Genomic DNA, 57,671 nt, shown 5'->3' with positions numbered 1-57,671 from the left:
GTCGATGCTGATTATTAGCAACGACTTTGCCATAAACAGACCAATCTCTGGGTCTCGGACTACATCAAGTAGTACATGCCTTACAGCCAAATCTTCGTCTATACACCAACTAAGGCTCCTCAAACCGAAGTCCGGCAAATCGTGAATCTCTTCGGCGACATCCAAAAGCAGTAGCTGAGCGAGCACTCCCAATTCCGCTACTTTTAGCTCCCTTTGGTTATCACCTATTTTTTGCCTCAACAGCTCGACCCGAACGTAATTCGCTACTGATTTGGTTAGTGGAGCCTTGCTTACTACCCTATGAGACTCTTCTAAGATTTCAATGGCATACTTTTTACTGAGTAAGTTCTTAACGCGGTCTCTAACCCGCCGTGCTCCAGAATCACTCATATCACACACTGACCAATCGCAAACTAGAACTACTCTGCTCATCACCAAATTCGATACCGGCTTGCTTAAGAATCCAGCGCTCGATATTGGTATGGTGGACTCGCAGGAGGTCTATCGGCCTTTGCTTGTAGTGTTTTTCAGCGATAGCTGTAGGCTTGTGCCCCATGATTTGAGCAGTAACGCCTGCCGGGATTTCAAGCCACTCTGTCGCATTTGAAAACGAACGTCTCAATCCGTGTAGTGTTACTTCAACTCCTATGGCTTTGCATACCCTCCTGTGAGCGATACTGGGCTCGGTGATGCGCCCCGATGCACTTTTTTCGCTGCTAAAGACCCATTCGTTTCGCCTAGGTAATGACTGAAATAACATACGGACGTGCGGAGTAAGGGGTACTTGTCTGCTACCTTCAACTTTGTCGCCTATCGTTATACGCCCCCACCGAAAATCAATATCGGTCCACTTCAAGCTGGCCAATTCTTCACGCCTCGCCCCTGTCAATATGAGGCATTGCAGATATGCGCTTATAACAGGATTGCTCACCTCTCTGACTTTCTCGAACCATATCGCGAGCTGCTCCCTTTCCAAGGAATCTCTCTTTGCGTTCGGTTTTCCGAGAACCTCCGACAGCCTTTTAGCATTAATAATGCTGGCATCGACTACACCGGCGTACATAGGCTGAGACTCGGCCCAATTAAGGAATGCGCGCAACAACCGGACAGCTAGCCGAGTTCTGGTTGCCCTCCGGCCAGCCTCGCGCTTCACGAGCAACTCGATTTCGCTAGAACTTAATTCAGACAACCGGACTGGCACCAAGGCCCATAGAGGCCCCGCTACGGTCTGAACTCCTTTCCGGTTTTTTCTTTCTAAGCCTGGCTGCTGCACCATCGTTCTATGGTCCCGATAGCTGTTTTCACTCCAAAACGGCTTCCTCTCTTCCATGTAATGCGCCCAGGCTTCACCAAATGTACAGCGCCCCCTTGCCTCAGCTTCCCTTGCTGCTACATCTGCCTTAGTTACTTCTGACTTTACTAAACGCGGGTCTCTTCCCTCATCGATGTAGCGCTGAAACTCGCGAGCCTTTTCCTGCGCTTCAGGGATGCTCCAGCTAGAGGGCGAGCCAATGGTTATACGAATGGTCTTCCCATTAAAGCGACCTTGAAAGATGAATGCTGGAGCCCCTTTGGGGGTAGCCCGGAGCCCAAGCCCCACAGAACGAGAGCTAGCATCCCAAAGAAATGCTTGCTGTTTATCCGCCGGACAGGAGAAGTCGCGAATACGCTTAGCAGTAAATAGAACTCGAGACATGGGCGGCACTCACTTACAGGATGTAAGCGCGGATGTAAGCACAAATAATCAATAATTGCACATATTCATCAACACGAGACGTACCAAAAAAAGCCGAAAAATCTTATAACACACTGTTTTTTTTGGAATTATCTAACAGACATCAACACTACCAAACACCCAGAGAGAAGAATTGAAAATCCTCGTGTCGGTGGTTCGATTCCGCCTCTGGGCACCACTCTTTTTCCCCATGATTCTGTTACTCAGTTCAGCACATTTTGCATTGCACAAAACACTCCTACGCCCACGTTAGCAAGCGCGTATGTCATTTTTTGTCATGTGGTCGTTTAACGGCGGGCTGCAAGAACTTCGGAGAGCAGCCAGCCATAGGTTAGGCTGGCACCCAACCATAACATCAGGCTGGCCCACATTCCCGCCAGCGCGAGCAGCACACCGGGCACAAGCATTGCGGTGAGTAGCCATCTACGATGACGTTGCGGAAGTGGCGAAAAGCCTTTGGCGGGGGTTGCGCCATGGCGTGCTAATTTTTGACGCCAACGCAATCGCTTTGGGTCGCGCAGGGCGAGCGCTGTTACGCTAAGCGCGCTGACGGCAATGCTGAGCAGCAACATCATGGAGTGTTCACCTCCATGTCGCCGGTATCAACGAGGGGTTCCTCAGGCAACGCCTGGGTTTGACGCCATTCACGGCGAAGCAGCCAAGCCCCGCCAAGCAGCAGAGCAACATCCAAAACCACAACAGCCGTTAAACCACCTGTGGCCGCGCTTACCCAGCCCGGGCCGCCTAGCAACAAACGCAGCGCTACCAAGGCGCAAAGTCCTAGCCCCAAACTGATGACGAGTATTCGCCGCACGCCGGTAACACGGCTAACGATGCCGGCAAGAATGCCGCTTAGCGCCAGGCAAAGACCGAAGGCATTGAACATCAGCGGCTCAACTGCCCCAGCCAGCACACCAGCCTGCTGCAGCAAATAGGCCGCCGCGGCGGCGACCAGTGCAAGAGGAAGCCCCCAAGCACTCCATAGTGTTGCCCGCAATAAATACTGCCATGTTTTCAGCTGCTCTCGGCGCTTAACCCATAGGGTCAGGCCACTAATACAGACATAGGCGCCGGCAAACCCCAGAGCGAACCACACCGTTTTCGACAACCAACCGGCAAAATTTCCAAAATGCAGCGGCCCCATAAGCGCAACCAGGTCACTGCCCAGCGAGGGCGATTGCCCCAATGCCGGTTTTTCACCAAGATTTTCACCAGTCTGGGCGTCGAAGGAATAGCCTTTGGGCAGCAGCTCGCCCTCAGCTTGCCAGGGAAATACGCTAATGCGTGCGTCTTGCCTTCCCCAGTGGTCGACGGTTAAAAACCGCGTGCGATGCCCCGCCGCCCGAACGTCTTCCAACATGGCGTCGATATTCGCCATTTCGGCAGGGCGCGGGTCCTCGGCCGGAGGTAAGCCCTGAACAGTTTCGATAAGTTTTTCCTGGTCGCCGCCGAACGCCACCATGGCAATGGCGGGAATGGCAAAGGCGCCGGCCAGGCTATAGAAGCTGCCGGTAAACGCCAAAATAAACGCAAACGGCAGGTTCCAGGTGCTCGCCATCACATGGGCGTCTTTGTGACTGAGCACATCTCCACCGCGCCGGCGACGTAAAAACGCATCTTTAATAAGATGGCGGTGCATGGCAAAACCGCTGACGCAGGCGACCAATAAGCTCAGACCAAGAATACCGGTTAACATCAGCCCCCAGGGCGAGGGCACATGCAGTTGCACATGCCATTCGACCAGAAAGTGCCCGAGCTTGCCGTAGTGGCTTTGCGCTTCGATCTCGCTCTGGGTGCCCTCAAAGCGCTGCAGGATGTCTCCGCTGGCCGGGTCAAATACGAATAACACCCCCTCTTCTTCCGGGTGTTCTCCATCCTCCGCCTCTGCATGGGTGTGGAAAAAAGCACGGATACGACCGCCTGCGGTTGCAAAGACAATGAGCTCGTCGAGATATTCAGGCGCCACATCGGCGGCGGCCTTTCTCAACATAGCATCAGTGCCCAGTGGAAAGGTTTCCGGTATAGCGGCCGGCAGCGGCGAGGCCCAGTCATTTATGTCGTCGGCGAATACCGCGATCGTGCCGGTTAAGATCACCCAGTAGAGCAGCAGGCCGAAAATTACCGCGCCCCAGCCGTGAAGCGCCAGCATCGTTTGAGTCGTTTTTTGCCGTAGCTTTAGCATCGATTTCTCGCCGTTTATTGCTGCGCTTGCAGTAGGTGCTGCGCAATCAACGCCGCGTGCACGGCAGTCAATATGAAGATCACTACCGAAGCGCGGCCCAGCCGATCCAATACGCTATAAAAGAACAGCACTGCCCAGATCGCAGGCAGCAGCACTACCGGAATAACGAAGTTATTAACCTGTGCCTGCCCCTCCGGCAGCCAGAGAGAACTGCCAGCCATAATAATGAGCGTGGCAAGTAGTACCAGCGGCCCAGCCAACACAAACCGCCAGATTTTTTCAGTGCGCGTTCCCGCCATCACTCCCGTCTCTCTGCTTTTTCATCCCTAATTTGTCAGCGCGATGACTACGCCGCGCAGGCGCGAGTTGGCGCTGCAGCGCATTATAACGATAACGATTTTCATTTGCTATTGAGGGGCGCGCATTTTCTTGCGCCAGCGCAGGAGTAGCAGTAACGGCACCGCATCGCCGCCCTTCCGGCGTGGGAGAAAGGAAAATTCGAATAGTGGGATAGGGTTGGCGAGCGCCGTTTATTTAACTTGCTGCTTAGCCAGTTTTCTCGCCAGTGTGCGGCGATGCATACCGAGGCGGCGTGCGGTCTCAGAGATGTTAAAGTCGGTTTCAGCCAGCGTTTGGTGGATGCGTTCCCACTCCAGGGTTTTGATGGAGGTCGCACGCCCCGTCACTTTTATATCGGCGTTGCCTTCGGCATTGTTGAAGGCCGCTTCAATGTCATCGGTATTTGAGGGCTTGGCTAAGTAGTGACAGGCGCCAAGTTTCACCGCCTCAACCGCCGTGGCAATGCTTGCGTAGCCGGTGAGCACCACAATGAGCATATCGCTGTCGTGTTTGTGCAGGGCCTGCACACAGGCAAGACCCGAGGCCTCGCCGTCGAGCTTTAAGTCCACCACGGCGTAACCTGGAGAGACCTCTGCCAGCAGCGCTTCCACCTGTTCCAGGCGGGTGGCGTGATGAACCCTGTAGCCGCGGCGCTCAAATGAACGGCGGAGCGTGCGCGCAAACGCCTCGTCGTCTTCGACGAGCAACAAGGTTTTCTGATCGTGCTCGGCCTCAGCCATTGCATTAATCCTCTTTTAACACCAGCGCATCGAGGGGGAGACGAAGCATAACCTCCGCACCGCCTTCGTCAAGGTTGCGCGCCGCAAATACACCGCCCAACATCCTCGCTACGTTAAACACCAGAAACAGCCCCAATCCGCTACCTGGCCGCCCTTTGGTGGATTGATAGGGCTGGCCGAGGCGCTGGTAAACTTCCGCAGCAAAACCGGGGCCGTGGTCGCGCACCGCAATAATTAATGTGTCGGCGTCGCGCTGCACGGTCAGCGCAATCCACTGCGGCGACGCTTCTAAAGCGTTATCCAGCAAATTACACACGGTTTGCTTGAGCACCGAGTCTGAGGCGATATCGACATCCTCGCCAAACTGGTTGTCGAAGCGCAACTCTCGGCTATTGCGTGTGCTGCGCCATTCATCGACCAGCTCATCAAAAAACTCACAAACGGTTGTCTCTACCGAGACTTCACCGCGCGTTTCGCCCGCCGACATGAGTATCCCGCTAACAATCTCCTTGCAGCGCTTAACCTGGGTTTGCATTTCGCCGATGTCATCACCCAGGTCAGCGGAATCGCGGAACACCGGCATGTGGCGCCAGTCGCCCAAAATAACGTCGATGGTCGCCAGCGGCGTTCCCAACTCGTGAGCCGCGCCGGAGGCGAGCAAACCCATTCGCAGAATATGCTCTTCCTCGGCGGCCCGCTGCCGCAAGTCGGCAAGGCGGGCGTCGTGTTCTCTATGAGTACGGGTAATACGGTTAACAAAGATCACCAACAAGGCTGCCGTCAGTACCACACAGATAAACATGCCCTGCACGTAAACGCTGTCGACACCGAGGTGGTAGTCCAGTGGCAAGCCAGCCAGTGGGTGGCCAACTTCCGCCAACCACAAAAAACACAGTGCGGCGACGCCCGCCAGTGTCCAGGCCAGTGGTGCCACCATCAGCACCGCCGCCAACCCCACTTGCAGTACATAAAGAAAGGCAAAGGGGTTGCTGACGCCGCCGCTCAGGTAGAGCTGAGCCGTGAGGGTGAACATGTCGACCAGCAGTCCGACAAATAACTCGCCGGCGTAGAGCTCGCGACCGAGACGCAAACTGATTTCGTACACCAGGTTGTAGGCCGCCAGACCCGCCAATACCCCACACATTTTTGCCAACGGCAGATCGACCCCCAAACTAAAATGAGTGACCAATATGGTAAATAGCTGCCCGAGCACCGCCAACCAGCGCAGCTGCACCAGTTGGCGCATATGTTTGCTGAGGGTTTCATTGTTGCGATAGCTGAGTAGCGACATGGCGGCCAACAGAGCGCCTGCCCTGGCCCGGGGGTGTGACATTCTAGGGTTTCTCCCACGCGGTGATAGCGGTCGTTATTATACGTAAGAGACGGCCATCCAGCTCTAGAGCGCGCCGGCCTGCTTAGCGGCGGCGCTTCGCCTCTCGATACAGCATAGCAGCCGCAGCCAAAACCATGGCGGCTAGCGCATACCAGGTCAAGGCGTACACCATGTGAGAGTTGTGAAAGGTGACAACCGTTAGCCCACTGACCGGGGCATTGGCGCCGGATTCCGCCGTTTTTGCATCGACGAAGTATGGCGCCAGCGGCACGTTCAAGGCGCTTGCCATTGCCTCGACATCCCGCGAATACCAGCGCTGTTGTTCGGGGAGGTTATCGCGCAGAAATGCGCCCTCCGGCTCAGTGAGCCTGAGCAAGCCCGTCACTTCCTGAGGCCCTTCCGGTGGTAAAGGTGCGCTCACGCCTTGATCGATATAGCCGCGATTCACCATCACCGTGCCGGCGTGCTCAGTGCGCAGCGGCGTCATCACCCAGTAGCCGCTGCCCAGTTCGGTTACAGCTTTGGCGAGCAGTGTCGCATCGCTAAGGTATTCGCCGCGAAGGCGAATGTGGCGGTATTCATCGCGGTCTCGATTGATGCCGGGCCAATCTGCAATGCCTGGCGCCGCTTGCGCAGCGGCGTCCACGCGAGCAGTGACGCGCTCAATCAGCCCAAGCTTCCATACCCGTCGCTCCAGTTGCCAGTTACCCAAGGCCACCAAGCCCGCCGCCGTTGCCAATGCAACCAGCATGGCAACGGAAAGAAAGAACTGATGGCGGCGCGACGTGGGGGAGGCAGCCATAAGCGCCTTACATCATCCCCGGCATCATGCGGACGTTCATGTTGTACATGACCCACAATGAGCCGAACAAAGTGATGAACAGCAGCACCGCTGTAAATAGTAGCGACAGCATATTCCAGCCGCCTTCGGACTGAAAATTCATGTGCAGGAAGTACACCATGTGCACCAGAATCTGCACAACGGCGAACCCGAGGATCACCATCGCAGTCGTGCTATTGGAGTCGAAGACATTGCCCATAACCAGCCAGAAAGGAATGGCCGTGAGAAACACCGACGCCAAAAAGCCAATCATATAGCCGCTAAAGGACGCGTGCGGCAGCTCTTCGTGGTGTTCGTGATCGTGATGATCGCTCATGACATAGACCCCATCAGATAGACAAAGGTAAAGACACCAATCCAAATGACATCAAGGAAGTGCCAGAACATCGACAGACAAAATACCCGGCGGCGATTCGTTAAGGTCAGGCCGTGCTTAGACAGCTGCAGCAATAGCGTTACCAACCAAATCACACCAATGGTTACGTGCAAGCCGTGGGTACCGACCAATGCAAAGAAGGCGGTTAGAAACGCACTGCGCTGTGGGCCCGCTCCCTGATGAATCAGGTGGTAGAACTCATACAGCTCAACGCTTAAAAACGCCGTGCCCAACACGCCGGTGAGTGCCAGCCAAAGCAGTGTGCCCTGCAGCTTGTTCTGCTGCATTTGCAGCAGCGCAAAGCCGTAGGTGATCGACGACAGCAACAAGAAGGCGGTGTTGATCGCCACCAGCGGCAGGTCGAACAAGTCGGCACCAGTGGGGCCACCGGCAAAGCTTTGGCTCAGTACCCCATAGGTTGCAAACAGTGCCGCAAAGATGAGGCAGTCGCTCATCAGGTACAACCAGAAACCCAGCAGCGTACCGTTAGGCGCGTGGTGATCGCCGCGCACGAAAAACTCCAAGTCGCCGTTTTTCGTCGCAGCTGTGGCAGTGGGATGTGACATTAGGCTTTCACCTCACTTGCTTGCGTTTCGATGCGCGCCACCTCATCAGCGGGGATGTGGTAGTCGCGGTCGTAGTTAAAGGTATGCACGATGGTCGCCAGAATCAGCGCCACCAACGACAGCGCCGCGGGCAGCCACATGTGCCAGATCAGGGTAAAGCCCAGCACCGTGCTGATACCGGCAATCACCATTCCCGCCGCTGTATTTTTCGGCATGTGGATCGGTAAGAAGCCGTCTTGAGGGCGCTTCACACCGTTGGCTTTCATTTGCCACCAGGCGTCGTTGTCATGCACGCGCGGGGTAAAGGCAAAGTTGTACTGCGGCGGGGGCGACGTAGTCGACCACTCCAGAGTACGGCCATCCCAGGGGTCACCGGTTTCGTCGCGCAGTTGGTCGCGCTTGCGGTAGCTGAAATAGAACTGCAGCAGGAAGCAGATAATACCGATACCGACTAACACGGCGCCGACCAGCGCGATCTGGAACCAGATCTGCAGCGACGGGTCGTCGAAGTGGCTCATGCGACGCGTCACGCCCATCAGGCCCAATACGTACAGCGGCATAAAGGCCAGATAGAAACCGATAATCCAGAACCAGAAGGTCATCTTGCCCCAGAAGGGATCCAGCTTGTATCCCGTTACTTTCGGGTACCAGTAGGCGATAGCCGCAAACACACCGAAGACCACACCACCGATAATCACATTGTGGAAGTGAGCAATCAGGAACAGGCTGTTGTGCAGCACAAAGTCAGCGGAAGGCACAGCCAACAGTACGCCCGTCATACCGCCGATAACAAAGGTCACCATAAAGCCGACCGTCCACAGCATGGGCACGTCAAACTTGATACGACCGCGGTACATGGTAAACAGCCAGTTGAACACCTTGGCCCCGGTCGGGATCGAGATGATCATGGTGGTGATGCCGAAGAAGCTATTCACCGTTGCCCCGCTTCCCATGGTGAAGAAGTGGTGCAGCCATACAAGGTAGGACAGAATGGTAATGACCACTGTCGCGTAGACCATCGACGAGTAACCGAACAGACGCTTGCCGCTGTAGGTCGCCACAATTTCTGAGAACACACCAAACAGTGGCAGGATCAGGATATAGACTTCGGGGTGACCCCAAATCCAGATCAGGTTCACGTACATCATGGCGTTACCGCCAAGGTCGTTGGTGAAGAAGTTAGTGTCGAGGTAGCGATCCATAGACAGCATCGCCAGCACCGCAGTCAGCACGGGGAAAGCCGCCACAATCAGGACGTTAGTACACAGCGCTGTCCAGGTGAATACCGGCATCTTCATCATCGACATGCCCGGTGCCCGCATCTTCACGATAGTAACCACGAAGTTGACGCCCGACAGCAGTGTACCGACCCCGGCAATCTGCAGGGCCCAAATATAGTAGTCCACCCCCACGCCCGGGCTTTGCAGTATCCCGGTCAATGGCGGGTAGGCCAGCCAGCCCGATTTCGCGAACTCACCCACGAACAGTGACATCATAACCAGAATCGCGCCCGAGGCCGTCATCCAGAAGCTGAAGTTGTTTAGGAAGGGGAAGGCGACATCGCGGGCACCGATTTGCAGCGGCACGATGTAGTTCATAATGCCGACCACAAAGGGCATGGCCACGAAGAAGATCATAATCACGCCGTGGGCGGTGAAGATCTGGTCGTAGTGATCCGGCGGCAAATAGCCCATGGAATCACCAAACGCGATGGCCTGCTGGATACGCATCATGATCGCGTCGGCAAAGCCGCGCAGCATCATCACAATACCCAGAATCATATACATCACACCGATGCGTTTATGATCGATACTGGTAAACCATTCGGTCCACAAGTAGCCCCACAGTTTGGCGCGAGTAACCGCAACCAGCAGGGCAACACCACCAATCGCTACCATGGCGAAAGTCGCCACAATAATTGGGTCGTGGTAAGGAATGGCCTCCAGACTGAGTCGGCCAAAAATCATTTTACCTAGGTCGAACGTGTCAGACATGGGATTTACCGGCGCCCCAGGCGCTGTTCGGGTGAATGGAAGGGCTGCACTGCAACCCGCTCAAAATGTGAGGCATCAATGTGCATGGTGATCTGCCTCGTGTTGACTGTGATCCTGATGACCACTGTGGCCGCCCATCATGTCCTTCATGCACAGTGTGCCGGGATCAACGCAGCGGTTAAGAATGGCGTCGTAGAGGCCGGGCATCACCGTGCTGAAGTAGCGAACCGGGTCATACTGACTGGGTTTCTCCAGCTCTTTGTACGCGGTACGGCTCAACTCGGTGCCCTGGCTTTTAACGGTGTCCAGCCACTGAGCAAAGCCTTCATCGGTCTTGCCGTGGAATTTAAAGCGCATACCGTTAAAGCCGGCACCGGAGTAGTTAGCAGAGAAACCGTCGTAGACGCCTTCCTCATTAATGACGGCGTGCAACTGTGTTTCCATGCCACCCATGGCGTAGATCTGGCCCGCCAGGGCCGGGATGAAAAACGAGTTCATCATCGTTGTTGCGGTAATCTTAAATTTGATCGGACGATCCAGCGGTGCCGCCAGCTCGTTAACCGCCGCCACATCGTACTCGGGGTAGAAGAACAACCACTTCCAGTCCATCGCGACCACTTCCACGATCAGCGGCTCGACACCGGCCGGAACCGGCTTGCCTTCATCCACGCGATCGAGCGGGCGGTAAGGGTCGAGTTGGTGAGTACTCACCCAGGTCATCGCGCCCAGGGCAATAATGATTGCCAGCGGCGCCGCCCAGATCACTAACTCCAAATGCGTTGAGTGATCCCAGTCGGGCTGATATGTTGCTTTTTTGTTCGACGCGCGATAGCGCCAAGCAAATAGCAGTGTCAGCGCAATGACGGGCACAACGATAATTAACATAAGTACCGTTGCCCAAATAATCAGGTCAGCCTGCTGAGCGGCGATATCGCCCGAGGGCGACATAACAACCCAGTCGCAGCCACTGATCGTTGCGACGCCCGCCGTCGCAGCTAATGATTTGATAAGGGTTTTGAACACTGTCATCGCTACACGCTTGTCCAGTTATTGCATTGGGTTGTGGACTGTACGTGAACGAATAGGGAGTGAGAATTGGACAATTTGTCCTATGTTCGCTTTCAAACAAAGCCGTTAGGCTTCGTGTCACTCAGAGTACTACGGGCGGAAAACACCTTCTGACTATGGCAAATTTAACAGCAAATACCTCAACAGCTGAGGACATGAAAACCCCAGCGGGACACTCTCCAGTCGCCCCCAGCGAGATAGCAGTGGGCGTCATTATTGGCAGAGCTTCCGAGCATTTTGACTTCTTCGTGTTCGGTATCGCCTGCGTGCTGGTCTTCCCGCATGTCTTCTTTCCTTTTACTGACTCGCTAAATGGCATGCTCTATGGCTTTGCCATTTTCGCTATGGCCTTCGTTGCTCGCCCCTTCGGCACCGCACTATTCATGGCCATTCAGCGCCGCTGGGGCCGAAGCGTTAAGCTAACCGTATCGCTCTTCCTGTTGGGAACCGCGACGGCGGGCATCGCCTTTTTGCCAAGCTACGCCAGTCTGGGTGGCAGTGCCATCTTCCTGCTTGCCGTGTTCCGAATCTTGCAGGGTTTTGCGTTGGGCGGCTCATGGGACGGCCTACCATCGCTGCTCGCATTGAATGCGCCCCCGGCTAAGCGCAACTGGTATACCATGTTCGGTCAGCTGGGTGCGCCTATCGGCTTCCTGCTTGCCAATGCATTGTTCTTGTACCTAACACTCAGCGTAAGCCAGGAAGATTTCCAAAACTGGGCGTGGCGCTACCCCTTCTTTGTCGCCTTCGCAATTAACGTTGTCGCCCTGTTCGCACGGCTGCGCCTGGTGCTCACCGAAGAGTACACACTGGCGATGGAAGAGAAAGAACTGGAGCCGGTCAGCACCAAGAAAATGCTCGATGAAGAAGGCCCAACGATCTTCCTCGGCGCCTTCGCCGCACTGGCCAGCTATGCTCTGTTCCACATTGTGACGATTTTCCCGCTGTCGTGGATCTCGCTGCAGAACTCTCAGGTCATCACCAATGTGCTGACCGTGCAAATCTTCGGTGGTGTGATCGGCGTTGTCGCAACCCTCGCCTCGGGCCTGATTGCCAGCCGCCTCGGTAAGCGGGCGCTTGTTGCCTTGATGGCGGTGCTGATCGCTGCCTTCGCCGCTTTTGCCCCCGCACTACTTGGCGGCTCGGCGGGTGCGCAAAACGCCTTTATCCTGATCGGCTTTGCGCTGCTCGGTTTGTCATACGGCCAATCGTCGGGAACCGTTACCGACAACTTTGCCCCGCGCTTCCGCTATGCCGGTGCGGCACTGACTTCTGACTTCGCCTGGTTGTTCGGCGCAGCCTTTGCCCCGCTGATCGCCCTGGGGCTGTCTGTGCACTTCGGTTTGACCGCCGTGTCCGGCTACCTGCTCTCCGGTGCGCTCAGCACGCTGCTGGCACTTTATATCCTGCGCCGCCTCGCGGCGAAGTAAGCCGGCTCCCTTTTAGGCTCTCGCCCCACTCCCCCGGGGTGGGGGCCTTGTTTTCCCGCCACCTTCTCGCAAATCCAAAGCCCTCCCGACACCCTATAAGTTCTAGAGATCACTACTGGGGTTAGGCATGCGCCGAGGACTATTTTTATTCAGCAATAACCTTCGTCTGCACGACAATGCAGCGCTGCGGCGCATTGCCAGTCAAGTAGACGAGTTGTTGCTCGTATATTGCCTGGATCCGGAGTTATTCCGGCCTCGGTTCTGTCAGACCCCGGCTCTGGGTAGCCACCGTCTGAAATTTATCCAGGAAAGTCTGCGCGACCTACAGGCGCAATTGGCCTCGATGGGCCAGCGACTTACCATTGTCGAGGCGTCGGCAGGGCGCACGATCCCGGCGCTGGTCGAGCGCTACGACGTTGCAGTCATCGCGCAGGCTCAGGCCATCGGGCTGGATGAGCGCCGACAGTGGCAAGCCTTGCAACAACAGCTCCCCGACTGCCGTTTCATCGAGGCCAATAATCACTGTTTGTTTGAAGTCGACGAGCTGCCGTTTTCCCTGGGCGGCCTGCCCGAAAGCTTTTCAAAATTTCGCCGCAAACTCGGCGACCAGCTTCCCAGCCCTGCACTCGCCGCGCCCGCTTCGCTTCCGCCGCCACCTGCCGGTTGGCGCACCGAGAGCCACGCAGGTTACAGCGCCGCTGGCGAGCAACGGTTTATTGGTGGTGAAACCGCTGCCATCGCTCACTTGAAAAATTATTTTTCAACAACGCTGCCCACCCAGTACAAAGCAACACGCAATGCACTGTGGGGGTGGGAGACCTCGACCAAGTTTTCTGCCTGGCTGGCAAACGGCTGCCTGTCGCCCAGGCGACTGCTCGATACGCTGATCGACTTCGAGCAAAGCGTGCAGCGCAATGGTTCCACCGAGTGGATTTACGTTGAGTTACTTTGGCGGGAGTACTTCCAGTTCTATGCCCTGCGCCACGGCGCAGATCTGTTTTCATTTTCGGGCATTAAGCACCAAAAACCGTTAACCAGCTTTTATCCCCAGCGTTTTCGCCAGTGGTGCGAGGGCACAACGCCCTACCCCATCGTTAATGCGTGTATGCGCGAGCTAAATGCCAGCGGCTATATGAGTAACCGAGGGCGGCAGATCGTCGCGAGTTGCTTCGTCCATGAGATGGGGCTGGACTGGCGCTACGGCGCGGCTTATTTTCAGCGCCAGCTCATCGATTATGACGTCGCCAGCAATTGGGGGAATTGGCAGTATCTGGCAGGTGTTGGCGCTGACCCGCGCGGACACCGACACTTTGACCTGAATAAGCAAACCGAACAGTTCGACCCCGATGGTGAATTCCGCCGTCACTGGCTCGGCGAGGACGCCACCGCCGTCGAGCTCGACCATATCGATATCGTTGACTGGCCCATCCTGAGAGAGGGGCAATGAGCCGCGCCATTCAACTGGTGTGGTTAAAGCGCGACCTTCGCCTCAGCGACCACGCCCCCCTTGCCAACGCCTGCGCGGCGGGCGGGCCGGTATTACTTCTTTACATTTTCGAACCGGAATTACTGGCCGACCCGCACTACGATGAACGTCATTGGCGCTTTGTGTGGCAGTCGCTGGAAGCCATGCAAACTGCGCTGAAACCCTTTGGCGGGCACGTTCAGGTATTGCACGGCGAGCCACTGGCGATTTTTTCCGCTCTGCAGCAGCGCCTTACCATCGACACCGTTTTCAGCCACCAGGAAATCGGGCTGGCCTCCACGTTTGCTCGCGACCGTCGGCTTGCCGCGTTCTTCACCGCATCAAACATACACTGGCAGCAAAGCCCTAGCGGCGCCGTTCAACGCGGCGCAACGCATCGGCGCGGTTGGGACAGTCGATGGCAGAAAGTCATGCGCGCCTCACCGGCCGCGCCGTTACTGAATAGCGCCACATTTGCAGAACCACTGCAGCTAAACGGCTTCGACATGCAGCCACCGGCAAGCTGGACAAGCCCAAACGCCGCCTTTCAGCCGGGCGGCGCTGATGCCGCCTGGCAAACCCTGCACAGCTTCTTTGAGCAACGTGGCAAGGACTACTACCGGTCACTGTCCAGCCCTGAGCTGAGTCGCGCTGCCTGTTCCCGCCTGTCGCCATACTTGGCGTGGGGCTGCATTAGCCTGCGCGAGGTCTATCAATATTTACTCGCGCGCTGGCGTACGCCGGGTTGGTCTCGCAGCCATGTCGCCTTTTCCTCGCGGCTTCACTGGCACTGCCACTTTATGCAGAAATTTGAAAGTGAATGTGAAATGGAGACGCGGCCACTCAATCGCGCCTACGAGGCGTTTCCATGGCGGGAGGGGGAAGACGCGGATCGCGACCTGATCGCCTGGCAATCGGGTAAAACCGGCTATCCTTTAGTGGATGCCTGCATGCGCTGCCTGCAGGCCACCGGTTACATCAACTTTCGGATGCGCGCCATGTTAGTGAGCTTTCTCTGCCATCACCTACGGATCAATTGGACGCGGGGTAGCCGGCACCTGGCATCACTATTTCTGGATTTCGAGCCCGGCATTCACTACCCACAAATGCAAATGCAAGCCGGCGTTACCGGGATCAATACGCTGCGTATCTACAACCCTGTTAAACAATCCCAGGAGCACGACCCCGAGGGAACCTTTATTCGCCAGTGGTTGCCAGAGCTGGCAAACCTGCCCAGCCCCGTCATCCATCAACCGTGGCATATTCCACCACTGGAGGCGGCCATGTATCACTTCACACCGGGCAAGGATTACCCGCTACCCATCGTCGATATAAGCGTCAGCGGGAAAACAGCACGAAGCGTGTTCTGGCAGTGGCGCGCCCGTCCCGATGTTAAGCAAGAAGCCCAGCGTATCTTGGCCACGCATGTGCGCCCCAAACTCAACACCACCCCGAAGAAGCGAGCCGGATAATGCGCCAGTATCAACGCCTGCGATTGGTTCTCGGTGACCAACTGAACGCCAGCCACAGCTGGTACCGAGAGCACGACGATCAAACCCTTTACGTTATTGCCGAGCTGCATCAGGAAGCCAGCTACTGCCGACACCACATTCAGAAACTGTGCGGCTTTTTCGCCGCCATGGAGCAGTTTGCCAATGCGCTAAAAAAAGCGGGCCACCATGTCCTGCACCTGAACCTGGATGACACTGCAGAAGATGCCGACCTCAACGCCCTGCTGCAACGCTTATGCCGCCACTACGCGGTTTCACAGCTGGAGTATCAGCAACCTGACGAGTACCGGGTGCACCAGCAGTTACAAGCGCTGACACTAGCAAATGGCGTGCAGCATCACTGCGTAGACAGCGAGCACTTCATGCTGCCCTTTGCGGAACTGGGGCAGTATTTTACGGCAGGCAAAGCCCAGAAAATGGAATTTTTCTATCGCAAAATGCGCAAACGCTTTCACGTGTTAATGGACGGGGAAAACGGCGATGAGCCCCGTGGCGGGCGGTGGAATTACGATGCAGATAACCGCAACAAGCTTAGTGCTGAGGACCTTGACGGCATCCCCGAGGCGCTGTGTTTTGCCAACCCCGTTGGGCCGATTCGCGAGCGCATTGCCCGCCACAACATCGCCAGCATCGGCCAGGGCGGCGACGAGCTTCCCTGGCCGATTACCCGCCAGCAGGCCCTGCAACTGCTCACGTATTTTTGTGAGCAGCTGCTACCGAACTTCGGCCGCTTTCAAGACGCCATGACTGCACGTAGCGAGCACGGGTGGAGCCTTTACCACTCGCGCCTCGCCTTTGCGATGAACAGCAAGCTGTTGTCGCCAAAGCAGGTGATTGATGCATCTCTGAATGCCTTTGAGCGAAGCGATGGCGCGATAGACATTGCGCAAATCGAGGGTTTTATCCGCCAAATTTTAGGCTGGCGAGAATTTGTGCGCGGCGTTTATTGGGCAAATATGCCCGACTACGGCGAGCGCAATGCCCTGAATGCCCAGCGACCGCTGCCGCGTTGGTATTGGAACGGCGAGACACACATGCACTGCCTGAAGCAGGCAATAGACCAGTCGCTGACGCACGCCTACGCCCATCATATCCAACGCCTAATGGTCACCGGGAACTTTGCGCTGCTGGCGGGCATTCACCCCGATGCGGTCGACAGCTGGTATCTGGGCATTTATATCGATGCCCTGGAGTGGGTGGAAATGCCCAATACTCGCGGCATGAGCCAGTACGCCGATGGCGGCTTGGTGGCCAGTAAAGCCTACGCCGCGAGCGGTAACTATATGAACAAAATGAGCGACTACTGCGGCGACTGCCACTACAAGGTGAAAGAAAAGACCGGCGAGCGAAGCTGCCCTTTAAATAGCCTGTACTGGCATTTTATGCTGCGCCACCGCGAGAATTTTGCGCGTAACCCGAGGGTCGGCATGGTTTACAAAAGCTGGGATAAGATGGCTGATGACAAGCAACAAGCCGTGTTGCAACGCGCCGACTGGTGCCTGGAGAATATCGACACGCTATAGTGTTTGCACCTTTACACAGGAGCGCCACATGGAAGATAGCCAAGTACGCGACCAGCTCGCCTTAGAACGCACCCTTCTCGCCAATGAACGCACGCTGCTTGCCTATTTGCGCAGCGCCCTCGCCTTCGCCGCTGCTGGTGCGGCCATCCTGCATTTCTACGCTCAACAAGCGCTGCTGGTCAGTTTGGCATGGGGCTTAGTCGCCGCCGGCGCCGCCATCGGCATTTGGGGCGCCTACCGCTTTGCTCAAGTTCGCAGGCGCCTGCGCAATTAAGCCAGGCGCACAATGAACAGCCCGGCGAGCAAGCAGGCGATCGCAACGCTGCTAAGGCAGCAGCGCAAACTGATATACCAGCTGGGTAAGCCATAGCGGTAATAGCGAAACAAGTCATAACACCAGAGAATACCGAGCAGGATGGCCAGCGTAAGGTAGGCTTGCGCCATTGGCATCCACACCGTAAATGCCACCGCGATCGCCGCCGCCATTCCCAGCAAGGCATCGTTAAAGCGCGGCGCCGAAAAGGTCCCTCCCCAAAGCGTTCCCGCCATAAAAGCGGTGATGGCCACGCCATAACTGTGCAACGCCACCTGGCCGGTCAGGCCAGCCCAACTGCCGCCGACATACACCGCCCACAGCGCTGCAATAAACGGTATCGCACCCAGCGCACCTGCCAGCAGATAGCTGCGTTGCGCAATGCCTGTTGTCGCCATAAATCTTCTCCTCTTTCGTCAGTGATACGAAAAACAAGAAAAGCCCGGATTTATCGGCCAGAAACAAAAAAGCGCCCGAGGGCGGGCGCAAGCTGTGAAACGACCACCCGGGAGAGTGGTCACGCGCTAAAAGTGTTAGCGGTAGGGGACTGTCTGAAACAGCACATCGGTCAACTGAAAGGTGCCCGCGGGCTTTTGGTCAAAGGCTAATTTAATTGACGACAGCGCACTGAGGTCGACACCGGCATCGTGAATCACTTTGGCATCCAGCCGGAACGGCAGCATATTAATGACCGTCTTGGCTCCGGTATCGCGCGCCGATACCGTCAGCCCCGGCGGAAAATACAGCGCGTCGCTGTAGTCGCTGGCGAGCAGGGTCACGGCGTTGCCAGACACATCACTGAGCGTGAGATGCAGGTCCTGGCCAGTGGCATTTTCCGGTGTAACACTCACTCCCATACGCAGCGTCAGAAAGTCTGCCGCACTGGCGTCCAGCCCCTCAGCGGGCAGGGCAAATTCAATAGTGGCGCCCGTTCCCAGATAGTTGGCAAACACCTGCGGCGCTTTAGAGATGGTTGAGGGCGACGGACAACGGTCTTCATTCATGCCCAGTAAGTCTTCCAGGCTACCGCCATTTGGCGCGCACCAGCCGGTAAAGGTGAAGCCGTCAAATGTATTGGCGCCAAATTCGTTCATCAGTAACGAATCCTCGCTGAGCGTTTTGTCGACGACGATCAGGTTTTCTGACGACTGATGAAAGGACAAATGCAGTCGCTCGTCACAGGTATCAACCCCCTCTGGACAGGCACTGGCGGGCGCGCTATCCAAAGCGCTCCAATACCCGGCGAATTGCTCTTCACCGCCAGCGAAAAGGCGCAGGAAGCTGCTGATCAAAAACTCGCCATGGCGGCGTTGGTCACTGCGGCTAAAGCGGCCGCTTACCGGCGAGGCTTCCGTGCAATAGGGGTCAAAGCCATTCAGGGTGGCGTCATCGTTAAACCAAAAGTCGTTGTAGTAATTGTGGTTGGCGCCCATCGCGGTAAGCATGAACTGCGGCTGCGACACATCGTCGGCGTTGTAGCGAACATTGTCATACATATATACCCCGTGCAGGGTCGACACGTCGCCGTCACAGTAGGGTGACAGAGTGGCCCAGGCGGTATTGAGCGGCAGTTCGGAGTCAAAATCAGTAGGTGCCAAGGAGAACACCGCCTTTATGTCGTGGGGCTGGTCAAAATCGCTAGTGCGGCGAAATTGCGGGTCTTGGTTGTAGGTGATGGTTTTGGCAACCCCATTACCGCCCCGGGAGTGCCCCATCAGGCCGATGCGGCTGAGGTCAATGCTGTCGAGCAAAACGCTAAAGTCATTACCGGCCTCATCCTGGTGGTAGGCCGAGTCGGGCTGGGTGGCGATATCGCGGAAAATATCCAAGTGGTGCAATATCACTTCCGCTCGGGCGGTGATGCCCTGGTCGTTGGAACCGGAGTCCTGGGCGTTGATGTCATTCACATCCACCGACAGTACTACATAGCCGTGGGAGGCCATGGTGTCGGCGATATAGTCATAGCCTTTATCCGAGCGGATAGGCACTAAACCGTTTGCTTCGCAGTCCGTGCCCGAGGATTCGTCGCCACTGGCATCGCCAGTAGTCGAACACGTTGAGTGGCGGCCGTGCTGGAACAGAATCAGCGGAAAGCCGTCTTCGGGTATGTCACTGGCGCTGTCTACCACCGGGTAGTGAATCACACCGAGAATATCCACCGGGTCGGCAAACTGGTCGACGCTGCTGCCGTCGCTATCATCAATATTGCGGGTGGCCATCACCGCGGCATATTGGTAATCGATGGGGCCGGCAATCTGGTAGGGGCCCTGCGTGTCAGCATCTGGCGCGGCGCCATCAAAGCGGCTTTCAGAGAAAACCGGTGTTTCAACCACAGGTGGGGTGGGATCATCGACTACGCCTCCCTCTCCCCCTGCGCCCGATGAGCTTCCCGATCCGCCACAGGCGGTCAGTAACATCAGTGCACTACCTACGATCCACTTGCGAGGCGAATCAAAAGACGACGAATAAACCATGACACCACTCCTTACTGCTTTAAAGGATGACTTGCATCGGTGCCCTCCTGGCTTACGCTGCAAAAGTAGCCGCTGCATAACTCACTATCGCAGCGGCGAATAACAAGGTCACTGCAGCTTTAATGCCAGCTTTTCAAAAATTAGTATTGCAGTGAAAGTCGGTGTTTTTTCGATCAATCGCGCATCTAACGCCCTTTTATAGGGCGCTGCGGGATGCATTCAGCGCGTAGTGCACCAGTAATGACCTCGCCAGTGCGCTCACTGGAAGCGGGTTTTCAACTTGCGGCCAACACCACATCAAGCTATAAGAAGCCGCCATTTTCATTGCAAACTCCGGTACACTTGAGCGCATGGATTCAAAACCTCAAAACGCAGAACTCCCCTTCGGCAGCGCGCCGCAATTTCGCTTGAAAGCGGGCTTGTTCCCGCTGACGCAACTCGATATCAGCGACTATGAGCACAGCTGCTTTGAGCAGCAGTTGCGCGCCAAAGCCGCTGAAGCGCCGGCCTTTTTCCAGCACACCCCGGTCGTGCTCAACCTAGAGCCCTACCAGGGCACACTGCCGCCGCCCGTGCAGGAAATGACCGCGCTGTGCCGCGAGCATGGCTTGATTCCCGTCGCCCTGCGCAGCCCGGATGACGCAATACAGGAACAGGCGCGCGTTTGCGGCCTGGCCATCATGCCCGCTGGTCGCCCCGCTCGCGAAACTGCCGATACCTCCGAGACTTCCGAGACTTCCGAGACCCCGGCGGCCAAAGCAGAGCCAGAGACCGCTGCGCCAACCAGCGAGGCGCCCACCGCGCGGCCCAGCAAAGTGATCGACACGCCGATTCGCTCCGGCCAACAGGTTTACGCCGCCGGCGGCGACTTAATTGTGCTGTCGTCGGTATCAGCCGGCGCGGAAGTACTCGCCGATGGCAATATTCATGTTTACGGCGCACTCCGCGGACGCGCTCTGGCAGGTGTACGCGGCGACACTTCTGCACGAATATTTTGTCAGAGTTTGGAGGCCGAACTGGTATCTATCGCCGGAACCTTTAAGCTGGATGAAGATTTTCGCGGCCAGCATTGGAAGTCCGCCGCAAAGATTCGCCTCGACGAGCAAACATTAGAGATTCAACCACTCAGTTAATTGAAAGAAGGGCGCAACCCGCCCTGCCAACATATAAGGGAGCCTTGCTTTGGCCAAAATTATTGTCGTGACCTCCGGGAAGGGCGGCGTGGGTAAAACCACCAGCAGTGCCGCAATCAGCAGTGGCTTGGCGCTACGCGGCCACAAAACTGCCGTTATCGATTTTGATATTGGTTTGCGCAACCTCGACATTGTGATGAACTGCGAGCGCCGCGTTGTCTATGACTTTGTCAATGTGATCAACGGTGACGCAACGCTGCGCCAGGCACTGATTAAAGATAAGCGCGTCGACAATTTGTATATTCTCCCCGCCTCGCAAACCCGCGACAAAGATGCGCTGAGCATGGACGGTGTAGAGCGCGTACTTAAAGAGCTCGCCGACGACGGTTTTGAATACATTATTTGCGACTCACCCGCGGGCATTGAGCACGGTGCCTTTATGGCGCTGTACTTCGCCGACACCGCGATCGTGGTTGCCAACCCCGAGGTAAGCTCAGTGCGAGACTCCGACCGCATTCTCGGTATTCTGCAGAGCAAATCCCGCCGCGCTGAAAACGGCGAGCGCGTGGAAGAATACCTGCTACTCACCCGCTACAACCCGGAGCGCGTGGCCAAGGGCGAAATGCTGGCGGTGGAAGATGTCGAAGAAATTCTGGCAACCAAACTGCTGGGTGTTATCCCCGAGTCAGAAACCGTATTGAAGGCGTCAAACCAGGGTATTCCGGTTATTCACGACGACCAGAGCACGGCGGGGCAAGCCTATAGCGACGCCGTGGCACGCTTACTCGGCGAAGAGGTGGAGCAACGTTTTATTCACGCGGAACAAAAAGGCCTGTTCAAGCGCCTGTTCGGGAGGACTGCATGAGCATCCTGGACTTTTTCCGCAACAACAAAAAAGATACCGCCGCCGTCGCCAAAGAGCGGCTGCAAATCATTGTTGCTCACGAACGCAATCAACGGAACCAGCCCGACTATTTGCCAAAACTTCAGCAAGAGCTGCTGGAAGTGATACGCAAGTATGTTGATGTGAACCAGGATCAGGTCGAAGTGGCCTTGGACAATGCCGGCAACTGCTCGGTACTTGAGCTAAACATCACCCTGCCTGACCGCTAAGCCGTGCTGCGGGAATGACCAGCGCATTCCCGCCGCCGCTAACGTGGTGCAAAGGACTGCATATACGGATTCGCGCTGCTGCGCTGCACATGGATGTATCCGTGCTCGGTGAGTTCGTGACAGCTATTGCAGCCATCAATCAACTTATCAAACGCCGTGCTGGCTCGGCTGACATCGCCGCTATCGATTGCCGTTTCCAGCTTTAACACCAGCGGTTTAAGCGTACTGGCCGACAAGCGCCCTACCGGATAGTCGCCATAGCTTTCAATGTCACTGGCCTGCTTCACCGCCGCTTCCAGCTCGTGGGCATAAAAATCTGCCAGCGTCAGGTTGCTCGCATCCAGCGACAGCTGCAGTTTGTGCGCAAAGCGCTGCATATCGCCCATCACGGCAATCAGGTCAGGGCTTTCATTTGCCTGCAATAGCGAACTTCCCGACATAACCGTGCCGACGCACAGCCCTACTATCCATTTCTTCATTGGGCGCTTGTATCCTAAAAAATAAACGGCTGATGTTATACCAAAACGCGCAGAGGCGACTCCACTACTGCGGCGATTTGTCGCTATCGCCATGGGCCAACTCATCGTGTAGGAAGCCCATCTGCCGCGCGCGCTGCTCCCAGCGCTGACGCGCAAATACCTGCATATCGACCACTTCATCGGTTTCGTCGGTAATTTCAAAGCCCAGCAAGGTTTCCACCAAATCCTCGGTTGTTACCAAGCCGTGCAACTCGCCGTACTCGCCCACGGCCAATGCCATTTGTTTACCGGGTACCAGCATCTTTTGAATCATGCCGCGCAGCGGCAAGTTGTCGGGCACAATTAACAGTGGGCGCTGAAGGGTGTGCAGCACTGTGCCCGGCGCCTCGATCGCAGCGCGTAGAATTTCGTCTTTGCGCACGAAGGCGTATACGTTATCGGCCTGGTCGCGATAAATCGGAATACGGGAGAACGGCAGGCTGGGGTTTTCAGCCAGAACCTGCTCGGCGGTTTTGTCACCATCCAAACTAAAAATTACCGGCCGCGGGCTCATCACGTCGCGCACTTTTAGGCGACTGAAATGCAGCAAGCTGCGCACGGCGCGCGCTTCGCGCGGCGAGAACACTCCTTCCTCAACACCCAGCTCGGCAAGGGCGGCAAACTCGGCACGACTAACGGATGCAGCTTCTTCTTTCTGACTGAAAAAGATGGTTATCCACTGAGTAAGCCAGACCAGCGGCGACATCAAGCGCTGCACCCATTTCAAAATAAGCGCGCAGGCGGGTGCCAGCTGACGCCAGTAACGCGCGCCCAGCGTTTTGGGAATAATCTCGGAAAAGACCAGAATCAACAGGGTGAGTACCGCGGAGATCACCCCGAAATACACTTCGCCAAACAGTGCCGTGGCCTGCGCGCCCGCCCCCGCCGCGCCCACGGTGTGGGCGATGGTATTCAAACTGAGAATGGCCGCCAGAGGTTTGTCGATATCTTCTTTGCAGCGCTGCCACCAGGTCGCGGTGCGCTGACCACTGGCCAAGCCCGCCGCAATATAGGAGGAGTTAACACTTAACAACACAGCTTCGAGCAGTGAGCAGAGAAAAGACACGCCCAACGCCAAAAAAACATACAGCGCCAATATGGCCATTACGCTTACGCCTCATCGTGGTATCGATAGCGCTAACTGTGTCACAGCTTTCGCCGGACTTAAATCCTCTGCGCGAACAAAGTCGGCAAACAGCAGAGCCGTGCTTTAGCCATTCGCCGCCGGGCGCTGACCACCGCACAGAATGTCACTCACCAACTCGGTGTCCATATATTCCTTCAGCTCGATAATGCGCCCGTCTTTGAAACGAAAGAGAAAGTGGTAACGGTTGTGATAATGCTGACCAGAGCTGTGGTCGCCGCGACTCTCTGCCTCCACCGCAACGCGCTCACCCTCGGCAGTGGTCGCGGTGATCGTGAATTTAAGGCCATTCGGGAAGGCATCCAGTACGCCCACAGCGGACGTCGAGATTTCTTTCAGATTATAACGGCCGGAAATCAACGTTCGGCCCGAGGTCCACAGGGTCGCATCAGGGTGATAAAAGGCTAAAAAACCATCGGTGTCGCCCGCCGACAAACACTCAATAAAGCGGATGGCCCGCTGACGATTCTGTTCACTTAGCGACGTGTCTGCCACGCTACTCGCCCTCCTGTTTCTTTATTTTGGCCATTAGCCCCATCAGTGCCATGCGCATTTTAGAGGCTCTTGGGTAGCCAATATACTGGGTTAGAAACAGTACGGCCTCCTCCAATTGGGCCTCGTCCAGCTCCCCGCGTGTAAACGCCGACTGCGCCTGAATGGTGAAGGTCATGTCCTCTCCCTGGGCCGCTATTGCCCCCAGCAGCAACAGCCTGCGGTCGCGAATGCTTAGGGTGTCGTTGTCCCACAGGTCGCCAAACAGCGAGCCCAACATGAAGTCGAAAAAGCGGTCTTCACCTTCCTTGGGGGGCTCGGGCAGGGCATTGCAATACACCTCTTTAAACTTTTCGATACCGCGTTCACGTTTTGACTCTGTCATAGCAGCGCTCCTACACCCGCATAAACTGACCGCCGTCCACGTTCAATATGTGGCCGGTGATCCAAGAGGCTTTGTCGGACAACAAAAACAGTGCCGCATCGGCCATATCATCAGGCGTGCCGAGACGACTCAGCGGCATTTGCTTGACCAACTCGTCGGCGTAGTCACCGGCAGTGTTGCGCAAGCCCTGGGTCTCGGTGGGGCCGGGAGCGATAGCGTTGATGCGAATTTTTCGCCAGCCCAGCTCATTGGCAAGCGAGCAGGTCAGGCCATTGAGTGCCAGTTTGGCAACGCCGTAAAAACCGATATTCATCCACGCCGCCGTGGAGGACTGGTTTACTATCGCAGAGCCTTCCGGCATATACGGAACACAGGCGCGCGCCATTAACAGGCTGCCGTGGACATTCACGCGCATGAAGGTATCGAGATAGTCCATATCAACATTCATATAGCCTTCGATCTTCATGTCGCCAAAGATCGCCGCATTGTTAATGAGGTAGTCGATCTTGCCGTAGGCAGATTTCGCTGCCTCCGCACAGGCAATACACGAGGCCTCATCACCTACGTCGGTGCGCACAAACATCGCCTCACCGCCGCCCTGCTGAATGTCGGCCACAACCCGCTCGCCTTGCTCGGCATTTAGCTCAGCGACCACGACCCGCATGCCCTCAGCGGCGCAGCGTTTGGCATAGCCTTCGCCAATTCCTTGCCCCGCCCCCGTAACCACCACTACTTTGTTGTGAAAACTCATTATTATTTTCTCGTTTTAATTGTAAATGCAGGGCCTAGGCCTGTTCTTCCGGTAGCTCTACACGCATGCCTTCAAGCGCGGGCGTCACCGGAATCTGGCAGCCCAGACGGCTGTTGGCGCGGCGATCAATCGCATTCTCCAACATGCTGTTTTCGCCATCACTGAGCGCCGGCATCTGGCTTTGCCATTCCTCGGGAATATAGCAGTGGCAGGTTGCACAGGAGCAAATCCCACCACACATCCCCTCGACACCAGGCACCATGTTCAAAGTGGCGCCCTCCATCAAACTCATCTGTTCATCGACATCGACTGCGTGTTCGGTGCCGTCGTGCTCAACATAGGTGATAGCAACCATTTCTCTCTCCTTTACAGGGTGACTTTTTCAACTGGCGTGCAAGGGCGAATTTCCAGCAAGTCCACCGACACCCCGCGCGGCATCGACAAACAGAACAGCAGTGCCTGTGCGACATGCTCCGCCTGCATACCGCTATCCATCCACGGCCCCTGACGGTGCCATTGCTGCACCGCCGCCTGCAGGCGCTCAAACGTCCAACCTGCAGCGAAATCCGTCATCGCGGCACCGGGGCGCAAAATACTGACGCCGACACCCGCCGGGGAAAACTCACGACGCAGGTCGCGACTCAGCCGCTCAACAGCGGCCTTGCTGGCCGCGTAAAGCGACAGGCCCGCCATTTCGTCATGGTGCTGGGCACTCGCGCTGCTCACATTGATCAACCGGGGGTTGGCAGACTGCTTTAACAGGTGGGCGGCTGCGCGACTGCAATAAAGCGTCGCGGCAATATTGAGCTGCAACTGTTGATGAATCTCGTCGTCTTGCCAGTCTTCAACAAAGCCGGGGCGCGCCAGACCGGCGTTGTTCACCAACGCGTCCAGACCACCAAAATGGTGAGCGACCGTTTCTATTGCCGATTGCGCTTGCGCGCTGTCGGTAATATCGGCAGCAACCGCCAAGCTGCGCTCGCCCAGCTCATCACAGTGCTGCTGCAATAGGGCTTCACGGCGCGCGATCAGACCCACCTTCGCACCGGCGGCAATCAGCGCCCGCGCCATCGCCAGGCCAAAGCCCGAGGAGGCCCCCGTTACCGCAACGACCCGACCGTTCAGAGAATTATTCATAGCCCCCTCCTACACGGCGATGGCAATGGTTTTGGTTTGCAGGTATTCCTCAAAGCCCTCCGGCCCCATTTCTCGCCCGACCCCGCTTTGCTTATAGCCGCCAAAAGGCGCATCGGGGCCGAGGAAGTTGCCACCATTGACATTGACCGTGCCACTGCGGATTTTCCGCGCAAACGCCAGGGCACGCTCTTCGCTGGCTGAGTACACCGAGCCCGATAAGCCGTAGATGGAGTCGTTGCACAAGTGCAGCGCCTCGGCTTCGTCGTCGTAGGGGATGACCACCAATACCGGCCCGAATATTTCCTCTTGCGCGATACGCATATCATTGCGCACATCGCTGAATATGGTCGGCTCAACAAAGTAGCCAGCGCGTGTATGCGCGGGAATACCGCCCCCCAGTATCAGCCTCGCGCCTTCCTGTTTGCCCAGCTCAATATATTCCAACACCCGCTGACGCTGGCGCTCGCTGATCAGTGGCCCCTGCATTTCGCCACTGGTGTCATCACTGCCGTAAGACATGCCGCCTACATAGGCGCACAACAGTTCTTCGGCTTCGGCAAGACGACTGCGGGGCACTAACAGGCGAGTGGTAATCGCGCAGCCCTGACCGCTGTGCGCGCAGATAGCCAGCGAGCCAAACAAGGCAGTGGGCAGGTCGGCGTCCTCGAGCAGCACCATTGCAGACTTGCCGCCCAGCTCCAAAAACACCCGTTTAACCGTATCCGCGGCATTGCGCATAACCTGCCTGCCCACCGCCGTGGAGCCAGTAAACGACACCACATCGACACGCGGATCTCGGGTCATTGCATTGCCAATTTCGGCGGGATCGCTAGCGGTGAGCACATTGAACACACCGGGGGGCAACTCGGCCTCGGCGGCAATGCGGCCAAGCAGAGATGCCGTCCACGGCGTTTCGGCAGCGGCCTTAAGTACCACCGTACAGCCCGCGGCCAGGGCCGGCAGGCACTTGGCCAGGTTAATTTGAATGGGAAAATTCCACGGTGAAATAGCCGCCACCACGCCCGCGGCCTCCTTTACCACAAGGCGCCGGCTGCGAACGCCCATCACCTCGTATTCACCGATGTCCCGCTGCCAGGGGAAGGACGCCATATACTCCACAGGCCAGTTCGCCATCGCAATTGGCCCGTCGCACTGCGGGCCGTGAACGAAGAACTGGGTCGCCCCGGTTTCGTCGGCAACCGCTGCGCGCAGGGCATCGCGATGGCGATTTAGGCCGTCGACAAAGCGCTGCAAACAGACTCGGCGTGCGGCGTGATCCGTCGACCAGTCGCTGTGATCAAAGGCCCGCCGCGCGGCGTCAATCGCCTCATCGGCATCGCGCAAGCTGGCATCGGCGGCAACCCCGAGCACCGTCTCGGTCAAGGGGCTGATGTTCTCATACTGACGACCGCCCTCAGCGGGGCGCAGCTCGCCATTGATATACAAGCGGCTCTCGCCGTGACCTGGCTGCCGGGTATCAGCAACGCTCATGGTGACCTCCTATTATTGTTATTCGACGTCCGAGCGCGATATCGCCATAAAGACATCGTCGATATCGCGGCGCACCCTTTCAGTGAGCGGCAACGACACATTAAGCTGCGCCGCCAAGCTGAGGGCGTGATCCAGGTCTTTCTCCGCCAGCGCCGCGAAAGGGCCAAACACCGCTCGCATATCCTCATCACTGCAGGCGGCGCGCACGCCGTCACGACCGTCGATAAACTGCTTCATCATGGCGGTAATCACGCCATTGGCCTGCCCTACCTGATGCAGCGCATCGAGATCGGCACCAGCGCATTTGACCAATTGCACCGCTTCGGAGATCGCCGAAAAAGCGGCATAGTTCATCAGGTTATTTGCCAGCTTCAGCACGGTTGCCTGCCCCGCCTCACCGGCATACACAACCGTTTTACTCGTACACGCAAACATCGCCTGACAGCGCGATACTGCCGCTTTACTGCCGCCGGCCATAATGCATAGCGTGGCATCCGCCGCTCCCGCCGCACCGCCGGTGATAGGGGCATCGACCAGCGCCAGCCCTCGCTCAGCGGCATCCGCGGCCCAGCGCACAACACCGTCTCGGGTAACAGTGCTGTGAATGGCAATAACGGTTTCGGGTGCAGCCACCGCAAAAATACCGGCCTCGCCATAGAGCAGTTGCTCAACGTCCGCGTCATCGCGCACGCAAAGCGCGATCAGCGAGCAATTGCGAGCCAGTTCCTCCGCGCTTTCAACAACGCGGGCGCCCAGCGCCTGCATTTCTGCCAGGGGCGCGGGGTCGAGATCGAATACCGATAGGGCAAGGTGCTGTGACGAGGCCTTGCGGGCAATATTGGCGCACATCGGTTTGCCAATATTCCCCAGACCAATAAAGCCGCACTGCACGGCGCTCATAGCTCGCCCGCCTGCCGCGGGCGAAAGCGCATTGGCAAAGTAGTAAAGCCGCGCACATTGGGGTTGTGAGTGCGGTCACTGCGCGACAGGTCCAGGTCGTAATCGGGAATCGCCTTTAGCAGCTCCTCGAAGCATACCCTGACCTCCAAGCGCGCCAACGCCGAACCCAGGCAGGCGTGAATACCCACGCCGAAGGCCATGTGGTCGCGCGCTCCCCGACATACATCGTAGACATCGGCATTTTCATAGCGCTCTTCGTCACGACTGGCGGAAATAATGCACAGCCCCACACGCGCGCCAGCGGCAATCTTTTGTCCGCGAATCTCGATATCTTTGGTTACCGTTCGGCCAATCATTTGCGTGGATCCGTCGAAGCGCAGAGTCTCCTCTACCGCATCGGCGATGCGGCTGGGATCGTCAATCAACAACTGGCGCTGCTGCGGGTGCTGCCACAAGCGGTAGCCCATATTGCCGATCAACTTGGTGGTGGTTTCGTTGCCGGCAACCGCCAGCAAAATGCCAAAACCAATGACATCGTCGTGAGTCATTTTGCCGTCTTTCTCAGCCTGTAAAACGCAGCTGAACATATCGTCGGGATCGAAGGGCTGCTCAGCCAATTTCCGTGACAGGTCGTCAAAATACTGGGCCAATTTAAAATAGGCGTTGACGTTCGCTTCGCTGATCTCGAACTGGCCGTCTTCCCGGTAGATCAGCTCATCTGCCCAGGTACGCACCGCGACTTGATCCGCCTCGGGCACATGAATCATGGTAGAGATCACGTCCATTGGCAGAATGGCGCTGAAGTCCTGAATCAGGTCCATCTCCCCGCGCGCCAGATGAGGCGCAATCAGCGAACGGGCCTTTTGCCGCGTGTAGTCTTCAAGAGCAGCAATACGCTGGGGCACCATCAGCCCCGATAACAGCTTGCGAATACGCGTATGGTCCGGCGGGTCCATATTAATGAACATGGGGTAGCCCGCCGACGCGCTTTGGTCTGACTCCAAGGCCGGGCCATTGATGCTGCTAAAGGTTTTAAAATCGCGAAATGCGTTAAAACAGTCTTCCCATTTGCTCAGCAGCCAAAAGCCGTGCTCGGCGTTGTAGTAAACCGGCGCTTCGGCCCGCAAACGCTGGTAGTAGGGATAGGGGTCTTCATGAACCGCATGGGAATAGGGATTGAACTCCACCGCCGCCATCGCGCACTCCTTATCATTATTATTGCCGAGTACGCTAGCACAGCCCCACACAAAAGGTAAATACACTAAATATATTTTAATAAATATGTGTTACATTAATTGGCGCTACAGAATTAACAGGCGCCCAAGGCCATGCCACAGACTTCAGCCGCACTCGAGCGGTTTCGTAACAACCCGCTCAAACAACTCAATGCCCTCAGCAATGACTGTGAACAAGCCACCATGCAGGGCTTAGCCGCCCAGGGGTTCACGAGATTAGCCATGCACTTCGCCGCGCCGATGAGCTTGCTGGGCCAACGCCCACACCGTCTCACCGAGCTAGCCCAGCGACTGGCAATGAGTAAACAACTTTGCCTGCAAAGCCTGCGCCCTTTAAGCGAGGCCGGGTATATCGCGCGCCAAGCCGATCCGCTGGACAAGCGCGCAAAGCTGATTGCCCTTAGCCCGCGCGGCAATCAGCTTATTGCTGCAGCAAACCAGCAGCTGGCCGACATCAATGAGCGTTATGTGGCGCAGCTCGGCAGCGCTGAGATGGCATTTTTGAGCCGCTATGCTCAGCGGGTTTGCATTGAGATGGCCGTGCCCGGCTTTGAACCGAACCGGACTGGCATTGATGAGCAACTGCCTTTTTCAATGCTGATCGGCATGATCAACCGAAGCCTGCAGCGCCACCTGATGCAGGGCACCATTGCCCGCGGCCACCCACATTTGCAAATGACCCACGGCCAGGTGCTCGCCTGCCTGGCCCCCGAGGGCAGCAGTGTTGGCGAACTGGCACAGGCCAATGGCGTATCCAGCCAGGCCATTTCTCGCGTCGCACGTCAGCTTGATGAATTGGGCTATGTCGAGCGCCACAGTGACCCCGCTGACGGACGCAGCCAGCGCCTTCACCTGACTGAAGCGGGCGTTGAGTTAATAGACGATGCGGTATCGGTTATGACGGAACTAGAGCGACGCCTGCAATATCACCTGGGTGACGGCGACTTCCAGCGCTTCTGCATGGCCCTACAGGCGCTTAGCGGCGCCGAACCGCAGGCTGAGGTGAATGTGGCGGCGCCGCTAAGCGTCCCCGAGCTGCTGACTTACGCCGCGGACCTGCTGGATAAGGGCCAGCCGAGCGCCGACCTGAATGCCGCCGTCGAAAAGCGCCTCGGCGGCGAAGCGCAAACGCAGCTGAATGCGTTACTCCGCCTTGCTGTCGGGACTCCCGTAGGGTGAGAGTTTGTGCAATTGATCCAAGTAGACAAAGATTTTCGCGAAGTGGCGCGATGAGCGCCGCTGCCAGCGCAGCGCATCCAGATACAAATCGCCATTAACGGTATTCTCATTGCCCGACGCAATTTCTGCCATCAGCGCTTCGCGGGCGGATTCGGTCTCGTCCTCGCAGCGCTCAGCAAACGCCGATGCAGCGCCGGCCACGTCATCAGACTCGTCTGTTAAGCGTTTTACGAGCTGCCGGCAACCGTCTTCAAAAACCACACCGGAGTGCAGTGGCGGCCCTTTTTTCTGCCAGCGCTGAGCCGTTTCGCGATCTGCCAAGCGCAGGTGCAGGCGCTGCATATGGTCAATGACGTGCATACACGCCAACAGGCGCTGCCAGCTGTCCGGCGTGTCGGGCCGCAAGTGAATATCGTCTACATAGCGTTGGCAGCGCTCAATGGCATCGTCAAGCTCGCGATGGCGCTCGGGCTTGGCTGATGGCTGGTCGCGCAGCAAACCAATGCAATATTGCAGCTGCGCTTCAACCAGTGAGCGCAAGCTGCGCCGTACAGCCTCCAGGGCAATCGCGGGGTCTTTCAATAATTGCTTATCCAAATGCCCAGTGAACTGCTCCTGTGCCTCCGGCACCAACCAGAGCATGAACCGCGCAAACTGGCCCGCCAGTGGTAACACCAAAATAACGCCGAGCAGATTGAACAAGCTGTGAAACGCCACGAGGGCGACCTCAGCCTGCTGGTATATCGCCCCGGGCGCCCACCATTGCCAAAGCGCAACGTAGGGCAGCAGCATGAGAAAGGCGGCAATCCCGGTGAATACGTTGTACACCACATGGGAATAGCCCGTGCGCCGAGTTTCGGCTGAGCCGCCCAGGGTGGCAAACAGCGCCGTTGCAGTGGTGCCAACGTCCATACCAATTACCATCGCGGCCGCCTGTTCAAACTCCAAAGCGCCGCTGTGCACAGCGGTTAACGCGGTAGCCACGCCCGCACTGGAGGATTGGGTAATCAGCGTAATTAGCGCCCCCAGCAACAACAGCTGGAGACGCCCCAGCCAAGTATTCTCAGGAAAACTGTCCGGGGTAATCCGCCCCTCTAAGCCGGACATTCCCACTTGCATCGCGTCGATGCCAACAAAGATCAGGCCAAAACCCGCAAGTGCCAGCCCGGCGGCACGCCAGCGCCCCCGGCCAAACAATTGCGCCAGGGCGCCAGCGAGAATACAGGGCAACAACAGCGTATTCAGCTCGAGCTTGAAGCCCAGCAGGGCGACCATCCACCCCGTAACGGTGGTACCGAGGTTAGCGCCAAATATCACCCCAAGGGCCTGGGGATAGCTCAATAAGCCCGCGCCAACAAAGCCCACCGCCGCCACTGTTGTTGCGCTGGAAGACTGCAGAATTGCCGTGGTTGCTGCGCCGGTGAAGGCGCCACTAGTCGGACTGCGGGTAAAGCGCGAAAGTGCCCGGTGAAGGGCATCGCCAGCCAGTGCTTTGAGGCCGTCGGTCATCAGGATAATGCCGACTAAAAACAGGCCGAGGCCGCCCGCTAATTCCATCCATTGGTTCACATTGAAACGCCTTTAAACGATCGCTGTATTTTGCCGATAACAACGCGCCATTTATTCCCCGTAATTTTACTTAGGGCTTAGGCACGGGCGAGTATCCGGTCGAGCTGATTAGCGAAGGCTTGTTTCTCCCGCTGGCCATAGGCGCTTTGCCCGCCGCTCTGAATGCCGGAGGAGCGCAGCGTCTCCATAAAATCGCGCATGTTCAGCCGACCGCGAATATTGTCAGCCGTGTAACGCTCACCCCTGGGGTTGAGAGCCATCGCGCCTTTCTCGATGACCTCGGCGGCCAGGGGAATATCACTCGTAATGACCAGGTCCCCCTCTTCACAACGGCGCACAATTTCATTGTCGGCAACATCAAAGCCAGCGCTCACCTGAACCGCGGTAATATGGGGGACCGGCGGCACTCTCAGCATTTGATTCGCCACGAGGGTTAAGGCGACCCCGGTGCGCTCGGCCGCTTTAAATAAGATGTCTCTGACCACCACCGGGCAGGCATCGGCGTCAACCCAGATTTTCATTTTGGCTTTCTCCGGCATTTCGTTATAGCGTGTCAGGCATCGCTTTGACCTGGCGCTCCGTACAGACACTGAGCACCTTGCTGTGGAAAGAAATTATGACGCGATTAACCCTATTTTACGATGGCCGATGCCCCTTGTGTGTCGCGGAAATGACGCGACTCGCCGCCCTGGACGGTCGCCGCGCACTGGCCTTTGAAGACATCAACGGCGAGGACTTTAGTCGCCGCTACCCCAGCATCGACCCCGTTGCGGCCAACCGCGTGTTACACGGCTGGGATGAAAACGGTTCGTTGTTACTTGGCCTGGATGTGAGCTGTCGCGCCTGGCAGCTGGTAGGAAAACACCGCTGGATGGCCGCACTGCGCTGGCCGCTTATTCGCCCCTTGGCAGACCTTGGCTATCGCGTGTTCGCTCGACACCGCTACTTCTTTTCCCAGCTGTTTACCGGCCAGCCACGCTGCACAGAGCGCTGCGCCATCATTGAACATCGCCGCCATGAACCCTAAACGCGCACTGGTGGTCGGCGGCAATAGCGCTATTGCGCAGGCGCTGATCCAAAAATTGCTGACCGACCAAGAATTGGATGACGTACACGTCTTTAGTCGCCACCCCAGCGCCACTAAATGCGATGACCAGCGACTACACTGGCACTGCGGCGACTACAGCTCGGACAGCCTCGCTGCGTGGGCAGACTCCTTGGCGGAGCATACCGGCGCCATCTCTCGCGTGTTTATTTTCAATGGCGTACTACACGACGACGCCGGCCAACCTGAAAAGCGCCTCGAAGACATTAACGCCGACACACTGCTGTCGCGACTGCACAGCAATACCGTAACCCCCATGCTGGCCATTCGAGCGCTACTACCGGTGCTGCGCGGCCCTCAGCCCTGCGTGGTAGCCGTTCTCAGCGCCCGAATCGGCAGCATTGGCGATAACCAACTCGGTGGTTGGTACAGTTACCGCGCCTCCAAGGCGGCGTTGAATATGTTGTTAAAAACCGCCAGCATCGAATTCGCTCGCTGTGCTAAGAACCTGAAATTGCTGTCCTTCCACCCGGGCACGACCGACTCCCCCCTGTCAGCGCCCTTCCAGCGCCGCGTCCCAGACGGCAAGTTATTCACCCCTCAGTTCGTCGCCGAACGCCTGCTGGACCTCTGCTCCGCCCTTCCCCACGACGGCCAGCTCAGTTATATCGACTGGCAGGGAAAAGCCATCGACTGGTAACGGCCGTGGAAACTACGCATGTTCGACAGTGCAAGTGCACACTAGCATTACAGGTGTTATTGCCACGGCGTTATATGTACTGACGAGACAGGGAGTTCGGGTACCGCATAGCCGAGGCTTCCTTATTGGCCGGTGCTCAGGGAGCAGTCATGAACTTGTTCCTCCAAAAACTCCGTCGTCACAGCGCATCACGCCAACCTGCTGTGAGTCGCTCCCGCCGTTGGCTGCACCCACTGGCCAGCCTTGCCAGTTTCATTCTTATCGCCGTTGTTGCGGTATATATCGACCAGCTGAATAACCACAACCGCGAGTTGAATCACCGCGACGCCGTTCTGCGGGAAATGGGTTCCATCAGCGCTAAAGTAGAGAGCGACCTCAAGGGTGACCTCCAGGCAGCCAAAGCGATGGTGGCAGCCGTCCGCCAGCACCCGGATCTGAACCCCGATTATCTGGATAAATATTCCGAAAGCCTGCTTTCGGGTGAAAGCCGCATTCGCAGTGTTGCGGTATTTCGCGGTGTTATCGGCGCCTATGTCTACCCACTCAAAGGCAATGAGCCGGTGCTGGGGCTGGACTTAAGAACGCGGCCCGACCAACTCGCCGACATGATGAAGGTACACAGAACCGGCGGCGCTGTACTCTCGGGCCCTGTCGAATTGGTTCAAGGCGGCATGGCGCTGATTGCCCGTCTACCCGGTGGACAGAGTCAAGGTGCTGGAGAGCCGATGACGGTGTCAGCTGTGATTGATATAGAGCAGCTGCTGCGTAGCAGCGGCCTGAGTGAGGCAGGCGAGCGATTACAGGTAGCCATACGCAAATACGGCCCCGAGGGTCGCTTAGGTAAAACCGTATTTGGCGACGCCGCGCTATTTAACGACCAGACCCGCGCGGTAACCACAGATATCCGACTACCGCTGGATGAGCGCTGGCAAATCGCCGCTGCCCCCGAGAACGGCTGGCTACAAATGAACCTGCTTGACCCCTTCCGGGTTGTTGTCGCGTCGCTGGCACTAATCATTTTTTGCTTCCTAACCATTATTTCGTGGCTGCTTGCCAAGCGCTATGAAAGCAACCAACTATTGGTTCAGCTGTTCGAGCTCTCGCCGATTGGCATTGCATTAAACGACTACGAAACAGGCAAATTCATCGCCGCCAATCAATCTCTGTGCAAAAGTTTAGGCTACCCTCATGAAAAGCTAACCGAGTTGCGCTACCAAGATATAACTCCCCAGGAATACATGTTGGATGACGAGGCGGCTTTCATTGTTCTCACAGAAACAGGCCGCCTGGGGCCCTATGAAAAGCAGCTTATCCGCGCCAATGGCGAGCCCCTGCCTATCGAAACCAACAGCATTTTATTCAGCGACTCGCAGGGTAAACCGCTAATCTGGTCAATGGTTGAGGACATCAGTGAGCGCAAGCACGCCGCCCAGATAATGGACCGGCAGCAACAGATGTTTAACTCCATGAGCCAGCAAGCAAGGATCGGCGCCTGGGAGCTGGAGGTGGAGAGCGGCCAGCTCACGTGGTCTGAGGTGACAAGGGAAATTTGTGGCGTACCGGCAAACTTTACCCCAACTGAAGAGGCGCTTCGCAGAGTGTTTCCTCAGGAAGAGATGTGGCATCTGCTGCAGCATTTGATCCGACGCGCCATTGTTAATGGCCAGGCATTTAGCGAGGAAGTGAAGCTCACCACACAGCAAGGCCGCGAACTGTGGATTCAACTCACGGGCCACCCGGTACTGCACAAACAACGCTGCACACACATTTTCGGCTCACTCCAAGATATTGATGACCGCAAACGCGCCGCCGAAGCATTGATACGCGCGCGTGATGAAGCGGAGCAAGCCGCTCGCTCGAAAAGTGAGTTTTTGGCAACCATGAGCCACGAAATTCGCACCCCGATGAACGGCGTCCTCGGCATGCTGAATTTGCTGGCAAACTCCGACCTCGACTTCGAACAGGAGCGTCGGGTGAGCATTGCCCGCAGCAGCGCACATTCGCTGCTCTCTCTCATCGACGATGTCCTGGACTTCTCCCGCATCGACGCCGGCAAAATGACTCTGGAAGACAGCAGCTTTGCGATACGCGAAGTCATCGAAGAAGTCAGCGAGAGCATGTCGTTGCGCGCACAGGAAAAAGGCCTGGAGCTCATTGTTGACCTTAGTGAGATCAACATAGACATGGTCTCAGGCGACGCCGCAAGGCTGCGCCAGGTCCTGACTAACTTACTTGGCAACGCACTGAAATTTACCGAAAGTGGCGAGATCGTTGTTCACGCCACGCTCACCGAGCATCAAAACCAATGGATATTTGACTGCTATGTACGCGACACCGGCATCGGCATTGCCAGTGAAAAATTAGACAGCTTGTTTAGCGCATTCACCCAGGCGGATGCCAGCACCACGCGCCGCTACGGCGGCTCCGGGCTTGGCCTGTCGATTAGTCAGAAAATCTGCCAAGCCATGAATGGCAGCATTGCCGTGAGCAGCAAGGAAAACAAAGGAAGTACCTTCCATGTCCAGGTGATGCTGAACGCATCCGCCGATGCATCACTCGATGAGGCCTATGCGTCGGGCAGGCATGTATGGTTGATAGAGGACAATATAAACAGCTGCAAAAGCCTGGAGCGTCAGCTGCTGCGCTGGGGCGCAAAAGTCTATTGCTCCACATCCAGTGAGTCGGCGCTCAACTCTGCCGAGAGTCATGATATTCCGCTGGAGAAAATCGACCTGGTTATTATCGACCGATACATGGATGGCCTAGATGGCACCGAGCTCGTTCAATTCCTGCGCCAGGAAGAACATCTAAGCAGCCAGCCTTTCGTATTGCTGAGCAAAATCAGTAGTCAGGGAACCGACGCCCACTTTCGCTCGCTGGGCTTCGATGCGTGGTATCCCAAACCCCTCACCACCAGTAATTTGCGCGAAGCACTAAAACTGGCGCCCCTGGGAAGCTACTTACAAAGCGATAGCAGCGACCGTACGCAGGAGGCACCGGCTAGCAGCCTATTACAAGGCAGGCGCGTGCTACTGGTCGAGGACAATGCGGTAAACCAAGAGGTAGTGCGCTGCCTGCTAGACGAGTTGGGCTTACAGGTCAGCATTGCCGATAACGGCAACAAGGCCATCGCTGCGCTGAAGCACCAGCAGGACAAGCAATCGCCGCCCTACTCGGCAATTTTAATGGACTGTCAGATGCCGGAAATGGATGGTTACGAGTGCACTCGCCAAATCCGTGCGGGTCTGGCAGGCGAAGCGGCACGCGAGTTACCCATCATCGCGTTGACGGCCAATGCCCTCAGTGGCGATCGGGAAAAATGCAGCGCCGCCGGTATGGATGACTACCTCAGTAAACCGATTGACCCCGATCGACTGCACAACAAATTGTTGAGCTGGTTGCACGCCCTGCGCAGTGACGACCCTGCCAACCCCGCATCAAAGAATCATGCAGAGGCGCTGTGGAATGCCGACAAAGCACTGGAAGGTGTCATGGGGCAGGAGCGGACCCTGAATAAAATGCTGTTGATGTTCAACGAGTACAGCATTGCGCAACAGCAGGCATTACGCAGCGCAGTCACCGCAGCAGATACCGCAGAAATTGCCCGTATCAGCCGCGCACTGAAGGGCAGTAGCGGACAGCTGCAAGGCGACGCACTGCGAGAGCTGGCCTCATCACTGGAACTTGCCGCCAGCAATAAGGACTGGGAAAAAATCCACTATTTCTATCCCCAGCTCCACCAGTGCTGGCTGCAGCTATGCGCGTGCTTTGAACAATATCTGCTACGCAACACCAACAAAAGTCGCGCGCTAATAGAGGGTTAACCGCCGCGCCGACGTATAATGTAGGCATGACCAGCAACGTTCTCACCGCTGCTAAAGGCGCCGACCTACTGCAGAACATCGACCAGCTACTCAGCCAGCACGAAGCATTGTGGCGCGCCGGCGCGACCGCCGAGCCAGCGCCGCACTACGACGAGCTGTTCCTCGCGCTTCGCACACTCTCGGCAGAGGATGTTGCCCAGCTTCAGAGCGATGACCTTATGCTCTTGGAGCGATTGTCGCCACACTTTGCCCATGCCAAAGACATTCTCGCCATTCTGTCTTACTTTACGCCGCCCATCGCGCCACCACATATCGAGCCGCCCAGCGGCATTGGTGGTAGAAAGTGGCAGCAAATACAGGCTTTTTGTAGTGGGCTAGCATCACTGTCCGGAAACGTGATCGAGTGGTGTTCCGGAAAAGGCTACCTCGGCCAGGCACTGCGATTCCACCCGCAACACTCACCCTCGTCTGTCATCGGCCTGGAAATTGATAGCGATCTTGTTGCCAGTGGCAACCACAGGCACACCAACACCCATCAACGCATTGTGCGCTGCGATGTATTGAGCGAACAGGCAGAGTCGTTTGTGGCCGACGCCAACGCCATCATTGCACTGCACGCCTGCGGAGGGCTCCACCAACGCATGCTGAAAGTTGCCGCGACGACGAGCACCGCGCAGATTGCCCTCGCCCCGTGCTGCTACCACCGGTTTATTGAGCAGTACGCGCCACTGTCCAAGGCCGTTAACAACTCGCCCCTCTCAATCACAACACAAGATTTGCGCCTGGCGGTTCGACAAACCGTCACGGCCCGGCGCGGTGAAACGCAGGCGCGACGACAACTTCACCACTGGTGGCTTGCAAGCCAACAACTTGCCCAGCAACAGGGGATAGCGCTGGACCAATACCGCGCCCTGCCCCACAGTGCTGCCAAAAAAGGGTTTAGCTACTTTGTAGAACAACAATGCGCCGCCAATGGCATTGCAACACTCGACATGAGCAACGCTGATACCGCTCTGGCCAACGCGGCAAACCTGCAGCTTGCGCAAGAGCAGCGCGGCCTCGCTGCCATGCTATTCAGGCGGCTGCTGGAATTGCGCTGTGTGTTAGACAGCGCCCTATTCCTGTGTGAGCAGGACTACCACGTTACGCTCAGTGTCTTTTGCCCGAGTACAACCACCCCAAGAAACTTTTTATTATCTGCCCGGCGCAAGAACGAAAGCTAAGCATCAAAGAGCTTAGTCACGTAAATAGACCCCGCTATTCCCGTAGCCATCCACCACTGCCACCTGCACGATGTCCGCTCCAATGTCCACGCTTGAGCGAGGCACCGCACGGCTATCGATCGTCCAGCGATCTGTTAGGTCTTCGGTATTGCCGAAACTGTCGACGGCAATAATCGACGAAATTTTGCGAATTGGCGCGGCCTGATCTTCTCGGACAAAGGGGTCGATAACACGGCGAGTATCAGGTAGCGCGGGGTAGTGCAGCGTTAAGCTACCCTGCTCTTCCATCAGGGCGAGGTTTGTCGCAGGACTGACCTCAAAAGCCAGCGAGGCCAGGTGGTAATCCTCCCCTGCTAGCGAGGGCGACAATGCTGAACCCGATACGACAAATCGGTAGTTTCCAGCCGGCCAGTCTAATGGCGCTTCGAAATCGACAAGCCAAATGTGTCTACCGCTGCTCAAGCGGTACTTTAGCTGCATTTCAAAGAAGGTATTGAGGGCATCGCCATTCGCGCGGGTAACCGACTGCCATGCGCCGTTACGCTCTACTTGCATCAGCACTGAGGGCGTACCTAGAACAGGGTCCCCTCCCTCAAAAACAAACTCAGTTCGCTCAAACCGAGATATGGATCGCGGTTGAGAAATACTGCTACCCGCTAGCATGCTGGGCAAGGCTTGCGCATTGACTTGCGAATCATAGTGCTGGCGGTAGTGCTCATAGCGCACAACCAGCTCATCAATCGGCGCCGCGCTGCGGTCTCGAAGCGACTCGAGCAGCTCCACCGTTACATCAAGAAAGCGCTCGCCCTGCTTCCAGCCCCAAAAAGTCGTGGTAGATTCCGCGCCTCCCAATGTTGCCCAGTCCTCCTCTTCGGGCGGCAAGATATAGCCAATATGGTCACCGGCATAACCCCATATAAAGGTGTCGTCGTAGCGATAGCGTTCCCCACCTCCCACTTCAGCAGCCGCATCGAGTAATCGCAGGCCGTATTCAGTAAGCGGTTCACCCGGCTGCATCAACAGTGTCAGCTCGCCAACTTTTTGAGCGGCAATGATCGTGTCCTGCGGGTAAAACGAGGCGTTTTCGGCAACGCCATTGTCGGCGAGGTCGTAGGCATCTGGCGGCGGTGAAGGCAGGCAATACGGAATCTGCTCGGGCAGGCCATTCCCCTCATAGCCCGGCACGTCTTTCAGACCAGCACCAACGAAGGGGACCGCAATGTCGTTGCCGCACTGCCCCGCACCCCAGGCGTAGGGAAACTCCTCAGGGCGATAACCCAGCCTGTCGCGATCAAGGATAATCCGCTTAGACACACTGCGAAGATCAGGGGAAAACTGGAACTGTTCAATGCTGTCGGCTATCACTTTTATTTGCGGAGCAAGCCGACGCCCGTAGCTTTCAATACGCTGCAGCTTATTGCGATGAATATTACTGCGCGGACTGATATCGCCGGCCGCATTCTGCACCAACATCGCCAGTGGCAACGCCATCAGTTGCTCGGTTGCTCTTTCTACTGACGCCAGCACATCCCCTGAGAAATATTGATTCTCCACGTCAAAAGCAATGCCGTGAGCCGCCCAATTGATAATTACCGCCATGGGCTCAGGCTCAGTGTTATCCAAGGCATCGATGCGAATCACACCAAGGCGGCGGTGAAGCGCTTGCAACCTATCCTCGTCGTAGCTGGGTAAACGCCCACGACGAAAGCCGTTCATTCCCAGCGCTTCCTGAGCACTACCGTGGCCAATACGCGCCAAGCGCATATTGTCATCGTCCAATGCCGTCACCACTACCGTTGCCAATTGCGCAACGACTCGGCGGTAGACTTCGTGCTGGTACAGATCCATCGCCAACCAAAAATAGCGTGCAGAGTGGTTAGCGAGTGCCCCAGGCCCATCGTGGCTGTGAGTTGCAGAGAGTACCAAGCCATCACCAAGCGCGATTCCCGTTTGCCGTTGCACTTCGGCTTTTACATCTTCGGCAAGTTCGTTAAGTGCGCCGATGAAATCGGTTTTCAAAAATACGATGTAGTCGCGACCATCGTGCAGGGCAATGGCTTTGGCAACCAGTGAATCGTAGTAGCCTCGGCTCGGCGGCGAATAACTTGCATAGGGTGAGTGAACCGCGCGCAACTCATCGGGCAAAGGCGCCAGAGGAGGACAGCTTTCAGGGTGGTCGGGCTCGCAGCCGTCAGCCATGTATGGAATGAAGTCGACCAGCTCATCAAAGAATGTTTGATAATCACCTGAGGCAAAGCCTTCGGCACCGGGGATATAGTCGCCCGCAATAGGCGGCCTTAGGTAACCACCTAGCGGAGTGCCAACGGGAATATCAATCGCCACCTTGGCGATACCTGCACGCAGCGGCATAACCGAGTGAGCCTGCGGCTGCGCTTTGGCCTGTGGCTGCGGCTGCTCGAGCCCCGCCTCAGCCCCCACAGCCATCATCACTTGGCGCAGCGCATTGGCTGAATTTTCTTGCAGGCCAGCTAATACCGCATCTCCCGCCTTTTGGAACTCGCCATCGCGCATTTGCTCAACGGCCGCGCTGAAAGCGCGGGTATCGATAGGCAAAGTCTCACCGCCAACTACCACTGGTTCGCCGACAATAGTCACGGGGGCAGGTAACGGTGGGCAGCCTGCCGGCCCCCGTACCTCCCGCGCTATCCACGTATCGAGTAGCTGTCCTTGGCTATGTAGAAAGTGCGATTTTTGACATTTTGCATGGGGCGCCGCACGAGGGTAACCATGGGGGTCGAAATCATCTCCCCTGGGCGCGACATTACCGATAGGCGGGCTTTGTGTTTTCCCTTCATCGAGCTCAATAAAACCAGACTTACTGCTGCGGCATGCTCCCTGGCAACTGCCGCTGTCGTAACCCTCGCCGTCTCGCCCAGCGAGCGCCAAGCCCCAAAATGCATCGACGTCTGGGTCGCGCTCCGCAAAGAACGCCTCTCGAGATGCAAAGGTATATGTTGCGTTGTCGCCTGGGCGACGCGGGTAAATATCAGCGACCTCAACGCCAATGGTTCGCGCCATCACCTGGGCGCTCCAGTGGGTAACTTGGTGGTCAGCAAAAGCCGGTTGCAGCAGGACTTGATTGTCAGGCCCATTCAAGGCGCTATTGTCGGCGATATGGTGGGCATACCCATTATTTTCAGACCGATCCCATAGCATCTGGATGAGTGCAAACCCCAAGTCGCGATCCAAGTCATCCTGGTATGAGAGATAGAGAGGCGTAGCGTAGGACGGCAAGCCACCCGGCTCGTATTCTGCGTCAAAATCAACGCTGCGCCTCAGCAGGGTTGAGTAGTTCATGCCGACGACACCAAATACTCCGCGTTGCACATCCTTGGACATTGCAACGATCGGCCCTCCGGTGATGCCGCCTTGCGAGTTGCCGTCGTAGAAGATCTCTCTATGGTCGAAAACAGGCAGGCCCTTGGCATCCTGAAATACGGCCTCTGCCGCAAAACCAGCCGGGTGACGCATAGCCCTGGCAAGGAATAGAAAATTCAACAGCCCCTGTTGGGAAGCATCTGGGATCACCGCAAAATTGGATAAATCTACCAGCGCCGCCAAAACATTAGGGACATCCCCTGTCGAGAAGCCGAACAGGTCGACACCACAAAACAGGAAATTGTATTCACGACTGAAATTCGGCACATGATCGTAGGTCACCGCTTGGTGGCCGTCCAATAAGCCATGGCCGTATATCCCACCCCTTGCTGGGTTTTCCGAGCTGGCTTGCTCAGGGATTTGGCAGGTAAATCGCGTTGTCATTTCACCGAGACTGTCGGGTAAGCCGTCCCCGTAGCTCGCCCCGGCGGCGTCGAAGGCGGGCGCATCGAGCGGGTCAAAGTACAGTCGGTTAGGCTGCACTGAGCCGCCATCTGCAATCCCCACCCCCTCAAACAAGGTATCGCAAGCTTCGCGCATTTCCTCCGGGAGCTGCACACACAATTGCTCGGCATAGATGCTGAGCTGGTCCAGTGGTGCCGGGTCGGTGGGGATAACAAAACTCGGCACGGTGATCGTTCCCTCGATACGCCTAGCAATCCCGTCTCTGGGATTCTCCGTCACTTTGTCGATCGTGTAATCTGGCGCTCGACCTAAATCGGTGATGTTCCCCTGGGCGTCTTCAAGCTGACCGAGCTGTTTAAAGGCTTCATCACGCATATGGCGTAATCTGCCCACATTGTTTTCCGCACTGGCAACGGTAAAGTCCCACGCCAGATACAGCTCATCATCGATACCTACCCCCGCTTGCAGCAAAACGGGACGAACGTTTTCATCCCATTGCTGACACCGCGCGGACAACACCGGGACGCCATCGGCTTTACTATCTCGACAGGCCCGGAAAGCGGCTTGTGCCCTGAGATAAGGGTCGCCGTTTTGCTGGCTTGGCAAGCGCTTCAAAACAACGACATATCTCTGCCCTTCATCAAAATTCCGTGCGGGCCGGATGAGCAGCGCCGCCCGTTTTTCTGCCAAGGGGCTGCTATTTTCCACACCCTCACTGGGTAGCAGTAAGCCAGCGTTCAAATCCAGCTCTGCCCACACCGGGTGCAGTTCGCCACTATCAGCATTGATTACTAATACTGAAGATTGATCGACCTCCATTGACTCAGACAAATGCGTTAGTCGAGGCACACCGGGTACCGTGCCATCGTCATTGCTTTGCAGGTCCGGCACGTATGTCATGATCATTTGCCCTGGCGAGAAACCATCGTTTCGGTTCCATTCCCTCGGGTCAATCGGCTTTCCAGCGATATTCCTCGGCATTGCGAGGGGATTGAAGTCCACTCGGCGCCCACTACCACCGCGGGAAACGGATTGCGGGCTGCCATTGCTGGCGGGGACAGTAAAATGGTCGCTTGGGAAAGGAAACAGACAGTGGGCGGGGTCAAGCAGATCACAGCCGCGCGCGGTGGCCTCAATCAGTTCGCCAATAGCAGGCAGGTCATCATTATTATTGCTGCCTCCACTGCCGAAAGCCGCACATACACCGGGGGCTAATCCACTATCAATACAGCTGTCATAAATAGGTATCTCCGGGTCTATCTGGCTGTAAAGCGGTTCGGCATCAGCACCGCCTTGCTCGCGACAGCGCGCGGCGTATTCGCGCTGAATATAGTCGACTCGAAACCCGGCCATACTCAGTAAACAACGCTCGGAGTCGGCCCCCTCAGTTGAACACGCCGCTAAATATGGCGGTAAATATGCATCGGCTTGGTCCACCTTATCAAATAGCGGCAGGTAACCCTGCAGTCGCAGTAGCGGCGCCGTGAGTGGCCCCAAGGACACGAACTCCTCATAGCCAGTGAATGGTACCAACATACCGGCGTCACCCGAGGCATCCACATAACTGAACTCTTCTTCGGGGATAATATAGCCAAAGCTATTTTGCGTGAGCCCGAGCAGCATAGTGTGCGCATTTTGCGACGCCAGAGAGCGAATAAATTCGCCAAATGTTCCGGTTGTTTCACCTGGAATCGTGACAATCTCCAAGCCACTCTCCTCACCACCCAAGGTAATTCGAGTGACATCGGTCGTGGCGTAGGGCGTTGCCTGCGGCAGGTATTGGGCTTGCGCCCCCAGCTCTGGCGGTAGCTGCTCATTTACACCAGTGAAATCATAATACTGGTTAAAAGCGCCCAGCCCGCCTGCTGCGACAAAAACCGGATTGGTAACTGGCAGCACGACTTGCTGACTTTGCACACGCAAGCCGCTGCGAATTTCTCGAATAGCCTCGTCGCCCTGTACCGCAGCGGCCATGCCCTCTCCTCGACAGTGAACGCGACCATAGTCTGGCGATGCATCGCCATAGCCCTGTGGCTCACATCCGGGGCGGCTGCCCGACGCCGAAGCATCGGCAATCGGGCCATTGAAATACAGCGCGGTACCGCCCTCTTTTTCCAGCCAATCCGTCACACCGAGGGGGTAATCGGGATGGGGAATACGAGGGTCTTCATTGATAGCAGTCGGATGGGCATTGAACTGCATAAGATAGCCAATATTTTCACCACTGCGCGCATCGATCGCCGTCAATAAGGTGGCAAGGGTGTCGCTATCAATGTCTGGATCCGTCTGCTTGGGACGGCGGTAGTTATTAAACTCTGCAAGCTCTGCCGTCTTCACTGTCACAGCAACTTCTGTCGCGGCTTGTTTGGCTTCCTGTGCCGCCAGTGACGCCTGTCGGTACAAAGTATTGTGAATCCAGTCCTTGGGCACACCGCCCCACAGGCCTTGAAGATCTGCACCCGCATGGCTATGCGTCTGGCCGAATACGACATTGTCCTCAGATATACCAGACGCTTGTGCGACCACCTTGCGCATTTCCTGTTGAATGATATTCCCGGCGCCGACGGCATCAACAACCACAAACATCACTTGCTCGGCAGCATTTTCACCCTCTGCAGGCTGCTCGACATACATGGCGCGCACCCAGCTGCGCTCAACACATTGCGAGGTGTCAAAGGTCTCGGGGTCGTAGCGACTCTGCTCAGACAACAAGCATGGCTGCTCTGCTGGTGCTGTAAGGCTTTCCCCAAACCCACCAAAGGGATCAGGTTGATTCTGCAGTGGGTTAATACCAAAGCCGCCGAGATTAAACTTCTGTAGATGCCGCGTTTCCCCCAACCGAGGTTCATCAATACCTGCAACGTGTTCAACACTCGGATCAATAGCCTGCTTCGAGGCGCCAATGCGCAACCGCCCGCGGAGGAATTCATCGTCATAGATCGTTGCTATCGCTTCAGCGACATCGACCCTTGCAAATTCTGCGCGACTAACCGTTACCCTAAAGCGCTCATGCTCTTCCAATACCTCATCATTAACGACCGGCACCGCAGCGACGTAATCGGTCACTCCCACTGGGATCTCAACATTCTGCGTGGCGTGCGCAAAATCACTGTCCGAGGTTGTGATATCAGTGAAAATCAGCTCGACAACCACTGGAACAGGGCTTGCCTGACTTAAGTGCAATGGCAGCAAAAGTGCACCGCTGTTTTCATCAGCCGCAGCATCATCAATGCTCAACCTAGGCCTTTGGCTCTCGGAACACCCCTGCAAGAGTTCGCCGTCATCATCGGGTGTTGCGGGGCATACATCTAGCTCATCGGCGGTCCCGTCGTTGTCGTCATCGGAGTCAGCGTTGTCACCGATACCATCGCCATCAGCATCACCGGTCTCTTGCGGGTTATCGGGAAAGGCGTCATCGGCATTGTGAACACCATCGCCGTCACGGTCGTCATCGCTATTGTCGCCTACTCCATCACCATCCAGGTCGGCAGACTCAGTAGCATCCAAGGGAAACGGGTCACTGCCGTCAGCAACACCGTCACCATCAGTATCCGCATCATTCGGGCGGGTTCCGATAGCGGTCTCTTCTTCATCGCTTAGGCCATCATTATCGTCATCGCTGTCACACACATCGCCATGACCATCATCGTCATTGTCTTGCTGCGAACCATTAGATAAAGATGGGCAATTATCCCGTGCATCGGGGACACCATCCCCGTCGCGATCAACTCTTGCCGCTTCATTGCTACAACCAAATTCATCCACGGGGATACCAAACCCAGTGCGGGGGCAACGGTCGCGATAATCACTAATGCCATCGGCATCACTGTCAGCACCGGCATCACCATTGTATTGGCCATCAGATATGTCCCGCTCGGTGAGCGCTAAATGTCGCCGGGCGAGCTCTTCAGAAACCAACTCTCGCACTCCGTTGCCATTGGCAGTTCGCGCCCAGCTGGCAACCGGCGTGGAGTGGAAATCGCTACGTTTAAAATCTGAGGGGGCAGCGGTCAAATCAGCCGCGCCATCGCGTACTCGCTGCGAAATGTAGATACCATTCTCGGGAATACCATCGGCGTCCAACGTGAGGAAAAACCGCGCCAAATTCACCGCTGAGATATCATCTCCAGCGCTCAATGCAAGCATGCTAATGATCGGTGCCCCGCGGACACTACCCAAAGAAATTCCGCCGATGCGAAAGTGGATCACCTCTTGCTTGAAATACAGAAACCCGCCGCTGCTGTCAGTTAAGGATTCCCGATCACCCGAGGACCGCCGATACAGTACTCCGCCCACTGGAGAGTCAACCAACTGACCATAGAGTTCACTTTCGGGCGCCGAAGAGCGACCACCGCCCCCGCCACCACAGGCAAACATAAAAAAAGAAACGACGGTCAGTAGACCAACTCGGCAAACAGCGCGCATTACGGCACCTCCTTGGCAATGCAACACGGGTTCTTCTGCCTAGGTATTTGAGACTGGGCCACGATGAGGGCGTAGTGACGGTCGTTCCACGTGTTGCGATATAGCTCTCTCAAACGCGGGCGCTGGAGAGCACTTTTTTATTAGGAATAAGGAAGTTACTGGCTACAACAGCGGTGGCACAAGCGCATCTGTGACAACGCGCAAATACACAATTTATAAAAAACAGGAACTAATTGATAGAATTCAAAAACTTAACAGCGAGCACCCCAAATGCACAAAAATTAACAGGGGAGCATTAGCAGCGACTGGTTCAAATAATCAAACTCGCAGACTTAGTGGCGCGGCGCTTATCTGGCCGTGTAATCTTGGCTGACTGCACGCCCATCACCATTCGCCTGCAAATAGCGCTGACTATCAACCCATCCCTTCTCGGTATAAAAGCCCCAGTCGCGGATTTTCGGTCCGGTCAAAAACACCGTGACGCTATCGGCTGAAAGCAGGTCCAGACGATGCGGCGCGCGAGACATTCTGGCGGTGATCGAGCCGGGCTCTAGCACACGTGCCTTGCTGGGAAGGGTCTCAGATATGCGCCCTCGCAATACAACTGAGATATTGAATAGCCAGGGGTGGTCGTGGAGATGACTGTCGGGATCATCTTCTTGGACATGGTGAAGGTATACATTGAACAAGCGGTTTTTAGGCAGCAGGTGCCAGCGCGTTAGGTAGCGCTCACCAATGCGCTTTGAAGGAGGTGTGTCCATACGGCGCTCAGCTCGTCGCTGCATGGCGGAGAGTAATGCTTGAGGTAACTTCATCAACTGCAGGCCAGTATACGGTCAATCACGAGAGCAAATTATAACAGCCGCCGGGGCATCAGACATTGTCCAGCGCTTGCAGCAAGGGTTGAAGTGCTGCACTGCTATCGTAGTCACTGCGCTCCCCGCGCATTAGCGCTGCTTCGGTCAACGCTGCCAGCAGCATTCTGGCGTAGAGTTCTCTATCGCTGTCGGACAACTCACGCTCCGGCCACATCTCGTCAAGGCGCCGCTGGGCCTCCAGCACCACGGCACTGCGGCGCAGTCGTTCACGACCAAGAATGTGGGGCGCGTCCAACAGCACGACCTGTACAAAGCCCGGCTGATCGCAGAGTGCCATAAAACGCTGCCATGATTCTGCCAGCCCGGCGTCGCCGCCATTTTCCGACGGCGCCTGGAGGGTGGCGAGCAGTTCTGCCTCGTAAGACTCGGTGACCGCTTCGAAGAGTGCTTCCTTGTTGCCAAAGTAGTGATAGATGGGTCGGATAGTTGTTCCGGCCTCTCGGGCAATATCCTCCAACGCTGTGGTGGAATAGCCTTTTTCACCGAATTGTTGACGAGCACAGGCCAGGACTTTTGATTGGGTTTCTTCCCGTCGCTGGGCCTGCGTGCGGCGCTGTTTTTGAACCAATACTCTACCCTCTTAATAGCGGAGCACAGTGTAGCTTGCTTTTTGCAAAGATGATATGTAGCGTTATTACATATAATTATTTCACCGAGTCTGCCATGAATCCGACCAATCCCTCCCTCGACAGCCGCACTTCGCTGGAAAAGTGTTTCTCGCCCGCCAAGATCAATGGCCTCGAGTTAAAAAACCGGCTTATTAAAGCAGGCACCTTCGAAAATATGACCCCCTTGGGCGTCCCTGGCTCGACGTTAAGTGGGTTTCACCAGCGCCTGGCGGATGGCGGCATTGCCATGACAACACTCGGCTATTGTGCGGTGACCGCCGACGGCCGACTCAATGAAAATATGATGTATATGCACGAGGGCATCCGCGCGCCCCTCACGTCGCTGATTCATTCATTGCATGAGCGCGGCACTGCAGTGTCAGGGCAAATGGGGCACTGCGGCGGCTTTTCCAAGAACCGCGAGCTACAACGCCGCAGGCCGCTGGGCCCCAGCTTCGCGATTAATGGCTTAGGCCTAAGTCAGGGCATGTTCTTCGCCGATGCGATGTCCATCCAGGATATCGATGAGATGGTGGATCAGTACCGCGATGCAGCGCAATTTATGAAGTCTGTGGGTTTCGATGCGCTGGAGATCCACTTTGGCCACGGCTATGGCCTTTGCCAATTTATCAGTCCAAAAACCAATAAGCGTAAAGATGAATATGGCGGCAGTTTGGAAAACCGCATGCGACTGCCACTGCGGGTACTTGCTGCGGTTCGCGAAGCGGTTGGCGACGCCTTTCCTATACTCGGCAAGATCAGTATGTCAGAGGGCGTACGCGGCGGGATTCATTACGATGACTCGGTGGTAATTAGTCAAATGCTCGACCGGGCCGGTATTGATGCCATTGTCTGCAGCGGCGGCACCAGCACGATGAACCCAATGCTGATGTTCCGTGGCGAGAATATGCTGCCCACAATGCTTGCGACAGAGAAAAGCGTATTGATGCGGCTTATTCTAAGGTTGGCAGGAAAATCGATGTTTCGCGATTATCCCTACACGGACCTCTATTTTCTCGAGCAAGCAAAACGCATTCGCGAGGCCGTTAATTGCCAGCTAGTGTACATTGGCGGCGCAACCGGGAATGATAATTTCGCCGACTTAATGGACGCGGGCTTTGACTTTATTCAGCTTGGGCGGAGCTTATTGAGCGACCCCGAATTACCGAATCGCTGCGCGCGCGATGCCGGCTTTAAGAGTCGCTGCGTTCACTGCAACGAATGCGTGGGAACCATCGAGAGTCCCCAGGGTATTCACTGCACCCGATACTGAGGTCAGCCCCGCTTATTAGCGGCGACGGCATAGATAAATACGGGTAGCGCCAGTAGCGGAATCGTCCCCGGAATATAGAAACCGTAGACAATGAGCGCCTCCAAGGCGGTTTCGGGGACGATTAAGCGCTTGGTAACAAACAAGGCATTGATCAGCGGCCCGATGATATTTGCGTAGCAGCCAACAATTAGCCCCCAGCGCGCCGCGCTAAGCACACTACCCTCGCGGTATATTGCCGGCCAAGCAGCAGCAATGGCGATGACCAACAAACCGTTCAGCAGCCCTTCCATGTGCGCAAAGCGCCACACGCCGTAGGCAGGCGCATCCTGAGGCCCCGTCGCGGCAACTGAAAATCCAATTCCTGCCAAAAGCCCTAAAAAAAGGATAATCAGGCCGTGAAATAAAACTTGCCGCTGTTGCTGAGCACCCATGTTATCAATCCTTATTTTTGTTATTTCAGGTGTAAACTGTGTAGTGATGGGCAATGGTAGCGGTAAACACTTCGGGGGGAATCGTCCGTTCCTATGACTCACCGCAAGGGGCAACTTCCAGAGAAGATATGCGTTGTTTGCAACCGTTCCTTCTCATGGAGGAAGAAGTGGCAGCGCGACTGGCCTTCGGTCAGGTATTGTTCAGAGAGGTGTCGGCGGTCGAAAACACAGGCTACTCAGAGAAAAACACATCCAGACGAAATGTTAAGCTAGCCTCGGCATCCCAGCCCTCATCTCGCGCAAAATACAACTCGGGGCTGACTGTGAAATACACCCAGTCCTCATGTATTTGGTTCCGGTAGTTCGCGCCGACAAAATACGCCGTCAGGCGACTGCGGTGCTCATTGTTTGCAAAGCCACCGAGGCGGTATTCCATCGACTCGCGTTCATTGATGCGGTACGACAGCGACAACAGCTGGACGTTTTCAAAGAAATCGTTCCGATCCTCAAACTCCAATCCAGTGAAGTAGCGCAGACGGTAACGCTCTCCCAGCGGACGACTCATCGTATATTCCGTCGACTCCCCCCATCCCTTATCACGGAACCACCAAAACTCCTGCTGGAACTCACGCTGCCACTCGCCCCAATCGGAGAATGGCCGTCTCAAGCGAAGGCGAGCAAAGGGCACCAGTGGAGTTCGCACACGAATACCAATACGGGCACTCCGCTTCCAATGGTGCCACTCTGACAGAGGGGATATTTCAAGACCGGTAACCGACTCTTCGCGGCTCGGGCGCTCGCCGCTTGAGCCGCCACGCACCCGCTCTTCTAAGGGGTTGTTTGCATCGGCATCACTATTAAAGAACAGCTTCGTCTTTCGCTTTGTATTGGGCAGGTCCACCTTCGCACGAAGGCGTACATCGCTCTCTAGCTCCCCTCGCTCGCCAATAGTCTGCCTCAGCTGCAGTTTTAGATAGCTCTCGTTGCTGTAATCTTCTGCAGTATCTTCATTGCTCAAATAGCGATCGACGCTTTCAGCGAAAACCACCCAATTCTCCGACCATTGATCCCTGGTCGCTTCCGCACTTTCCATTGTCCGTTCGATAAAGCTCGGGGGCGAAGGGGCTGGCAACGGCTCTGCCACCACCACTGCTGCAGCGCTGCAGAACAGGAAGGTGAGCAGGTTATACAACGCGGTTTTCAAAAAGGTATTCCTCGCGGCCATACCCTGACTATAGCGCCCGCTTCGCCTGTCGGCATCGTCCAGGCAAAAAAAAGGCACCTTACGGTGCCTTCAACGAATCATGTTAGTTATCAGATGTCGTCTTTCAACGCCGCCTGACGAGCCAACTCGCGATCCATAAACTTAATCCACTGCGACGCATAGCCTTTTGACCGCTCGTCTTTCAACGCTTGTTTGAAAGCTTTACGTGCACCTTCATAGTTCTGCAAGTTAAAGCGGGCCATACCAAGCACAAGGTTCGCAGTATCCGGACGCTTTAGATTACCTTTCTTAAAGGCATTTTCTATCGCTTTCGCAGCTTTCTCGAACTCGTCATTGTCCAGGTAGATGCTACCTAAGCGTGACCACAGCTCGCCCTTATCGGACTTGGCCGCAGCTTTTTCCATTACTGGAATCGCACGCTTAACTTCTTGTGACTGGCGCCATGAGTTACCGAGCAGCTCAAGATTTTTGGAGGTAGCAGGGATCGCACCCGACTTAATACCTTTATCCAGTACCTTCGCTGCTTTGTAAGGCACTTCCTGAGAAAGGAACAAGTAAGCCATATTGATCAGCTCTTTGTCTTTCTCCAGCAAGCCTTGCTCATAGGCCGCTTCCATGGTGGCGGTTGCCGCCATTTCGCGCTTCTGCTCGTTATACATGGCAGAAAGTTGCAGCCAGTAGGCCTTCTTCTGATAGTGCTTCAGCGTCTCTTCGAGAATATCGACAACCTTGTTGATGTTGTTCTTCTCGTAGTAGAGGTAACGCTGCAGTCCCCACCACTGTTCCTTGGGCACCTTGCCTCGGGATTTGTAATCGTTAATCGCTACCTCAATGTACTTGAGGGCACGAGTCAGATCCTTAAGCTGGTAATAGCCCTGGGCCAGCAGTGCATAAGCACCCGCACCGGGTTCTTCCTGAAGTGCTTCCTTCGCTTTAAACCACTCAAGCAGCACTTTCACGCCGTTTTTGTAGTCTTCTTTAACAAAGTAAAGCTGGGCGATGGTGTATTTGGTATTTAGCTCCATCGCCTCAGGAATATCAGGCTGCTTTACAACATTTCGGTAGGCCGTTAACGCCTGTTCATACTTCTCTTGCGTGAAGTAAATGAACGCGTACATGTTGTAGAGGTTTGCCAGCTCGTAGCTATTAAGCGAGCCCCGTCCTTCTTTGTCGCGAAGGGCATCGAGCAATTTAATGGCTTCAGAGTAGCGCTTCTCGTCGGCAGCAACCTGCGCTTCGTTCAGCTTTTCAAAGATTTTTGCGCGGATCGCCGGCGTGCGACGCGTGCTGCGGCGCGGCTTTTCCTTTTCCGCTGCGTGGACGACATTTACGCCGTCCATTTGCAGAGCAGGGGCCACCAGATTACTCGCAACCGGGGTCGCTAGCACCGCAGCCACACCCAAGCTGAGGGAACATGCCAGCTTGACCAGCACCGGGCGCACGACTTTTGTGCTCACGTGATAATCAGACATCATTTCTCCAACTCAAAGGTGAAGCGGTTCTGGATCCCCGGTACTTCGATCGGCTCGCCATCTACCACCCGAGGCTTATATTTAAACTTCTGGGCAGCTTTAATTGATGAGCGTTCGAAGTAACCCGGAGGGCTACAATCCACGGGGGCGATATCGCGCGTGGTACCGGCTTTCGTTACGGTGTACTCAACCGTACAGTAGCCTTCAACACCTCGGCTTTGCGCGCGGCGCGGATAGATTGGCGCAACTTTAACGATAGGCAGATATTCACCATCGGACGCCGACAAACCACCAGCAGTGTTGGTCATTTGCAGGCTCTGTTGAGGCGCCATATTAACGACCTCAATGTCCGGGTTCACATCTTCCATCTCCGGTTGTTCCATATCCGGCGGCGGCTCTTCCGGTTGCTTAGGCTTATCCGGCTTTGCGTCTTTCATTGTTTCTATTTCGGTGTCCGGCATCTGAATGTCGGCCAACTTAGTACGCGGCTTTTCGTCCAACGTCTTGTCAGCTGACTCGATCAGATATGGCATTATGATGAACAGCGCTGCTGTCACCACAAATGCCAATGCGGCACCGATCAGGAGGCGAATATTCATAATTGATCAGCTGTCTTCAGTGGCCAATGAAACATCGTATACGCCGGCCGCTCGGCTGGCGTCGATAACCGCAGTAACCGTTTCGGTATTCGAGGCTTTATCAGCCTGAATAACAACAGCACCTTTGGGGTTCTCGGCATGCATACGCTCAACAACCGAGCGCACTGCTCGCTTGTCGACACGACGCTTGTCGATCCAGATTTCATTAGTACCAGTAACAGCAATCAGAATATTCACATTTTCTTTCTTGCTGGCCGTTGAGGCCTCGGGGCGATTCACCTCGACACCGGCTTCTTTGATGAACGACGCTGTGACGATAAAGAAGATCAACATGATGAAGACCACGTCGAGCATCGGCGTCAGGTCGATCTCGGAGGAATTTTCCTCTGCACCTGCTTTGCTATGCTTTCTCATAACTGTTCTCTTAATGATCGGTTGTCAGATGGTCTTCCAAAAGCTCGCTTTCGCGCTCCGCAATACCTTTTATATAGGTATTGATGAATACGCCTGACAGAGCGGCAACCATTCCAGCCATCGTCGGAATTGTTGCTTTTGAAACACCGCCGGCCATCGATTTAGCATCGCCACCACCGGTCACTGCCATGATATTAAAGACCTCGATCATCCCTGTGACCGTGCCCAACAGACCCAGCAGCGGACAAAGCGCCACCATGGTCTGAATCATTGGCAGACTCGCGTTGATCTGCAGAGAAACCTCTGAGATCAACTTTTCGCGAATCTGCTTGGCATTCCAGGATTTGCGCTCACTGCGCGCTTCCCAGGTGTTGATAGCGTTGTTCACGTCTTTCGACAGCCCGAACTTGTAATACCAAACCCGTTCAATAGCGAGAGTCCACATGACGAAGGTCAGGAGGGCGATGTAGTTCAGTACAGGCCCACCGGCTTCCATAAATCGCCGTATGATCTCGATCCATTCATTCAGTTGGTACATCGCTTAGTTACCCCGCGCGCCCTTCTGTGTGTTCGGCGATAATGCCAGTCGATTGCTCATCAAGCACGTGCAGGATTTTCTTAGCGCGGCCGCTAACAAACGTGTGCAGCAGTACAGTCGGGATGGCGACAACCAGACCCAGTACGGTCGTTACCAGAGCACCAGAGATACCACCGGCCATTGCCTTCGGATCGCCCGCACCAAAGATGGTGATAGCTTGGAAGGTGATGATCATACCGGTTACGGTACCCAGAAGACCCAGCAGCGGTGCTACCGCAGCGATGATCTTCAGCAAGTTCAGAGAGCGCTCCAAACGTGGTGTTTCTTTCAGAATGGCTTCTGACAGTTTCAGCTCCAGTGTTTCCGCATCCATACTTGGATTGTCTTCGTGTACTTTCAGAACACGGCCAAGGCTGTTGTTGTCATTAGCAGTTTTGCTCTTAAGCTGGCTGTTGACCTTCATATCTTCGATGGTCAGAACAATCAGGCGCCAGATAGCGATCAGCATCGCCAATACACCTACTGCGGTGATTACGTAACCAACCACACCACCTTGGTGCCAGCGCTCAGTCAGCGTTGGGCTATCGATCAGTGCAGCAAGGTATGAACCGCCTGAAGGACCAGTGGGGTCAACACCGAAAGGCGTTACGCCTGAAGTTGTTGATGCCAGCTCGTTAGCCCAACCCATGTAGGGGCCTTTAGGCTGACGCGCCAACACAGCAACAGTGCCATTTTCTGAAATGTACTGCAGGTATTCGCCGTCGCTGTTTACGAGGTTGAAGGTACCAACACGCACGACTTCTTGCTGCGTTTTCTCACCAGCAGCCGTCGTCACTTCAGTTTGGAATTTCACCACTCGGCCTGACTCAGTCATTTCGCGCTGAAGCTCAAACCAAATACGCTCAATCTCTTCGATGCTGGGCAGCTCTTCAGCGCCTGACATCTTCGCGATCAGGTCATCAACGAACTGCTCACGATTGGGGAATTGAACACTGATGATCGACGTCTGGAAGTTAGAACGCAGGTCGCCGGCGGTAGAAGTCAGGTGACCAAACAGCTCGGTCAACGTACCCAAACGCTCTTTCAGCTGACGCTGTTTCTCGGTCAGGACGGTTTCGTTTTCTTCGAAGGTGTTTTCCAGCTCAGAAGAGCGCTTCTCTTCATCAGCCAGAGTTTTTTCAGCTTCTTTCAGCATTTTCTGCTGGTCGTAGCGAGCGTTTTTGAAACGCTGCTCGCGAGCTTTTTGCTCACGCGCGTCGCTGGCGCGACCTTGCTTAACCATTTGCAGCAGTTCATCCAGTGACTTGGCTTCTTGAGCCATCACAGGGCTTGATGCCAGAGCGATAGTGCCACCGATAGCCAGTACGGCAGCTTTCAACAGATTACGTTTCATTATTTAGCAGCCTCCGGAGCCGGAATCGGGAGTTTCATGATATCGATGGACGCCTGCTTACGAGCGATACGCAAGCCTTTCTGGATAGCGCCACGGTAGTCGCCAGCATCCAGCTCAGTCCATGTGCCTTGGGTTTTGTCCCAAGCGCCCGACACTTTGCCATCGGTAGTTTGGTAAAGCAGACCGATGCGGCCGATACGGAGGAAGTTAACATCGCGCTCAGCACCGTTGACGGTCGCTACGCCTTTGTAGCTGTCAATTTTGCGGCCGTACTCGTTCTCGATTTTGTAGGCTTCAAGAACCTGACGGAATTTTTCAGCGATGGTGATATCAGAGCGATCCAGGTTGTTGCGCAGGAATTCGATACGCTCTTTGCGTTCCTCGAGGTGGAAAGGAACATCCAACTCAACGAATTGCTCCAGGCCGTCGATCATACGCTGAATCAGCGGGTCGATTTGGCGCTGGATGATAGTTGCTTCGTCAACCGCTTTTTCCAGGCTTGCGATACGACGCAATTGGCCAGCGATCTGTTTTTCCAAACGCGCGTTGTAGACGCGAAGGCCGTCGACCTGCTTCATCACTGTTTTGTAGTCTTGAAGCAAATCGCCAGTTTCTGCAGCCAGGCGGTCAATACGAACCTGAGAAGCCTTGGCAGACTTGGTGCGCTGTTCGCCAACTTTGACGATAGCACTCACAGGAATAAGGGGTTTAGCGGGCTTTGCGGGCGCAGCAGCGGCATCTTGCTCAGCTGAATAAGCAGACGATGCAGCCAGCACACCTGCAGTCGCGGCGACCGCCAGCGCGATTGATTTCAATCGATGCATTTTCATGGGAATTGCTTTTCCTATTTGGGACGTTTAGTGAAAGCAGAGCTTATTATCT

The 57,671-nt window shown here is 56.0% G+C and carries 52 protein-coding genes (1 of these 52 running past the window's edge); 15 read left to right on the top strand and 37 right to left on the bottom strand.

What is annotated here, in order from left to right:
- From ABNS66_RS04175 to cyoA, 12 genes are all read right to left on the bottom strand, one after another.
- Positions 1-390: the 5' portion of a hypothetical protein gene (locus ABNS66_RS04175; RefSeq protein ID WP_286838606.1), read on the bottom strand. 285 nt of this gene lie to the left of the window's left edge; only the first 390 of its 675 coding nucleotides appear in the window; the start codon lies at positions 388-390; its stop codon lies off the left edge, out of view.
- 1 nt (position 391) lies between these two features.
- A complete protein-coding gene (locus ABNS66_RS04170) occupies positions 392-1,696 on the bottom strand; it encodes an integrase family protein (RefSeq protein WP_286838608.1) in 1,305 nt (434 codons plus the stop codon).
- A 326-nt stretch (positions 1,697-2,022) separates the two neighbouring features.
- Positions 2,023-2,310 (bottom strand): hypothetical protein, encoded by a 288-nt coding sequence (locus ABNS66_RS04165; RefSeq protein ID WP_286838610.1) that lies wholly within the window; start codon positions 2,308-2,310, stop codon positions 2,023-2,025.
- On the bottom strand, positions 2,307-3,917 hold the full coding sequence (locus ABNS66_RS04160) for a PepSY-associated TM helix domain-containing protein (RefSeq protein ID WP_286838612.1): 1,611 nt from the start codon (positions 3,915-3,917) through the stop codon (positions 2,307-2,309). The genes ABNS66_RS04165 and ABNS66_RS04160 overlap by 4 nt, the downstream gene beginning before the upstream one ends.
- A gap of 14 nt (positions 3,918-3,931) precedes the next feature.
- On the bottom strand, positions 3,932-4,216 hold the full coding sequence (locus ABNS66_RS04155) for a hypothetical protein (RefSeq protein ID WP_204994614.1): 285 nt from the start codon (positions 4,214-4,216) through the stop codon (positions 3,932-3,934).
- Positions 4,217-4,447: 231 nt separating this feature from the next.
- Positions 4,448-4,996, bottom strand: coding sequence for a response regulator transcription factor (locus ABNS66_RS04150; protein WP_286838614.1), 549 nt, complete (start codon positions 4,994-4,996; stop codon positions 4,448-4,450).
- Positions 4,997-5,000: 4 nt separating this feature from the next.
- Positions 5,001-6,329, bottom strand: a complete 1,329-nt coding sequence (locus ABNS66_RS04145; protein ID WP_204994616.1) for an ATP-binding protein — start codon at positions 6,327-6,329, stop codon at positions 5,001-5,003.
- A gap of 82 nt (positions 6,330-6,411) precedes the next feature.
- Entirely contained in the window at positions 6,412-7,131 is a 720-nt protein-coding gene (locus tag ABNS66_RS04140; RefSeq protein WP_286696284.1) for an SURF1 family protein, read from the bottom strand.
- 7 nt (positions 7,132-7,138) lie between these two features.
- On the bottom strand, positions 7,139-7,486 hold the full coding sequence (cyoD, locus tag ABNS66_RS04135) for a cytochrome o ubiquinol oxidase subunit IV (protein WP_027873096.1): 348 nt from the start codon (positions 7,484-7,486) through the stop codon (positions 7,139-7,141).
- Positions 7,483-8,112 carry a cytochrome o ubiquinol oxidase subunit III gene (gene cyoC / locus ABNS66_RS04130; protein ID WP_204994618.1) on the bottom strand — a complete coding sequence of 210 codons (630 nt, stop codon included), beginning with the start codon at positions 8,110-8,112 and terminating at the stop codon, positions 7,483-7,485. The genes cyoD and cyoC overlap by 4 nt, the downstream gene beginning before the upstream one ends.
- Complete coding sequence (cyoB, locus tag ABNS66_RS04125; protein ID WP_338061793.1) at positions 8,112-10,106, bottom strand: cytochrome o ubiquinol oxidase subunit I; 1,995 nt, start codon at positions 10,104-10,106, stop codon at positions 8,112-8,114. Before cyoB ends, cyoC begins: the two co-directional genes overlap by 1 nt.
- Before the next feature lie 75 nt (positions 10,107-10,181).
- Positions 10,182-11,135, bottom strand: coding sequence for a ubiquinol oxidase subunit II (gene cyoA / locus ABNS66_RS04120; RefSeq protein WP_286838617.1), 954 nt, complete (start codon positions 11,133-11,135; stop codon positions 10,182-10,184).
- A gap of 194 nt (positions 11,136-11,329) precedes the next feature.
- Here cyoA and ABNS66_RS04115 point away from each other — a divergent pair, with 194 nt between their 5' ends.
- The 5 genes from ABNS66_RS04115 to ABNS66_RS04095 all read left to right on the top strand — a co-directional run bounded on the left by ABNS66_RS04115 (position 11,330) and on the right by ABNS66_RS04095 (position 17,377).
- On the top strand, positions 11,330-12,604 hold the full coding sequence (locus ABNS66_RS04115) for an MFS transporter (protein ID WP_286838618.1): 1,275 nt from the start codon (positions 11,330-11,332) through the stop codon (positions 12,602-12,604).
- A gap of 127 nt (positions 12,605-12,731) precedes the next feature.
- The gene (locus ABNS66_RS04110; RefSeq protein ID WP_286838620.1) at positions 12,732-14,051 is read left to right on the top strand and encodes a DASH family cryptochrome; all 1,320 of its coding nucleotides are present in this window, start codon (positions 12,732-12,734) and stop codon (positions 14,049-14,051) included.
- Complete coding sequence (locus tag ABNS66_RS04105) at positions 14,048-15,541, top strand: deoxyribodipyrimidine photo-lyase (protein WP_286838622.1); 1,494 nt, start codon at positions 14,048-14,050, stop codon at positions 15,539-15,541. The genes ABNS66_RS04110 and ABNS66_RS04105 overlap by 4 nt, the downstream gene beginning before the upstream one ends.
- Positions 15,541-17,103: a cryptochrome/photolyase family protein gene (locus ABNS66_RS04100; RefSeq protein WP_286838624.1), complete on the top strand. Its 1,563-nt coding sequence runs from the start codon at positions 15,541-15,543 to the stop codon at positions 17,101-17,103. Before ABNS66_RS04105 ends, ABNS66_RS04100 begins: the two co-directional genes overlap by 1 nt.
- Positions 17,104-17,131: 28 nt before the next feature.
- Positions 17,132-17,377: a DUF202 domain-containing protein gene (locus ABNS66_RS04095; protein WP_204994624.1), complete on the top strand. Its 246-nt coding sequence runs from the start codon at positions 17,132-17,134 to the stop codon at positions 17,375-17,377.
- Here ABNS66_RS04095 and ABNS66_RS04090 read toward each other — a convergent pair.
- Positions 17,374-17,814: a DUF3429 domain-containing protein gene (locus ABNS66_RS04090; RefSeq protein WP_286838625.1), complete on the bottom strand. Its 441-nt coding sequence runs from the start codon at positions 17,812-17,814 to the stop codon at positions 17,374-17,376. The genes ABNS66_RS04095 and ABNS66_RS04090 overlap by 4 nt on opposite strands.
- Positions 17,815-17,949: 135 nt before the next feature.
- Positions 17,950-19,890 (bottom strand): hypothetical protein, encoded by a 1,941-nt coding sequence (locus tag ABNS66_RS04085; protein ID WP_286838627.1) that lies wholly within the window; start codon positions 19,888-19,890, stop codon positions 17,950-17,952.
- A gap of 350 nt (positions 19,891-20,240) precedes the next feature.
- Between ABNS66_RS04085 and minC the strand changes: the two genes are divergently transcribed.
- From minC to minE, 3 genes are read left to right on the top strand one after another with little or no spacing between them, the layout of a single operon-like run.
- A complete protein-coding gene (gene minC / locus ABNS66_RS04080) occupies positions 20,241-21,023 on the top strand; it encodes a septum site-determining protein MinC (RefSeq protein WP_286838630.1) in 783 nt (260 codons plus the stop codon).
- 49 nt (positions 21,024-21,072) lie between these two features.
- Positions 21,073-21,888: a septum site-determining protein MinD gene (minD, locus tag ABNS66_RS04075; RefSeq protein WP_286696303.1), complete on the top strand. Its 816-nt coding sequence runs from the start codon at positions 21,073-21,075 to the stop codon at positions 21,886-21,888.
- Positions 21,885-22,136: a cell division topological specificity factor MinE gene (gene minE / locus ABNS66_RS04070; RefSeq protein ID WP_027873106.1), complete on the top strand. Its 252-nt coding sequence runs from the start codon at positions 21,885-21,887 to the stop codon at positions 22,134-22,136. The genes minD and minE overlap by 4 nt, the downstream gene beginning before the upstream one ends.
- Positions 22,137-22,174: 38 nt before the next feature.
- Here the strand turns inward: minE and ABNS66_RS04065 are convergent, their stop codons facing one another.
- From ABNS66_RS04065 to ABNS66_RS04020, 10 genes are all read right to left on the bottom strand, one after another.
- A complete protein-coding gene (locus ABNS66_RS04065) occupies positions 22,175-22,615 on the bottom strand; it encodes a hypothetical protein (RefSeq protein ID WP_204994629.1) in 441 nt (146 codons plus the stop codon).
- A gap of 64 nt (positions 22,616-22,679) precedes the next feature.
- Complete coding sequence (locus ABNS66_RS04060; protein WP_204994630.1) at positions 22,680-23,759, bottom strand: CNNM domain-containing protein; 1,080 nt, start codon at positions 23,757-23,759, stop codon at positions 22,680-22,682.
- Positions 23,760-23,864: 105 nt separating this feature from the next.
- Complete coding sequence (locus tag ABNS66_RS04055; RefSeq protein WP_286696304.1) at positions 23,865-24,293, bottom strand: nuclear transport factor 2 family protein; 429 nt, start codon at positions 24,291-24,293, stop codon at positions 23,865-23,867.
- Between the two features lies 1 nt (position 24,294).
- Complete coding sequence (locus tag ABNS66_RS04050) at positions 24,295-24,675, bottom strand: carboxymuconolactone decarboxylase family protein (RefSeq protein ID WP_204994631.1); 381 nt, start codon at positions 24,673-24,675, stop codon at positions 24,295-24,297.
- A 10-nt stretch (positions 24,676-24,685) separates the two neighbouring features.
- Positions 24,686-25,426: an SDR family oxidoreductase gene (locus ABNS66_RS04045; protein WP_286838632.1), complete on the bottom strand. Its 741-nt coding sequence runs from the start codon at positions 25,424-25,426 to the stop codon at positions 24,686-24,688.
- 34 nt (positions 25,427-25,460) lie between these two features.
- Positions 25,461-25,781 (bottom strand): 2Fe-2S iron-sulfur cluster-binding protein, encoded by a 321-nt coding sequence (locus tag ABNS66_RS04040; RefSeq protein WP_204994633.1) that lies wholly within the window; start codon positions 25,779-25,781, stop codon positions 25,461-25,463.
- Positions 25,782-25,792: 11 nt separating this feature from the next.
- Positions 25,793-26,563 (bottom strand): SDR family oxidoreductase, encoded by a 771-nt coding sequence (locus tag ABNS66_RS04035; protein WP_286838634.1) that lies wholly within the window; start codon positions 26,561-26,563, stop codon positions 25,793-25,795.
- A gap of 9 nt (positions 26,564-26,572) precedes the next feature.
- A complete protein-coding gene (locus ABNS66_RS04030; protein WP_286838636.1) occupies positions 26,573-28,054 on the bottom strand; it encodes an aldehyde dehydrogenase family protein in 1,482 nt (493 codons plus the stop codon).
- 18 nt (positions 28,055-28,072) lie between these two features.
- Positions 28,073-28,954, bottom strand: a complete 882-nt coding sequence (locus tag ABNS66_RS04025; RefSeq protein ID WP_286838638.1) for an NAD(P)-dependent oxidoreductase — start codon at positions 28,952-28,954, stop codon at positions 28,073-28,075.
- Positions 28,951-30,150 carry a cytochrome P450 gene (locus ABNS66_RS04020; protein WP_286838639.1) on the bottom strand — a complete coding sequence of 400 codons (1,200 nt, stop codon included), beginning with the start codon at positions 30,148-30,150 and terminating at the stop codon, positions 28,951-28,953. The genes ABNS66_RS04025 and ABNS66_RS04020 overlap by 4 nt, the downstream gene beginning before the upstream one ends.
- Before the next feature lie 132 nt (positions 30,151-30,282).
- On the opposite strand from ABNS66_RS04020, the gene ABNS66_RS04015 reads away from it, so the two are divergent.
- Positions 30,283-31,368, top strand: a complete 1,086-nt coding sequence (locus ABNS66_RS04015) for a MarR family transcriptional regulator (RefSeq protein ID WP_286838641.1) — start codon at positions 30,283-30,285, stop codon at positions 31,366-31,368.
- On the opposite strand, the gene ABNS66_RS04010 is transcribed toward ABNS66_RS04015, so the two are convergent.
- Both ABNS66_RS04010 and ABNS66_RS04005 read right to left on the bottom strand, forming a co-directional pair.
- Entirely contained in the window at positions 31,333-32,937 is a 1,605-nt protein-coding gene (locus ABNS66_RS04010; RefSeq protein ID WP_286696311.1) for a Na/Pi symporter, read from the bottom strand. The two genes, ABNS66_RS04015 and ABNS66_RS04010, sit on opposite strands and share 36 nt — an antisense overlap.
- Positions 32,938-33,014: 77 nt before the next feature.
- Positions 33,015-33,458, bottom strand: coding sequence for a YaiI/YqxD family protein (locus tag ABNS66_RS04005; protein ID WP_204994640.1), 444 nt, complete (start codon positions 33,456-33,458; stop codon positions 33,015-33,017).
- Positions 33,459-33,553: 95 nt separating this feature from the next.
- On the opposite strand from ABNS66_RS04005, the gene ABNS66_RS04000 reads away from it, so the two are divergent.
- The 4 genes from ABNS66_RS04000 (at position 33,554) to ABNS66_RS03985 (ending at position 39,729) form a co-directional block, all read left to right on the top strand.
- A complete protein-coding gene (locus ABNS66_RS04000) occupies positions 33,554-33,964 on the top strand; it encodes a DUF393 domain-containing protein (protein ID WP_286696312.1) in 411 nt (136 codons plus the stop codon).
- Positions 33,954-34,682 (top strand): SDR family NAD(P)-dependent oxidoreductase, encoded by a 729-nt coding sequence (locus ABNS66_RS03995; protein ID WP_286838644.1) that lies wholly within the window; start codon positions 33,954-33,956, stop codon positions 34,680-34,682. Before ABNS66_RS04000 ends, ABNS66_RS03995 begins: the two co-directional genes overlap by 11 nt.
- 149 nt (positions 34,683-34,831) lie before the next feature.
- Positions 34,832-38,506: a response regulator gene (locus tag ABNS66_RS03990; protein ID WP_286838646.1), complete on the top strand. Its 3,675-nt coding sequence runs from the start codon at positions 34,832-34,834 to the stop codon at positions 38,504-38,506.
- 26 nt (positions 38,507-38,532) lie between these two features.
- Complete coding sequence (locus ABNS66_RS03985) at positions 38,533-39,729, top strand: methyltransferase (protein ID WP_286838648.1); 1,197 nt, start codon at positions 38,533-38,535, stop codon at positions 39,727-39,729.
- A gap of 12 nt (positions 39,730-39,741) precedes the next feature.
- Here ABNS66_RS03985 and ABNS66_RS03980 read toward each other — a convergent pair whose 3' ends face one another.
- From ABNS66_RS03980 to ABNS66_RS03970, 3 genes are all read right to left on the bottom strand, one after another.
- Entirely contained in the window at positions 39,742-47,958 is an 8,217-nt protein-coding gene (locus tag ABNS66_RS03980) for a thrombospondin type 3 repeat-containing protein (protein WP_348655209.1), read from the bottom strand.
- Between the two features lie 347 nt (positions 47,959-48,305).
- On the bottom strand, positions 48,306-48,773 hold the full coding sequence (locus ABNS66_RS03975; RefSeq protein ID WP_286838653.1) for a hypothetical protein: 468 nt from the start codon (positions 48,771-48,773) through the stop codon (positions 48,306-48,308).
- A 58-nt stretch (positions 48,774-48,831) separates the two neighbouring features.
- On the bottom strand, positions 48,832-49,404 hold the full coding sequence (locus tag ABNS66_RS03970) for a TetR/AcrR family transcriptional regulator (protein ID WP_204994646.1): 573 nt from the start codon (positions 49,402-49,404) through the stop codon (positions 48,832-48,834).
- 95 nt (positions 49,405-49,499) lie between these two features.
- On the opposite strand from ABNS66_RS03970, the gene ABNS66_RS03965 reads away from it, so the two are divergent.
- Positions 49,500-50,717: an NADH:flavin oxidoreductase gene (locus ABNS66_RS03965; protein WP_286838654.1), complete on the top strand. Its 1,218-nt coding sequence runs from the start codon at positions 49,500-49,502 to the stop codon at positions 50,715-50,717.
- Between the two features lie 2 nt (positions 50,718-50,719).
- Here ABNS66_RS03965 and ABNS66_RS03960 read toward each other — a convergent pair whose 3' ends face one another.
- Positions 50,720-51,148, bottom strand: a complete 429-nt coding sequence (locus ABNS66_RS03960; protein ID WP_286838655.1) for a hypothetical protein — start codon at positions 51,146-51,148, stop codon at positions 50,720-50,722.
- A 93-nt stretch (positions 51,149-51,241) separates the two neighbouring features.
- Here ABNS66_RS03960 and ABNS66_RS03955 point away from each other — a divergent pair, with 93 nt between their 5' ends.
- Positions 51,242-51,421, top strand: a complete 180-nt coding sequence (locus ABNS66_RS03955) for a DUF2256 domain-containing protein (RefSeq protein WP_204994649.1) — start codon at positions 51,242-51,244, stop codon at positions 51,419-51,421.
- Here the strand turns inward: ABNS66_RS03955 and ABNS66_RS03950 are convergent.
- From ABNS66_RS03950 to ABNS66_RS03920, 7 genes are all read right to left on the bottom strand, one after another.
- Positions 51,381-52,352 carry a hypothetical protein gene (locus tag ABNS66_RS03950; protein ID WP_286838657.1) on the bottom strand — a complete coding sequence of 324 codons (972 nt, stop codon included), beginning with the start codon at positions 52,350-52,352 and terminating at the stop codon, positions 51,381-51,383. The genes ABNS66_RS03955 and ABNS66_RS03950 overlap by 41 nt on opposite strands.
- A 110-nt stretch (positions 52,353-52,462) precedes the next feature.
- A complete protein-coding gene (locus ABNS66_RS03945) occupies positions 52,463-53,845 on the bottom strand; it encodes a tetratricopeptide repeat protein (protein ID WP_286838659.1) in 1,383 nt (460 codons plus the stop codon).
- Positions 53,845-54,444, bottom strand: a complete 600-nt coding sequence (locus ABNS66_RS03940) for an energy transducer TonB (RefSeq protein WP_027873127.1) — start codon at positions 54,442-54,444, stop codon at positions 53,845-53,847. Before ABNS66_RS03940 ends, ABNS66_RS03945 begins: the two co-directional genes overlap by 1 nt.
- A 6-nt stretch (positions 54,445-54,450) precedes the next feature.
- Positions 54,451-54,858, bottom strand: coding sequence for a biopolymer transporter ExbD (locus tag ABNS66_RS03935; RefSeq protein ID WP_027873128.1), 408 nt, complete (start codon positions 54,856-54,858; stop codon positions 54,451-54,453).
- A 10-nt stretch (positions 54,859-54,868) separates the two neighbouring features.
- Complete coding sequence (locus tag ABNS66_RS03930) at positions 54,869-55,396, bottom strand: MotA/TolQ/ExbB proton channel family protein (protein ID WP_027873129.1); 528 nt, start codon at positions 55,394-55,396, stop codon at positions 54,869-54,871.
- Positions 55,397-55,403: 7 nt separating this feature from the next.
- A complete protein-coding gene (locus ABNS66_RS03925) occupies positions 55,404-56,789 on the bottom strand; it encodes a MotA/TolQ/ExbB proton channel family protein (protein ID WP_286696321.1) in 1,386 nt (461 codons plus the stop codon).
- Positions 56,789-57,619, bottom strand: a complete 831-nt coding sequence (locus ABNS66_RS03920) for a DUF3450 domain-containing protein (protein ID WP_027873131.1) — start codon at positions 57,617-57,619, stop codon at positions 56,789-56,791. The genes ABNS66_RS03925 and ABNS66_RS03920 overlap by 1 nt, the downstream gene beginning before the upstream one ends.
- Positions 57,620-57,671 lie beyond the last annotated feature (52 nt).

Origin of the sequence: uncultured Spongiibacter sp., assembly GCF_964011655.1 — a bacterium.
Taxonomy (GTDB): Bacteria; Pseudomonadota; Gammaproteobacteria; order Pseudomonadales; family Spongiibacteraceae; genus Spongiibacter; species Spongiibacter marinus.
Note: the sequence above shows the minus strand (reverse complement) of the source record. Positions and strands in the feature narration are given on the sequence as shown.

Coding starts and splice junctions, on each gene's coding strand:
- ABNS66_RS04110 (WP_286838620.1), top strand. CDS start 12,732: ATGCGCCGAGGACTATTTTTATTCAGCAATAACCTTCGTCTGCACGAC.
- ABNS66_RS04050 (WP_204994631.1), bottom strand. CDS start 24,675: ATGACAGAGTCAAAACGTGAACGCGGTATCGAAAAGTTTAAAGAGGTG.
- ABNS66_RS04040 (WP_204994633.1), bottom strand. CDS start 25,781: ATGGTTGCTATCACCTATGTTGAGCACGACGGCACCGAACACGCAGTC.
- ABNS66_RS03975 (WP_286838653.1), bottom strand. CDS start 48,773: ATGAAGTTACCTCAAGCATTACTCTCCGCCATGCAGCGACGAGCTGAG.
- ABNS66_RS03995 (WP_286838644.1), top strand. CDS start 33,954: ATGAACCCTAAACGCGCACTGGTGGTCGGCGGCAATAGCGCTATTGCG.
- ABNS66_RS04020 (WP_286838639.1), bottom strand. CDS start 30,150: ATGGCGGCGGTGGAGTTCAATCCCTATTCCCATGCGGTTCATGAAGAC.
- ABNS66_RS03920 (WP_027873131.1), bottom strand. CDS start 57,619: ATGAAAATGCATCGATTGAAATCAATCGCGCTGGCGGTCGCCGCGACT.
- ABNS66_RS04000 (WP_286696312.1), top strand. CDS start 33,554: ATGACGCGATTAACCCTATTTTACGATGGCCGATGCCCCTTGTGTGTC.
- ABNS66_RS04025 (WP_286838638.1), bottom strand. CDS start 28,954: ATGAGCGCCGTGCAGTGCGGCTTTATTGGTCTGGGGAATATTGGCAAA.
- ABNS66_RS03925 (WP_286696321.1), bottom strand. CDS start 56,789: ATGAAACGTAATCTGTTGAAAGCTGCCGTACTGGCTATCGGTGGCACT.
- ABNS66_RS03965 (WP_286838654.1), top strand. CDS start 49,500: ATGAATCCGACCAATCCCTCCCTCGACAGCCGCACTTCGCTGGAAAAG.
- ABNS66_RS03960 (WP_286838655.1), bottom strand. CDS start 51,148: ATGGGTGCTCAGCAACAGCGGCAAGTTTTATTTCACGGCCTGATTATC.
- ABNS66_RS04100 (WP_286838624.1), top strand. CDS start 15,541: ATGCGCCAGTATCAACGCCTGCGATTGGTTCTCGGTGACCAACTGAAC.
- cyoD (WP_027873096.1), bottom strand. CDS start 7,486: ATGAGCGATCATCACGATCACGAACACCACGAAGAGCTGCCGCACGCG.
- ABNS66_RS04170 (WP_286838608.1), bottom strand. CDS start 1,696: ATGTCTCGAGTTCTATTTACTGCTAAGCGTATTCGCGACTTCTCCTGT.
- ABNS66_RS04115 (WP_286838618.1), top strand. CDS start 11,330: ATGAAAACCCCAGCGGGACACTCTCCAGTCGCCCCCAGCGAGATAGCA.
- minC (WP_286838630.1), top strand. CDS start 20,241: ATGGATTCAAAACCTCAAAACGCAGAACTCCCCTTCGGCAGCGCGCCG.
- cyoC (WP_204994618.1), bottom strand. CDS start 8,112: ATGTCACATCCCACTGCCACAGCTGCGACGAAAAACGGCGACTTGGAG.
- ABNS66_RS04095 (WP_204994624.1), top strand. CDS start 17,132: ATGGAAGATAGCCAAGTACGCGACCAGCTCGCCTTAGAACGCACCCTT.
- cyoA (WP_286838617.1), bottom strand. CDS start 11,135: ATGACAGTGTTCAAAACCCTTATCAAATCATTAGCTGCGACGGCGGGC.
- ABNS66_RS04035 (WP_286838634.1), bottom strand. CDS start 26,563: ATGAATAATTCTCTGAACGGTCGGGTCGTTGCGGTAACGGGGGCCTCC.
- ABNS66_RS04005 (WP_204994640.1), bottom strand. CDS start 33,458: ATGAAAATCTGGGTTGACGCCGATGCCTGCCCGGTGGTGGTCAGAGAC.
- ABNS66_RS04060 (WP_204994630.1), bottom strand. CDS start 23,759: ATGGCCATATTGGCGCTGTATGTTTTTTTGGCGTTGGGCGTGTCTTTT.
- ABNS66_RS03930 (WP_027873129.1), bottom strand. CDS start 55,396: ATGTACCAACTGAATGAATGGATCGAGATCATACGGCGATTTATGGAA.
- ABNS66_RS03945 (WP_286838659.1), bottom strand. CDS start 53,845: ATGTCTGATTATCACGTGAGCACAAAAGTCGTGCGCCCGGTGCTGGTC.
- cyoB (WP_338061793.1), bottom strand. CDS start 10,106: ATGTCTGACACGTTCGACCTAGGTAAAATGATTTTTGGCCGACTCAGT.
- ABNS66_RS03940 (WP_027873127.1), bottom strand. CDS start 54,444: ATGAATATTCGCCTCCTGATCGGTGCCGCATTGGCATTTGTGGTGACA.
- ABNS66_RS03935 (WP_027873128.1), bottom strand. CDS start 54,858: ATGAGAAAGCATAGCAAAGCAGGTGCAGAGGAAAATTCCTCCGAGATC.
- ABNS66_RS04045 (WP_286838632.1), bottom strand. CDS start 25,426: ATGAGTTTTCACAACAAAGTAGTGGTGGTTACGGGGGCGGGGCAAGGA.
- ABNS66_RS03990 (WP_286838646.1), top strand. CDS start 34,832: ATGAACTTGTTCCTCCAAAAACTCCGTCGTCACAGCGCATCACGCCAA.
- ABNS66_RS03980 (WP_348655209.1), bottom strand. CDS start 47,958: ATGCGCGCTGTTTGCCGAGTTGGTCTACTGACCGTCGTTTCTTTTTTT.
- ABNS66_RS04160 (WP_286838612.1), bottom strand. CDS start 3,917: ATGCTAAAGCTACGGCAAAAAACGACTCAAACGATGCTGGCGCTTCAC.
- ABNS66_RS04105 (WP_286838622.1), top strand. CDS start 14,048: ATGAGCCGCGCCATTCAACTGGTGTGGTTAAAGCGCGACCTTCGCCTC.
- ABNS66_RS04065 (WP_204994629.1), bottom strand. CDS start 22,615: ATGAAGAAATGGATAGTAGGGCTGTGCGTCGGCACGGTTATGTCGGGA.
- ABNS66_RS04085 (WP_286838627.1), bottom strand. CDS start 19,890: ATGGTTTATTCGTCGTCTTTTGATTCGCCTCGCAAGTGGATCGTAGGT.
- ABNS66_RS04015 (WP_286838641.1), top strand. CDS start 30,283: ATGCCACAGACTTCAGCCGCACTCGAGCGGTTTCGTAACAACCCGCTC.
- minE (WP_027873106.1), top strand. CDS start 21,885: ATGAGCATCCTGGACTTTTTCCGCAACAACAAAAAAGATACCGCCGCC.
- ABNS66_RS03955 (WP_204994649.1), top strand. CDS start 51,242: ATGACTCACCGCAAGGGGCAACTTCCAGAGAAGATATGCGTTGTTTGC.
- ABNS66_RS04090 (WP_286838625.1), bottom strand. CDS start 17,814: ATGGCGACAACAGGCATTGCGCAACGCAGCTATCTGCTGGCAGGTGCG.
- ABNS66_RS04145 (WP_204994616.1), bottom strand. CDS start 6,329: ATGTCACACCCCCGGGCCAGGGCAGGCGCTCTGTTGGCCGCCATGTCG.
- ABNS66_RS04150 (WP_286838614.1), bottom strand. CDS start 4,996: ATGGCTGAGGCCGAGCACGATCAGAAAACCTTGTTGCTCGTCGAAGAC.
- ABNS66_RS04155 (WP_204994614.1), bottom strand. CDS start 4,216: ATGGCGGGAACGCGCACTGAAAAAATCTGGCGGTTTGTGTTGGCTGGG.
- ABNS66_RS03985 (WP_286838648.1), top strand. CDS start 38,533: ATGACCAGCAACGTTCTCACCGCTGCTAAAGGCGCCGACCTACTGCAG.
- ABNS66_RS04140 (WP_286696284.1), bottom strand. CDS start 7,131: ATGGCTGCCTCCCCCACGTCGCGCCGCCATCAGTTCTTTCTTTCCGTT.
- ABNS66_RS04030 (WP_286838636.1), bottom strand. CDS start 28,054: ATGAGCGTTGCTGATACCCGGCAGCCAGGTCACGGCGAGAGCCGCTTG.
- ABNS66_RS04165 (WP_286838610.1), bottom strand. CDS start 2,310: ATGATGTTGCTGCTCAGCATTGCCGTCAGCGCGCTTAGCGTAACAGCG.